This window comes from Streptomyces sp. NPDC093252, assembly GCF_040683675.1.
Classification (GTDB): domain Bacteria; phylum Actinomycetota; class Actinomycetes; order Streptomycetales; family Streptomycetaceae; genus Streptomyces.
Window position 1 is genome coordinate 575523 of the sequence record NZ_JBFBEM010000001.1, and the last position, 56838, is coordinate 632360.

52 protein-coding genes and 2 pseudogenes (2 of these 54 running past the window's edge) are annotated in these 56838 nt (G+C 72.5%); 31 read left to right on the top strand and 23 right to left on the bottom strand.

What is annotated here, in order from left to right:
- From AB0O01_RS02295 to AB0O01_RS02340, 10 genes are all read right to left on the bottom strand, one after another.
- Positions 1-566: the 5' end (the start) of an ABC transporter ATP-binding protein gene (locus AB0O01_RS02295; RefSeq protein ID WP_365310103.1), read on the bottom strand. The gene continues 1171 nt to the left of window position 1, outside the view; only the first 566 of its 1737 coding nucleotides appear in the window; the start codon lies at positions 564-566; its stop codon lies off the left edge, out of view.
- Between the two features lie 28 nt (positions 567-594).
- Positions 595-732, bottom strand: a complete 138-nt coding sequence (locus tag AB0O01_RS02300; protein ID WP_365310105.1) for a SapB/AmfS family lanthipeptide — start codon at positions 730-732, stop codon at positions 595-597.
- A 186-nt stretch (positions 733-918) separates the two neighbouring features.
- On the bottom strand, positions 919-3597 hold the full coding sequence (gene lanKC / locus AB0O01_RS02305) for a class III lanthionine synthetase LanKC (protein ID WP_365310107.1): 2679 nt from the start codon (positions 3595-3597) through the stop codon (positions 919-921).
- A 169-nt stretch (positions 3598-3766) separates the two neighbouring features.
- The gene (locus AB0O01_RS02310) at positions 3767-4834 is read right to left on the bottom strand and encodes an LLM class flavin-dependent oxidoreductase (RefSeq protein ID WP_365310109.1); all 1068 of its coding nucleotides are present in this window, start codon (positions 4832-4834) and stop codon (positions 3767-3769) included.
- 18 nt (positions 4835-4852) lie between these two features.
- The gene (locus AB0O01_RS02315) at positions 4853-5716 is read right to left on the bottom strand and encodes an ABC transporter substrate-binding protein (protein WP_365310111.1); all 864 of its coding nucleotides are present in this window, start codon (positions 5714-5716) and stop codon (positions 4853-4855) included.
- A gap of 4 nt (positions 5717-5720) precedes the next feature.
- Positions 5721-6491 (bottom strand): ABC transporter ATP-binding protein, encoded by a 771-nt coding sequence (locus tag AB0O01_RS02320; RefSeq protein ID WP_365310113.1) that lies wholly within the window; start codon positions 6489-6491, stop codon positions 5721-5723.
- The gene (locus tag AB0O01_RS02325) at positions 6488-7348 is read right to left on the bottom strand and encodes an ABC transporter permease (protein WP_365310115.1); all 861 of its coding nucleotides are present in this window, start codon (positions 7346-7348) and stop codon (positions 6488-6490) included. The genes AB0O01_RS02320 and AB0O01_RS02325 overlap by 4 nt, the downstream gene beginning before the upstream one ends.
- Positions 7345-8379: an NrtA/SsuA/CpmA family ABC transporter substrate-binding protein gene (locus AB0O01_RS02330; protein WP_365310117.1), complete on the bottom strand. Its 1035-nt coding sequence runs from the start codon at positions 8377-8379 to the stop codon at positions 7345-7347. Before AB0O01_RS02330 ends, AB0O01_RS02325 begins: the two co-directional genes overlap by 4 nt.
- 10 nt (positions 8380-8389) lie before the next feature.
- Positions 8390-9442 (bottom strand): ABC transporter substrate-binding protein, encoded by a 1053-nt coding sequence (locus AB0O01_RS02335; RefSeq protein WP_365310119.1) that lies wholly within the window; start codon positions 9440-9442, stop codon positions 8390-8392.
- A 200-nt stretch (positions 9443-9642) separates the two neighbouring features.
- The gene (locus tag AB0O01_RS02340) at positions 9643-10113 is read right to left on the bottom strand and encodes a putative leader peptide (RefSeq protein WP_365310121.1); all 471 of its coding nucleotides are present in this window, start codon (positions 10111-10113) and stop codon (positions 9643-9645) included.
- Between AB0O01_RS02340 and AB0O01_RS02345 the strand changes: the two genes are divergently transcribed.
- The 3 genes from AB0O01_RS02345 (at position 10045) to AB0O01_RS02355 (ending at position 12615) form a co-directional block, all read left to right on the top strand.
- The gene (locus AB0O01_RS02345) at positions 10045-10821 is read left to right on the top strand and encodes an IclR family transcriptional regulator (protein WP_365310123.1); all 777 of its coding nucleotides are present in this window, start codon (positions 10045-10047) and stop codon (positions 10819-10821) included. The genes AB0O01_RS02340 and AB0O01_RS02345 overlap by 69 nt on opposite strands.
- Positions 10822-11134: 313 nt before the next feature.
- A complete protein-coding gene (locus tag AB0O01_RS02350; RefSeq protein WP_365310125.1) occupies positions 11135-12040 on the top strand; it encodes an endonuclease/exonuclease/phosphatase family protein in 906 nt (301 codons plus the stop codon).
- Between the two features lie 47 nt (positions 12041-12087).
- On the top strand, positions 12088-12615 hold the full coding sequence (locus AB0O01_RS02355; RefSeq protein WP_365310127.1) for an adenylate kinase: 528 nt from the start codon (positions 12088-12090) through the stop codon (positions 12613-12615).
- A gap of 422 nt (positions 12616-13037) precedes the next feature.
- Here the strand turns inward: AB0O01_RS02355 and AB0O01_RS02360 are convergent, their stop codons facing one another.
- Together AB0O01_RS02360 and AB0O01_RS02365 are read right to left on the bottom strand one after the other, a co-directional pair.
- Positions 13038-13910 carry a transferase gene (locus AB0O01_RS02360; RefSeq protein WP_365310129.1) on the bottom strand — a complete coding sequence of 291 codons (873 nt, stop codon included), beginning with the start codon at positions 13908-13910 and terminating at the stop codon, positions 13038-13040.
- A complete protein-coding gene (locus AB0O01_RS02365; protein WP_365310131.1) occupies positions 13907-15172 on the bottom strand; it encodes a glycosyltransferase family 4 protein in 1266 nt (421 codons plus the stop codon). The genes AB0O01_RS02360 and AB0O01_RS02365 overlap by 4 nt, the downstream gene beginning before the upstream one ends.
- Before the next feature lie 137 nt (positions 15173-15309).
- On the opposite strand from AB0O01_RS02365, the gene AB0O01_RS02370 reads away from it, so the two are divergent.
- Together AB0O01_RS02370 and AB0O01_RS02375 are read left to right on the top strand one after the other, a co-directional pair.
- Positions 15310-15747, top strand: coding sequence for a hypothetical protein (locus tag AB0O01_RS02370; protein ID WP_365310133.1), 438 nt, complete (start codon positions 15310-15312; stop codon positions 15745-15747).
- A 393-nt stretch (positions 15748-16140) separates the two neighbouring features.
- Positions 16141-16377: a hypothetical protein gene (locus AB0O01_RS02375; RefSeq protein WP_365310135.1), complete on the top strand. Its 237-nt coding sequence runs from the start codon at positions 16141-16143 to the stop codon at positions 16375-16377.
- A 155-nt stretch (positions 16378-16532) separates the two neighbouring features.
- On the opposite strand, the pseudogene AB0O01_RS02380 reads toward AB0O01_RS02375, so the two are convergent.
- Positions 16533-16949, bottom strand: a pseudogene (locus AB0O01_RS02380) (VOC family protein); the annotation flags it as partial.
- A gap of 85 nt (positions 16950-17034) precedes the next feature.
- On the opposite strand from AB0O01_RS02380, the gene AB0O01_RS02385 reads away from it, so the two are divergent.
- The 4 genes from AB0O01_RS02385 to AB0O01_RS02400 all read left to right on the top strand — a co-directional run bounded on the left by AB0O01_RS02385 (position 17035) and on the right by AB0O01_RS02400 (position 21037).
- Positions 17035-18807, top strand: coding sequence for a recombinase family protein (locus AB0O01_RS02385; protein WP_365310137.1), 1773 nt, complete (start codon positions 17035-17037; stop codon positions 18805-18807).
- Positions 18808-19442: 635 nt separating this feature from the next.
- Positions 19443-19583: a hypothetical protein gene (locus AB0O01_RS02390; protein WP_365310139.1), complete on the top strand. Its 141-nt coding sequence runs from the start codon at positions 19443-19445 to the stop codon at positions 19581-19583.
- Positions 19580-20059 carry a P27 family phage terminase small subunit gene (locus tag AB0O01_RS02395; RefSeq protein WP_365310141.1) on the top strand — a complete coding sequence of 160 codons (480 nt, stop codon included), beginning with the start codon at positions 19580-19582 and terminating at the stop codon, positions 20057-20059. Before AB0O01_RS02390 ends, AB0O01_RS02395 begins: the two co-directional genes overlap by 4 nt.
- Before the next feature lie 42 nt (positions 20060-20101).
- Entirely contained in the window at positions 20102-21037 is a 936-nt protein-coding gene (locus tag AB0O01_RS02400; RefSeq protein WP_365310143.1) for a major capsid protein, read from the top strand.
- A 129-nt stretch (positions 21038-21166) separates the two neighbouring features.
- Here AB0O01_RS02400 and AB0O01_RS02405 read toward each other — a convergent pair whose 3' ends face one another.
- On the bottom strand, positions 21167-22096 hold the full coding sequence (locus AB0O01_RS02405) for a transcriptional regulator (RefSeq protein ID WP_365310145.1): 930 nt from the start codon (positions 22094-22096) through the stop codon (positions 21167-21169).
- Positions 22097-23788: 1692 nt separating this feature from the next.
- Here AB0O01_RS02405 and AB0O01_RS02410 point away from each other — a divergent pair.
- From AB0O01_RS02410 to AB0O01_RS02420, 3 genes are all read left to right on the top strand, one after another.
- A complete protein-coding gene (locus AB0O01_RS02410; protein ID WP_365310147.1) occupies positions 23789-24538 on the top strand; it encodes a nucleotidyltransferase family protein in 750 nt (249 codons plus the stop codon).
- A gap of 43 nt (positions 24539-24581) precedes the next feature.
- On the top strand, positions 24582-25397 hold the full coding sequence (locus AB0O01_RS02415) for an STM4013/SEN3800 family hydrolase (protein WP_365310149.1): 816 nt from the start codon (positions 24582-24584) through the stop codon (positions 25395-25397).
- Between the two features lie 328 nt (positions 25398-25725).
- Positions 25726-25869 (top strand): hypothetical protein, encoded by a 144-nt coding sequence (locus AB0O01_RS02420; RefSeq protein ID WP_365310151.1) that lies wholly within the window; start codon positions 25726-25728, stop codon positions 25867-25869.
- Positions 25870-26189: 320 nt separating this feature from the next.
- Here the strand turns inward: AB0O01_RS02420 and AB0O01_RS02425 are convergent.
- Both AB0O01_RS02425 and yidD read right to left on the bottom strand, forming a co-directional pair.
- Positions 26190-26531 (bottom strand): annotated as a pseudogene (locus AB0O01_RS02425) (VOC family protein); the annotation flags it as partial.
- 20 nt (positions 26532-26551) lie between these two features.
- Positions 26552-27007 (bottom strand): membrane protein insertion efficiency factor YidD, encoded by a 456-nt coding sequence (yidD, locus tag AB0O01_RS02430; RefSeq protein WP_365310153.1) that lies wholly within the window; start codon positions 27005-27007, stop codon positions 26552-26554.
- A gap of 295 nt (positions 27008-27302) precedes the next feature.
- On the opposite strand from yidD, the gene AB0O01_RS02435 reads away from it, so the two are divergent.
- From AB0O01_RS02435 to AB0O01_RS02470, 8 genes are all read left to right on the top strand, one after another.
- Complete coding sequence (locus AB0O01_RS02435) at positions 27303-28514, top strand: peptidoglycan bridge formation glycyltransferase FemA/FemB family protein (protein WP_365310155.1); 1212 nt, start codon at positions 27303-27305, stop codon at positions 28512-28514.
- Positions 28439-30301 carry a murein biosynthesis integral membrane protein MurJ gene (murJ, locus tag AB0O01_RS02440; protein WP_365310157.1) on the top strand — a complete coding sequence of 621 codons (1863 nt, stop codon included), beginning with the start codon at positions 28439-28441 and terminating at the stop codon, positions 30299-30301. Before AB0O01_RS02435 ends, murJ begins: the two co-directional genes overlap by 76 nt.
- Before the next feature lie 91 nt (positions 30302-30392).
- On the top strand, positions 30393-31076 hold the full coding sequence (locus tag AB0O01_RS02445) for a response regulator transcription factor (protein ID WP_365310159.1): 684 nt from the start codon (positions 30393-30395) through the stop codon (positions 31074-31076).
- 119 nt (positions 31077-31195) lie between these two features.
- Positions 31196-32725, top strand: coding sequence for a HAMP domain-containing sensor histidine kinase (locus AB0O01_RS02450; RefSeq protein WP_365310479.1), 1530 nt, complete (start codon positions 31196-31198; stop codon positions 32723-32725).
- On the top strand, positions 32722-33342 hold the full coding sequence (locus AB0O01_RS02455) for a hypothetical protein (RefSeq protein ID WP_365310161.1): 621 nt from the start codon (positions 32722-32724) through the stop codon (positions 33340-33342). Before AB0O01_RS02450 ends, AB0O01_RS02455 begins: the two co-directional genes overlap by 4 nt.
- A gap of 156 nt (positions 33343-33498) precedes the next feature.
- Positions 33499-33987 (top strand): carbonic anhydrase, encoded by a 489-nt coding sequence (locus tag AB0O01_RS02460; RefSeq protein ID WP_365310163.1) that lies wholly within the window; start codon positions 33499-33501, stop codon positions 33985-33987.
- Positions 33988-34279: 292 nt separating this feature from the next.
- Positions 34280-34618: a DUF5958 family protein gene (locus AB0O01_RS02465; RefSeq protein WP_365310165.1), complete on the top strand. Its 339-nt coding sequence runs from the start codon at positions 34280-34282 to the stop codon at positions 34616-34618.
- Positions 34619-34815: 197 nt separating this feature from the next.
- Positions 34816-36978 (top strand): hypothetical protein, encoded by a 2163-nt coding sequence (locus AB0O01_RS02470; RefSeq protein WP_365310167.1) that lies wholly within the window; start codon positions 34816-34818, stop codon positions 36976-36978.
- 88 nt (positions 36979-37066) lie between these two features.
- Here the strand turns inward: AB0O01_RS02470 and htpG are convergent, their stop codons facing one another.
- A complete protein-coding gene (gene htpG / locus AB0O01_RS02475) occupies positions 37067-38995 on the bottom strand; it encodes a molecular chaperone HtpG (protein ID WP_365310169.1) in 1929 nt (642 codons plus the stop codon).
- Between the two features lie 164 nt (positions 38996-39159).
- Complete coding sequence (locus AB0O01_RS02480) at positions 39160-39657, bottom strand: hypothetical protein (RefSeq protein WP_365310481.1); 498 nt, start codon at positions 39655-39657, stop codon at positions 39160-39162.
- Between the two features lie 387 nt (positions 39658-40044).
- On the opposite strand from AB0O01_RS02480, the gene AB0O01_RS02485 reads away from it, so the two are divergent.
- The 4 genes from AB0O01_RS02485 to AB0O01_RS02500 all read left to right on the top strand — a co-directional run bounded on the left by AB0O01_RS02485 (position 40045) and on the right by AB0O01_RS02500 (position 42702).
- Positions 40045-40572, top strand: a complete 528-nt coding sequence (locus AB0O01_RS02485) for a hypothetical protein (protein ID WP_365310171.1) — start codon at positions 40045-40047, stop codon at positions 40570-40572.
- A 137-nt stretch (positions 40573-40709) separates the two neighbouring features.
- Complete coding sequence (locus AB0O01_RS02490; protein ID WP_365310173.1) at positions 40710-41411, top strand: hypothetical protein; 702 nt, start codon at positions 40710-40712, stop codon at positions 41409-41411.
- Positions 41411-42058 (top strand): hypothetical protein, encoded by a 648-nt coding sequence (locus AB0O01_RS02495; RefSeq protein WP_365310175.1) that lies wholly within the window; start codon positions 41411-41413, stop codon positions 42056-42058. The genes AB0O01_RS02490 and AB0O01_RS02495 overlap by 1 nt, the downstream gene beginning before the upstream one ends.
- Positions 42055-42702, top strand: coding sequence for a hypothetical protein (locus tag AB0O01_RS02500; RefSeq protein WP_365310177.1), 648 nt, complete (start codon positions 42055-42057; stop codon positions 42700-42702). The genes AB0O01_RS02495 and AB0O01_RS02500 overlap by 4 nt, the downstream gene beginning before the upstream one ends.
- Before the next feature lie 23 nt (positions 42703-42725).
- Here the strand turns inward: AB0O01_RS02500 and AB0O01_RS02505 are convergent, their stop codons facing one another.
- Positions 42726-43052: a hypothetical protein gene (locus AB0O01_RS02505; protein ID WP_365310179.1), complete on the bottom strand. Its 327-nt coding sequence runs from the start codon at positions 43050-43052 to the stop codon at positions 42726-42728.
- Positions 43053-43147: 95 nt separating this feature from the next.
- Between AB0O01_RS02505 and AB0O01_RS02510 the strand changes: the two genes are divergently transcribed.
- Positions 43148-43780: a DUF6506 family protein gene (locus tag AB0O01_RS02510; protein ID WP_365310181.1), complete on the top strand. Its 633-nt coding sequence runs from the start codon at positions 43148-43150 to the stop codon at positions 43778-43780.
- A 100-nt stretch (positions 43781-43880) separates the two neighbouring features.
- On the opposite strand, the gene AB0O01_RS02515 is transcribed toward AB0O01_RS02510, so the two are convergent.
- Together AB0O01_RS02515 and AB0O01_RS02520 are read right to left on the bottom strand one after the other, a co-directional pair.
- On the bottom strand, positions 43881-45095 hold the full coding sequence (locus AB0O01_RS02515; protein ID WP_365310183.1) for a cytochrome P450: 1215 nt from the start codon (positions 45093-45095) through the stop codon (positions 43881-43883).
- A gap of 325 nt (positions 45096-45420) precedes the next feature.
- Positions 45421-45726, bottom strand: a complete 306-nt coding sequence (locus AB0O01_RS02520; RefSeq protein ID WP_365310185.1) for a hypothetical protein — start codon at positions 45724-45726, stop codon at positions 45421-45423.
- 268 nt (positions 45727-45994) lie between these two features.
- Between AB0O01_RS02520 and AB0O01_RS02525 the strand changes: the two genes are divergently transcribed.
- From AB0O01_RS02525 to AB0O01_RS02550, 6 genes are all read left to right on the top strand, one after another.
- Positions 45995-46849, top strand: coding sequence for a class I SAM-dependent methyltransferase (locus AB0O01_RS02525; protein ID WP_365310187.1), 855 nt, complete (start codon positions 45995-45997; stop codon positions 46847-46849).
- A 70-nt stretch (positions 46850-46919) separates the two neighbouring features.
- Entirely contained in the window at positions 46920-48908 is a 1989-nt protein-coding gene (locus AB0O01_RS02530) for a hypothetical protein (RefSeq protein ID WP_365310189.1), read from the top strand.
- Between the two features lie 220 nt (positions 48909-49128).
- The gene (locus AB0O01_RS02535; RefSeq protein ID WP_365310191.1) at positions 49129-50724 is read left to right on the top strand and encodes a hydantoinase/oxoprolinase family protein; all 1596 of its coding nucleotides are present in this window, start codon (positions 49129-49131) and stop codon (positions 50722-50724) included.
- A complete protein-coding gene (locus AB0O01_RS02540; RefSeq protein WP_365310193.1) occupies positions 50717-51781 on the top strand; it encodes a DUF917 domain-containing protein in 1065 nt (354 codons plus the stop codon). The genes AB0O01_RS02535 and AB0O01_RS02540 overlap by 8 nt, the downstream gene beginning before the upstream one ends.
- Positions 51782-51975: 194 nt before the next feature.
- Positions 51976-53082, top strand: coding sequence for a DUF917 domain-containing protein (locus AB0O01_RS02545; protein ID WP_365310195.1), 1107 nt, complete (start codon positions 51976-51978; stop codon positions 53080-53082).
- Entirely contained in the window at positions 53079-54596 is a 1518-nt protein-coding gene (locus AB0O01_RS02550; RefSeq protein ID WP_365310197.1) for a helix-turn-helix domain-containing protein, read from the top strand. The genes AB0O01_RS02545 and AB0O01_RS02550 overlap by 4 nt, the downstream gene beginning before the upstream one ends.
- 70 nt (positions 54597-54666) lie before the next feature.
- On the opposite strand, the gene AB0O01_RS02555 is transcribed toward AB0O01_RS02550, so the two are convergent.
- Together AB0O01_RS02555 and AB0O01_RS02560 are read right to left on the bottom strand one after the other, a co-directional pair.
- Complete coding sequence (locus tag AB0O01_RS02555; protein WP_365310199.1) at positions 54667-55188, bottom strand: hypothetical protein; 522 nt, start codon at positions 55186-55188, stop codon at positions 54667-54669.
- Positions 55189-55348: 160 nt separating this feature from the next.
- A protein-coding gene (locus AB0O01_RS02560) for a BTAD domain-containing putative transcriptional regulator (protein WP_365310201.1) crosses the window boundary here: on the bottom strand, positions 55349-56838 show its final stretch. The gene runs 1753 nt beyond the window's last position; only the last 1490 of its 3243 coding nucleotides appear in the window; its start codon lies off the right edge, out of view; the stop codon is at positions 55349-55351.

Sequence of the window (56838 nt, forward strand, 5' to 3'; positions counted from 1 at the left end):
ACCAGGAGGCGCAGCAGCACCAGCAGGGCCGGGAATCCGGCGAGCAGGGCGAGGCCGGTCCAGGGGTCGACGGCGAACAGCGCGACGGTCGCGCCGGCCGGTACCAGCACTCCGGCGACCGTCTGCGCGACGGCGACGGGCACCGTGGCGGCCTCGGCGGCGTTGGCCGTGAGCCGGGTGGTGAGGTCGCCCGGCGCGTGGGCGCTCGCGCGGCGGGCCTCGGTCCGCAGCAGCCGGTCCAGCAGCACCCCCCGCAGGTGGGCGGCGCGTTCGGCGGTCCCGGTGGCGCCGAGCAGGGCGGCCAGGGCGTCGAATCCGGCCTCGGCGGCGGTCAGGGCGGCGCAGAGGGCCAGCGCGGACCAGGGGAGGCGGCCGTCGGCCACGATCCGGTCCAGCGTGGCGCCGAGGGCGGCGGGCAGGGCGAGCGCGGCGAGGGCTCCCCCGGTGGCGCACAGGACGAGGAGCACGGGCAGGCGCGAGGGCGGGCGGGGCGGAGGTGACGGGACCGGCCCCGGAGCGAGTCCGGGGCCGGTCCGTACCGCCTGGTGGGTCAGCGGTCGAGTCACTCGGCGTGCCGAGAGCGGGCGGTCGCGCTCAGAAGCACTGGATGAGGCTGACGGAGCTGCCCTGGCAGAGCAGCAGGCTCGCGCTGCTGACGCTCTCCAGGTCGCCCACCGCCTGCTCCTCGGCGGACTCGGCGATCTCCAGGCTCTGCAGGTCGAGAAGGGCCATGATGTGCTCCTTTTCATGGGGACGTTTCGCGGACGGAGGTGGTGCGGTGGGGGCACCTGGGTGGTGCCCTCGGTGATGCGGTGGCGCTGTGGCGCCGTTGGTGCGGTCGCGCCGTGGCGCCGTGGCGCCTGTGGTGCGGTCGTGCCGTGGTGCGGTGGTGCTCGACCCCCGGCTGAGCGGGGGCGTTCAGGGGGCGCCGGGCGGCGCGGAGGGTGGCGGCAGCGGCGGGAGGAAGGGCAGGGCGGCGGGGGTGGCGGCGAGGGCGGCGCCGAGGGCGAGGAGGCAGCCCGCGGTGCCGGAGGCCAGGTCCATCGAGCGGCGCATCAACTGCTCGCCGGGAAAAGCGAGTTCACCGGCGTACGGGGTCGCTTCGAGGCCCATCAGGCGGATGTGGCGGTCCAGGACGCGGCGGCGTTCGCCGGGGTCGCCCGCGCGGGTGCGGGCGAGGTGCAGGACGAGTCCGCCGATGCCCCGGTACAGGGCGGGCTGGATGTAGAACGCCGATCTGAGGGCGGGGTCGATGGCGCGGCGGGCGGCGGCGAGCGGGGCGTCGCCGGGGCGGTGGGCGAGATAGTCGTCCAGGACCAGGGCCACGCCCGCGCTGCCCGCGCCCAGGTAGGGCATCAGCCGCCGTCCCTCCACCACGTGCAGTCCCCCGCCGGGTGCCGGTTTGCAGCGGTCGAGGTCACGGCGGAGGGCGGTCGCCGCGAGATCGAGGAGCGCGGGGTCGCCGGTGGCCTCGTGGCGGCGTACGCACATCAGGGCGATGCCGGTGGCGCCGTGCAGGAGGCCGGTGCGGGCGGAGGGCGGGTCGTCGGTGACGGCGTGGGCGGCGCGGTCGGCGCAGCGGTCGGCGGCGGCGGTGAGTTCGGGGTCGCCGGTGGCGGCGCCCAGGTCGTGCAGGGCGAGGGCGATTCCGGCCAGCCCGCTGTGCAGATCGGGGCCGAGCCGGTCCAGGGGCTGGCGGATCAGCAGGTGGGCCAGTTCGGCGGCCTGGGCGGGGTGGCCGAGGCGGTGGAGGGTCCAGGCGATCCCGGCGAGTCCGTCGTGGAAGCCGGGCGGGGTGCCGGGTGCGGGTGACTTCACCCGCTCCAGGAGCCATTCGACGGCCTCGGGGACGGTGGGCGCGCCGGTCTCGTGCAGGGCGTAGAGGACTCCGGCGGCGCCGTGGGCGAAACACTGTCCGCCGGCCGGGTTCGCGAACTGGGCGATGTCGCCGGGGAAGCAGCGGTCGGGGCGGTCCGGGGTGGCGGAGGCGGCGAGGGCGCGGGCCATGGAGTCCCGGCTGCGCGGCCAGTCCCCGGGCTCGGGCAGCGGCTCGGGCGCGGGCAGGGGCTCGGACCCGGGTTCGTGCAGCGGCTCGGCTGCGGACCCCGGCGGCCGGGGAATGGCCCCGGGCTCCGCACCCCGGTGGCCGGTGCCGGTGCCGGTGCCGGTGCCGCGCAGGATCTCCCGTACGGCGGGTGCCAGGGCGGCCGGGGGCACCGGGAAGGTCTCGGCCGCGTACTGGGCGAGGCGGGGCGCGCGGTCGCGGTCGACCATGAAGAGCGTGGTCAGCGGCAGGAACAGGGCGAGCCGCAGACAGGCGAGGGCGTAGGCGTCGATGGCCCGGCCGGTGTGGTCGGCGGGGGCGACGAACGCCGGGTTGGCGACGACCTGGGTGCGCTGATCGTCCTCGATCGGGAAGGCGGCCTCGAAGTCGAGCAGGACGACCCTGCCGGTGTCCTCGTCGAGCATGATGTTGCTCATGTGGAGGTCGCTGAAGACCAGGCCGCGGGCGTGCACCCGGGCGACGGCGGCCTCGACCCGCGCGTGCACGTCCTCGGCCCAGGCTGTGTAGTCGGCGAGGGCCTCCTGGGTGACCGGTGGGGGCCCGGAGAGCGGGTAGCGGCGCACCATCGCGGTGTTGAGGGTGCGGCCGGGGATGTGTTCCAGGGCGAGGAAGCGGTGGTCGCCGACGTCGAAGCTGTCCAGGACGCGGGGGACGCAGTCCAGTCCCGCGAGCTGTTCCAGCGCGGCCCGTTCCCGGTCCAGGCGGGTGACGGCGTCCGCCCCGTCGGTGCCGAGTCCGGCGTGCGGGCGGGCCTCCTTGAGGACGACGGTGTCGCCGGTGCGGGTGTCGCGGGCGAGGTAGACGCCGCCGCCGTTGGAGAAGTGCAGGGCGCCCCGGAGGTCGTAGGGCAGGTCATGGGTGGCGACGGCGGCGCGGGCGTCGAGGTGGGGGCGGAGGAACGCGGGCGGGGTGACCCAGTCGGGGAGGGTGAAGCTCGGGCCGCGCGGGTCGGGGACCAGGGTGCCGCCGGGTTCCTGGACGGCGGGGACGGGCCGTCCGTCGGCGCCCAGGCAGTAGCGGGCGGCGAAGGCCCCATACCGGACATGGACCGGTCCGGCGCCGATCCGCAGGTCGCTGAGGATGTACGGGCCGTGCTCGCCGTCGAGCAGGGTGGCCAGGTCCTGGCACAGCTTCGCGAAGGACTCCTCGTCGGCCGGGTAGACGGTGATGAACTTGCCGCTCCCGGCGCGGTCCGCGTACTTGGCGTTGCGCAGCTTCAGCAGCCGGGGTCCGGGGACGAACTTGTGCGGGACGCGGTGGGCCAGGCAGTGGGCGTGCACCCGGGCGAGGACGGCGGCGGCGTTGTCGGTGGCGGCGGAGACATGGATCTTCCAGCCCTGTGCGGGGAGGGTGACCCCGGCCGGCACCCAGGACAGCCAGTCGCCGGAGCGGGTGGTGAGCCAGCCGTCCGGGACGGGGGCGCGGGCGGGCTCGTAGCGGTCGCTGTCCGGGGCGGCGGCGTCGGCGGTGCGGGACGGTGTGTCATAGAAGTCACCGTCGGTCTGGCAGTACGCGGCGTACTCCGGATTCAACTGGCCCTCCTCCAGGTCGTGTCAGGGGGTGACAGCGACCTGAACGAGGCTGGCAGCACGGCGCGGGACCGCACAGTCCCCGTTGTCACGTCCCAGCCGTGCCGTTCGCACATGACGGACGCGTCCGGGGGCCGTGACGTTCAGGAGGTGTACGGCGGTTGACCTCGGGTTATCCGCGCAGGGCGGGCAGGACCGTCTCGGCGACGCGGTACGCCTCCTCCAGCAGGGGGTTGGCGGAGAGGATGAAGGTGTCGACGCCGAGCGCCTCGTACTCCTTGAGGCGTTCGACGACCTGGGCGGTGGAGCCGACCACGGCGGTACCGGGGCCGGGGCGGAACAGGCTCATGCCGGGCCAGAGGTTGGGGTGGGTCTCCAGTTCGCGGGCGCGGGCGGGGACCCGGCCGCCGTGCTGGCGGAACTGGCGCTGCCAGCCCACCCCGTCCTCACCGGCCCGGCCGCCGAGCTGGCGGGCGTAGGTGGCGTCGCTGGTGACATCGAGGAGGCGGTCGGCCGCCGCCCACGCCTGTTCCTCGGTGTCCCGGACGATGAGATGCAGCCGCAGCCCGATGCGCAGCTCACGGCCGTGTGCGGCGGCCCGTTCGCGGACCCGGTCGAGTTTCTCCTCGAGCAGGTGGGGCGGTTCGCCCCAGGTGAGATAGACGTCCACGTGCTGGGCGGCCATCTCGATCCCGGCCGGTGAGGAGCCGCCGAACCAGAGGGGGACGTGCGGGGTCTGCACGGGCTTGAGGTCGCCGAAGGAGGCGCCCGCGTCCTTGAGGTCGTAGAAGCGGCCCTTGTGGTCGAAGACCTCGCCAGCGGTGAGGCGTTTGACGAGGGACCAGTACTCGGCGCTCAGCTCGTAGCGTTCGTCGTGCTCGACGGTGAGGCCGTACTCGCGCAGGGTGCGGGTGGAGCCGTTGACGACGTTGAAGCGGAGCCGGCCGCCGAAGAGGGTGTCGAAGGTGAGGGCCATCTTCGCCAGCAGGGTGGGGGCGATCAGCCCGGGGTGGACGGCCAGCAGCGGCTGGAAGCCGGGGCCGGTGGCGGCGGCCAGGGCGCTGCCGAGCGGCCAGACGTCGTGCAGGTCGGTGGCGAGGAGCGCGCCGCTGAACCCCAGGCGTTCGACGGTCCCGGCGAGTTGCTGGAGGTAGCCGAGGTCGACCGGGCGGCGGCCCTCGGGCTCCCAGGGGTAGGCGCCTTCGCGCGGGATGATGTACCAGAGGACTTCGGAGGGCATGGGTGCGTTCTCCCGCGCTCAGTGCTGCCGGGCGACGGCGTCGGCGACCGTGACCGGCCGCTCGATGAAGCCGGTGCGGGCGAAGATGTCGGCGGCCTGCTGCTGTTCGGCGAGGAAGGCGTCGCCGACCTCCTCGATCCGCCAGGGCAGGGCGCGCAGGGCCTCCTCCCAGTCGTCGGCGGTGCCGCCCTGGTGGTCGGCGGCGATGGCGGCGGCCTCGCGGGGGTGGGCCTTCGCCCAGGCGTCGGCCCGGCGCAGGGCGCGCACCAGGGCCTCGACCACCTCGGGCCGCCGCTCGGCGAGTTCGCGCCGGGTGAAGAACACCGACCGGTCGGTGATGACCTCGCCGGTGCGGACCAGGACGCGCAGTCCGCCGGTGCGCAGGGCGGCGGCGAGCTGCGGGCCCTGGGCGACCCAGGCGGCGATGGTGCCGTCCCGCAGCAGCCGCTCGCTGTCGGCGCCGCCGCGCACGGGGGTGATGTCGGTGGCGTAGGACAGTCCGGCGTCGTCGAGGGCCTTGGCGACGAGATGGGTCTGCCAGGAGCCGACCGCCAGATGGACGGTGCCGCCCTTGAGGTCGGCGACGGTGGTGGCCGGGCTGTCCTCGGTGACGAGGAGCGCGCCGTGGTCGGGGCGGGGGGCGGAGACGGCGGTGTAGACGAGGTCGTGTCCGGCGGCCTGGGCGGTGACCGGCGGGGTGGAGCCGGTACCGCCGAAGTCGATGACGCCGTCGGTGAGGAGCTGTCCGGTGCGGACACCGTCGGTGTAGGTGTGGAAGGCGGCCGTCTCCCCCACCGCGGCGAGTTCCTCGGCGGCGTGGTCGAGGCGGGAGAGGTAGTAGAGGGTGGGGTTGCTGCTGTGGACGCCGATGGTGATGGTCATGGGGCTACTCCTTGGGCGGGGTGGTGGGTGTGCCGGTGGCGGCGGGGACGCCGAGGTCGGCGAGGAGGCGGCGGCGCAGGGCGGCGAAACCGGGGTCGCCGGGGTCGCGGGGGGCGGGCAGGTCGACGGTCTCGTCGGTGATGAGCCGTCCGTCGCGCAGGACGCACACCCGGTCGGCGAGGCGGACGGCCTCCTCCACGTCATGGGTGACCAGGAGGACGGCCGGCCGGTGGATGCGGCACAGCTCCCCGACGAGGTCCTGCATCCGCAGCCGGGTCAGGGCGTCGAGCGCGGCGAACGGCTCGTCCAGGAGCAGCAGTTCGGGTTCCCGGACCAGGGCGCGGGCGAGCGCCACGCGCTGGGCCTCGCCGCCGGAGAGGGTGCCGGGCCAGGCGCGGGCATGGCCTTCGAGCCCGACCTCGGCGAGCGCCCGGCGGCCCCGCTCCGCCTCCGACCGGGGCAGGGCGACGGTCACATTGGCCAGCACCCGCTTGGACGGCACGAGCCGCGGTTCCTGGAAGACGATGGTCCGCGCCCTCGGCACCCACACCTGACCGGAGTCGGCGTCGTCCAGGGCGCCCAGGATGCGCAGCAGGGTGGTCTTGCCGCTGCCGCTGGCGCCGAGCAGGGCGACGAACTCGCCGCGCCGGATGGTGAGATCGAGCCCGGCGAGGACGGGCCGCTCCCCGAAGGTCTTGCGCAGCCCGCGCACCTCGACGGCGCTGGAGTCCGCGTACGCGGCCGTACCGGCCGTACTGACGGTACTGCTGCTCATCGGCCCGCCCTCCGCCAGGGCATGAGGACCCGTTCCAGGAGCCGGACGAAGGCGTCGGCGAGAAGGCCGAGGAGGCCGTAGACGAGGATGCAGACCATGAGGATGTCGGTGCGGGCGAAGCTCTGGGCCTGGGACATCAGATAGCCGATCCCGGCGGTGGCGTTGATCTCCTCGGCGGCGATCAGCGCGATCACACTGAGGGTCATCGACAGCCGCAGCCCCGCGAGCAGCGAGGGCAGGGCGCCGGGCACCACCACCTCGCGCACGATGGCGATCCGGCTCATCCCGAAGCTGCGCATGGCCTCCACGAGCCGGGCGTCGGTGCTGCGGACCCCGCTGGTGGTGGAGACGTACATCGGGAAGGTGGTGGCGACGGCGATCAGCAGGATCTTGGCGATCTCGTTGATGCCGAACCAGACCATGAACAGCGGGACCAGGGAGAGGAAGGGGATGGTGCGCAGGGTCTGGAGGGAGGAGTCGAGGAGTTCGTCGCCGAGCCGGGTGAAGCCGGTGATCACCCCGAGGGTGAGTCCGACGGTGAGCCCGATGAGCAGTCCGGCGCCGGACCGGGTCAGGGAGGTGACCAGGGCGTCGGAGAGCTGGCCGTCGCCCCAGAGTTCACCGACCGCGCGGAGCACGTCGGAGGGCGGGGCGAGGACATCGGGGGTGAGCAGGCCGGTCGCGGAGGCCGCCCACCACAGGGCGATCAGGGTGAGGGGCCCGAGCGCCCGGACGAGGGCGGCGAAGCGGCGGGGCCGGGGGCGGGTGACGACGGGCCGGGGGGTGACCAGCCCGCCGGGGGTGCGGGTGGGCTGCTTGCCGAGGGTGACGGTCGCCGTCCGGTCGAGGGCGGTCATGACAGCCCGGTGACATCGAGCAGGTGGTCGGCGATGTCGATCCGCTCGGGGGTCACCTTCTGCTCGGCGTAGAAACCGGCCACGGCCTCGAAGCGGGTGATGTCCGCGTCGGTGATCGGCTCGACGGTGCCGCCCTGGGCGGTGAACTCGATCTGGATGCGCCGGGCCTCGCCGCTGAGGGCCTGGGGTCCGGCGTCGGTGGTCACATTGAGGTAGGCGGCGGGGTCCTGCTTCTCCTTGACGCTGCCCTCGTGGAGGTAGTCGTAGAGGGCGGTGACGATCTCGGGGTGCTCGTCGGCGAAGCCGGTGCGGACGGCGGTGAGGCTGTAGTTGTCGGAGCCGATGGTCCGGCCGTCGACCAGGAACCGGGACTCGCCGAGGCCGAGTTCGGCGACGGAGTAGGCGGCCCAGACCGCCCAGGCGTCGACCTGGCCCGCGTTGAAGACGGCCGCGGTCTGGTTGGCGGGCAGATACACCCGCTCCACCTCATCGGCCGGGATGCCCTCCTTGGCGAGGGCCTTGAGCAGCAGATACTCGCCGGTGCCGCCCTTGTTGACGGCGACCTTCCGCCCGACGAGATCCGCGACGGAGTCGATCCCGGAGTCCTTCTTGACGAGGATGCCCTCGCCGACCGGGTCGGGCGTGGTCGCGGTGAAGAACTTGAAGCCGGGGCTCTGGGAGAGCGAGGTGATGCCGGAGGTGATGGAGCCGGTGGCGATGTCGAGCTGATCGGCGTTGAGGGCCTGGGCGGCGGGGGCGAAGGGTCCGGCGCTGCCGGTCCAGGCCACCTTGGCGTTCACCTTGGCGAGGGCCTTGTCGAGCGAGCCGTCCTTCTTGCCGACGGCGAGCACTCCGCTGTTGCCGGGGTCGGGGATCCGCACGGTGACGGTGGGTCCGGAGCCGGAACCGGAACCGGAGCCTGCGGCAGCCGCGTCGGTGCTGCCGTCGCCGTCCGCCGTGCCGCAGGCGGTGAGGGTGGCGAGGGCGGTGAGCAGGGTCAGGGCGGCGGGGAGCCGGGCGGGGATGCGCATGGTCGTCGTCCTAGGGGGCTGAGGTGGCGAGGTTGATGAGGGCGAGGCGCAGGGGTTCGGGGTCGGCCCAGGCGTGCACGTCGACCGGTTCGGGCAGGAAGCCGTGCGTGTGCAGGGCCGCCGCCTGGCGGGCCAGCAGGTCGAGCCGTTCCCCGGACAGGTCGGGGTGGAGGGTGCGGTGGGTGCCGGGGCGGTAGGCGCCGTGGACCCCTTCGGCTCCGGCCCCGGTCTCGGCGCCGAGGATGCGGGCGACGTCCTCGGGCTGGGCGGCGGCCCAGTCGGCGGCGCGCAGCAGCACGGTGAGGAAGCGGGTGACCAGGTCGGGGTGTTCGTCCAGCAGACGCTGGTGGACGGTGATGGGGCGGGGGGTGCCGTTGTTGACGCGGTGGGTGCGGTCGGGCAGGTCGTCGAGTTCGACGGCGGCCTCGGCACCGGCCCGCCGGGCGGCCTCGACGGCGAGGGCGCCCTTGACGTAGATGGCGTCGACATCTCCCCTCACGAGGGCGGCGAGTTCGGCCGACCACTGCGGGGCCGACGGCCCGGTGCCGTCACCGGCGGGGACGTCGACCAGTTCGGCCTCGTCCAGTCCATACCCCGCGGAGGCCAGGGCGCCCTCGAAGCCGCGCAGGGCCATGGCCCGCCAGAAGTCGATGGGCAGGGGGTGCCGGGGCAGGGCCAGTCGCCGGCCGCGCAGGGCGGCGGCGCCCCGGATGCCGGAGCCGGGGGCGACCAGGATGGTCTGCCGCTCCTCGATCCAGGTCAGCCCGATCAGCCGGGTCGCCTCGCCCCGGGACCGCGCCCACAGCGCCGGAACGTTGCCGCCCTCGCGGAAGAGGCCGGGCAGGGCGTGGGTGTAGTGGGTGCCGCGCAGATCGGGGGTCAGGTCGGAGGCGCGGTCCTGGAGGGAGCGGACGGCGATCCCGTCGGCGGCGAACTCCTGCGCGAGCCAGTGCCGGTCGGCGGCGATACCGGTCGCGGTGGGCACCGGACAGCGGGTGAACCACAGGGTGTCGGGAAGGGCGTGGCGGGGCGCGAGGGTCCCCGGCGCGGGGTGGTGCGGCATGGGCTGTTCCCTTGGCTGCCGTCCTGCTGGACGGGGTGGGGTGGAGGACGCGGGCGGACCGCGAGGAGGGGTGGCGGGGCCGGCCGGTGGTGAGGGGCGCGAGGGCCGCGCGGACCCGGGAGACCGGCCATGGACCGGGCGCGAGAGTCCCGGGCGCCGGGGCCCAGGGGGTGGTGTGCGGGGTGGTGCGGCCCGGTCGCTCAGCGACAGGTGGCGCTGGAGACGCGGCCGAGGTCGACATGGCGGCGAGCGGTCAGCAGGAGGACGGCGGTCAGGGACATCGCGGCGCTCCTTCCGATGGCTCGCGCCGGACCCGTTCCGGCGGCGTGACCGCAGCGTGGCACGGCCACCGAGGGCACGGCAAGCGGCTTCCCACGATGTGGGAACGAACGTGAACAGGCTGTTTCAGCAGGTGGGTGGGCCCATCCGGGCATGCCGCCATATGGGAATCTACTGACGCGCGAGCAGAACGCGCACAGAACGCGAGCAGAGCACGGAACACAGCGCAAACTGAGTGCGGACCAGGGCACGGAACTGAGCACAGAGCACGGTTGGTTCGGCGCGGCGGGGAGCCGCGGCGACGGGAGCGGAGGCGGAAGCGCGTGGCAGGAACTCCGGTCGCCGGGGCGCAGGCGGTGCAGCGGGCGCTGGACGTCCTGCACTGCTTCCATGACAACGCGCCCGATCTGAGCGCGTCGGAGATCTCCCGCAGGCTCGGTCTCTCGGCGTCGACGGCGCACCGGCTGGCCCGTACGTTGCAGGGCGCCGGGTTTCTGGAGCAGGACCCCCGGACGGCCCGCTTCCGGCTCGGTCCCGCGGTCACCGAGCTGGGCCGGCTCTCGTACCACCAGCGGGGTCTGCATCTGGCGTCGCCCGAGCTGGCGGATCTGGCGCGGCGGACCGGGGCGACGGCGGATCTGGCGCTGCGCAGCGGCCCGCACGCGGTGATCGTGGCGGGCGGCTCGGTCACCCCGAAGGTGGGTCTGCGCCGGCCGCTGCACTCCACGGCGCTGGGGAAGGTGCTGCTGGCCTGGCCGCGGTCCGGGGAGAGCGGCGCGGAGTCGCTGCCGCCGCTGGTGGCGTTCACCGAGCGGACCATCGTCGACCGGGAGCGGCTGGCGGCCGAGCTGGAGCGGGTGCGGGAGCAGCGGTACGCGGTCAATGACGGGGAGTCGGCGCAGGGGGTCCGTACCCTCGCGGTGCCGGTGCTGGACCATCTGGGCTCGGCCCGGTTCGCGGTGGCGCTGCGGGGCACGCCGGAGCTGATCACGGCCGACCGGTTCGACTGGTTCCTGACCCAGGCGACGACCTGCGCGCACGCGCTGACGGTCCTGCTGCTGCCGCCGTCGCAGCGGGGCGGCGGCGCGGCCGGGGCCTGAGGTGTGCCCGGCTGGGGAAGTCGCCGGGCCGGGGAAGGTCCGCCGGGCTGGGGAAGGCCCACCGGACCAGCGAAGGCCCACCGGACCACCGGACCAGGGGACCAGGGGACCGGGGAAGGTCCGCCCGGTCAGGGAACTGATCACCGTCGATCACCCGTCCTCCCCGACGGGACTGATCGTCGGACGGGGCACGATGGCACGGGAGAAGACAGCGGGGGCGGCTCCGTGGTGGCCGGGTGGGCCCTGGTGGCCGGGTGGGCCCCGGTGGACACGGGCGCGGGCACGGGCTCGGGCTCGGGGCCGGGTGACCGCCGTGGTCGCCGTGGCCGCGGTGCTGACGGCGGGGCTGCTGTTCTTCCACCGGGCGGTGCCCGACACGGCCGGGCGGCCGGGCAGTCTGCTGGAGTCGTTCCTGCCCTGGCTCGGCCTGCCGGTCCTCGTGCTGCTCGGGGTGGCGCTCCTGCGCCGGTCGGCGGCGGCGCTGGTGGCGGTGCTGCTGCCGGTGGCGGCGTGGACGGACCGGTTCGGGGGGCTGCTGCTGCCGGAACCGGGCGCCGTTCCGGGCGAGTTGGTGGTCGTCCAGCACAATGTCAGCGACGAGAACACCGACCCGGCGGGCACGGCCCGCGCGCTGGCGGACGCGGCACCCGATCTGATCGCGCTGGAGGAGTTGGTGCCCCCGGCGCTGGAGGTGTACCGGCGAACCCTGGCCGCCGACTACCCGTATCACGCGGTGCGCGGCACGGTCGGGCTGTGGTCGAGGCACCCGCTGGCCGAGGTGCGGTCCCTGGACATCAGGCCCGAAGGCATCACGGAGCCATGGAACCGAGGGCTGCGCGCGCTGGTCCACACCCCGCGGGGCGACCTCGCGGCGTATGTCGCCCACCTCCCGTCGATCCGGCTGGGCCCGAGCGGGCTGGCCTCGTCCCGGCGGGACGACAGCGCCCGGCGGCTGGGCGCGGCGATCACCGCCGAACCGCAGAAGAGGGTCCTGCTCCTCGGCGATCTCAACGGCACGGTCGACGACCGCGGGCTGTCCCCGCTCACCGCCGTCCTCGACCCGCCGGAACGGGGCTTCGCCCTGAGCTTCCCGGCCGCCTTCCCGGTGGCCCGCATCGACCAGGTACTGGCCCGCGCGGCGACCGTCACCCACATCGGCACCCTGCCGCCCACGCCCAGCGATCATCTGCCGGTCGTGGCCCGGATCGGCCCCGGGTGAGCGCGGGCCGCGCGGTGCGCCGACGGCGCGGCGGATAAGGTGCCCCGATGCGGCGGATCCTGGTGGTGGGTGTCACGGGCGCGGGCAAGTCGACCCTCGCCCGCGCCCTGAGCGCCCGTACGGGAGTGCCGTACCACGAGATGGACGCGCTGTACTTCGACGGCCCCGGCTGGTCCGTCGACCCGGACTTCGCCGAACGGGTGCGCGGCCTCGCCGCCGAGCCGGGCTGGATCATCGACTCCCTCGGCCATCCGGAGGTGCGCGATCTGCTGTGGGCGCGGGCCGACACGGTGATCTGGCTGGACTATCCCCGCCGGGTCGTCATGCCGCGCGTCCTGCGCCGCTCCCTGCGGCGCTCCGCGACCCGCGAGCCCCTCTTCGGCGGCAACCGGGAGACCTGGTCGGACTGGCTGAGCCGCGAGCACCCGGCATGGTGGTCCTGGTCCCAGCACATCCCCCGCCGCCGCGAGATCCAGCGCCGCACGACCGACCCCCGCTTCGCGCCCCTGGACACGGTCCGGCTGCGGGGTCCCCGGGCCGCGCGGGAGTGGCTGTCGGCGGTGCGCGCCGGGTAATCCGGTGGTGGCGCGCGCCTCGCGACTTCTGGCCTGAGGGCCCGGCCACCGGCCCCGGAGCCTTCGTGAGGCGCGGGAGTGGGTCCGGGAAGGGCGGCGCGGCACAGCGGCCCGCCCCGGCGCCCCCCGACCCGCCGCGGACTGACCTGACTCACCCTCAGTCAGCCCTCTCACCCTCCCCCACGACCGGGCCCTGCGCGCCACGGTGACCACGGACCACGGACCACGGACCACGGACCACCGACCACGGACCACGGACCACGGGCCACTCGCGGTGCATGCCGCCCCTCCGGGTTCGGTGGTGCGCGGTGTGAAGCCCCCCGCGCGTGGCTGCTGCCGCCACCGGCAGCGACCATCTGCCGGTGGCGGCCGAGGACGTCCGGTGAGCGGCCCGTCGCCGTGCCCGTCGCCGTGCCCGTCCGTCAGTCGCCGGTGATCTCCACGGCGAGGTCGTTGTCGACGGTGTAGTAGGGCCGCGCCGCCAGACCCCCGGAGGACCCCAGGGGGTTCGGCACCGGGGACGCCGGGTACACGAACACCTTCTTCCGGTCGGCGACATCGTCCAGCAGGCGCGCGGCCCGCACCAGGGGTGCGTCGGCGGACGGCCGGACGAAGACGTCCCACACCCCGGGGCCCGGGCCCGCCGTGCCGGACGCCTCGGGCAGGTCGCGGTAGGCGGCGGTGAAGGCGAACGCGTGGGTGTCCCGCCCCGTCACCGGCGTCTCCCGCACCACGCCCCCCTGCCCCCGCCGCCGCAGCACGGCCGCCGCCCCGGCGCCCAGTGCGGCGCCGAAGACCCGGCCGTGGACGGTCATCGCGGCATCGGCCACCCGCACCCGGTCCACCTCCGCGTGCCCGGCGCGCAGCCAGGTGCGGACGGCGAGGTAGCCGTCCAGGGTGACGTACGGGACGCGGACGGCGAGCGGTGTCGGGGCGGTGCCCGGGGTGCGGCCGGGGACCAGGGCGCGGAGGTCCCGGACGCCGGGCAGGAGCCGGGTGCGGATGTCGTCGTCGGGCGTGGGCAGGAGGTAGAGGTCCCAGCGGCCCTCGTCCAGGGCGGGGTCCGGGCCGATGGCCGTCCGCCACTCGCCGGGGCCGGTCCCGGGTGCGAGGTCGACGGTCCGGGTGAGGCGTTCCGGCCGGCCCTTCGGCGGGCGCAGCCGCAGCAGCAGCCGGGGCCGGGACGCGGTGGCCGGGGCGGTGGGGCCGGTGATCCGCAGGGTCATGCGGCCGTCGGCGTCCACCGTGCAGTGGGCGCGGGGCCGTTCGCCCGCGCCGGGTCCGGGGCTGCTCATCGCTTCGCCTTCCGTACGGTCCTGAGGAGGGTGCTGGCCGCCGAGTAGGCGGCGTCCCGGGCCGCGTAGCCGCCGGAGACGAGGGCGGCGTCGAGGCCGGAGGTCCGCGCGGCGGCGGGGCGGCCCGCCGCCCGGGCCGAGGCGAGCGCGGTGAAGAGTTCCTCGGCCTGAGCGACGACCGGGCCGGGGGCGTAGCGGGCGGAGTTGGCGAGGGCGGCGCGTCCCATCCGGCGGCGGGTCTCGTCGTCCCGGACGAGGTCCAGGAGGGCGGTGGAGAGCGCCGCGCGGTCGTCCACCGGGACGAGACGGCCGTCCTCGCCGTCCGCGATGATCTCGGCCGGGCCGTGCGGGCAGTCGGTGCTGACGACGGGCAGGCCGCAGCGCATCGCCTCCACGATGGTCATGCCGAACGGCTCGAAGTTCGAGGTGGCGGCGGCGATGGACGCCTTGGGCCACTCGGCCTCCATGGGGATCGCGGCGCCCATGAGGAAGACGTTGTTGTAGAGGCCGAGGTCGTCGATCAGCCGTCTGAGCCGGTCGTGTTCCTCGCCCTTGCCGTAGATCCGCAGATGCCAGTCGGGGTGTTCGGCGGCGACCGCCGCGAATGCCTCGATGAGCAGGTCGTACCGCTTCACCGGGACCAGCCGGCCCGCGGCCACCACCACCCGGGCCGTGCCGTCCGAGGGTGGGAGGGAGGGGTCGGGGACGCTGTTGGGCAGCGCCTCCACCCGGACGCCCGGCAGGCGCATCTTGCGGCGGTAGGCGGCGGCGTCGGCGTCGGTGACGGTGGTCAGGGCGTCGAGGCGGGGGTAGACCCGGCGCAGGACGCGGCGCAGCCGGGGCGGGTGGTTGTCCAGGGTGAGGTGTTCCTGCCCGACCTTCAGGGTGCCGGTGCGGGCCTGGAGCGCGAGATGGACGTTGAGGCCCGGCCGGGTGCCGATCACGACATCGGCGTCCGTCCCGGCCAGGAACTCCCCGATCCGCTCATCGGTCAGGGCGCTGTACTGCTGGTAGCGGTACTCGTGGGCGGGGAAGACCGTGGCCGGTGTCAGGTGCCGGGGGTGGTCCTGCTCGGTGCGCAGGTCCACCAGGGGGCGCAGCCGGACGCCGGGGTGCGTGGGGACGTTCGGGTTCTCCCGGTGGCGCAGCGCCGAGACGATTTCCACCTCATGCCGTGCTGCCAGCGCCCCGGCCAGGTTGTTCGTGGTGGTGATGGTCCCTCCGATCCCATAGGCGTTGTGGATGAGGAAAGAAATCTTCATATGGGTACAGACAGTGCTGTTCACCGGGGCGTTGCCTCGGCTCCACCACTGATTCCGCGTCCCGTTGCGGGCCGTCGGCACCCGAGGCCGTCGCGGGCGGCCCCGCCGGTGTCGGTCCGCCGTGATATCCACTCCCCATGGCCGAATTCCAGGACTTCAACTTCAAGTTGGTCGTCATCGACCAGCTCATGTACCGGGAGCGGATCCTCGCGCCCGCCTTCGATCTCGGTGCCCTGCTGCTGGCCCAGGGCGTCACCGACCACCCGGCGTCCTATGTGCTGCTCAACGGGCTGGACGAGGAGGTGCTGGAGGTGTCACGCGCCTACTTCGGGCAACTGGAGATAGGTGACGATCTGCTGGCGGGCGTCGAGAGCCTCTGCTTCGACGCCGGTCTGGACATCTACGGGCACTGCGCCCCGGCCTGGGACGGCGAGGACGACCTCTTCGACGTCCGGTCGCTGGCCGACCTCGCCCTGCTGCCCGGACTGCGCCGGGTCGTGGCCGTGGACGACGGGACGCTGGTCGCCCCGGGCAAATGGGAAACGCTGGCCGCTCGGGGGATCGCGGGGAGGTAAGGGGAGGGGAGGGGAGGTATGGGGCGAGGCACAGGGGTCGGTTCGGGAGGAGCAATCGGGGTGGGTGAAGCGGGAGATGAGGGGTACGGCATGCGGGGTGGGTCGCTGAGGTGCGTGCACTGCGGGCGGGACATCGGGTGCGGGGTGCCCGCGGCGGGCGGGCCGCCGTGTCTGGGGCAGTTCCATGTCGGCAGCGGTGAGGTCGCGTGCTTCCCGGAGCGGGGGGTGGCGAGTCCTCGTGCGCGGCCGGTGGAGGCGTGCGGGTGCGCGGCGCCCGGGGAACTCGTGCCGTCCGGGCCCGGGATGGCGCCACCGCCCGTCCCGGCCGGGGTCGCCGGGCCCGGTTCGGGTGAGCGTGCCGGTGAGCGTGCTGGTGCTGGTGCCGGTTCCGGTGTGGAGAGGCTGGCAGAGGTCGGCCGGGCGTTCCTGGATCGGGTCGCGCCGCCGGGGGCGGGGGCGGGGGCGGGGGTCGTCGAATTGGCCGACAGGGCGGGGGTGTGTGTCGTCCAGGCGGTGCGCGGCGGCGGCAAGGTGTATGTCGCCCCTGACGAGACGCTGCTGTTCGTGCCCTCCGCCATGGACTTCGCGACGGGGCTGGCGTCGTTCCTGGGCGGCGCGCGGACACCGTGAGCGGTTCCCCCAGGTCGGGGCGGGCGGGGCAGCGTTCGGCGGCGCGCGACACCGTGAGCGGTGCTGCCGGGTCGGGGCGGGGCCGGGGGGTAGGTGGCGCGCGAACGCCGTGGCCGGTGCCGCCGGGTCGGGGCGGGGCAGCGGCCGTTGCCGCCTCAAGGCAGCGCGAGCACGCAGAACTCGTGGCCGTCCGGGTCGGTCAGGCAGGTCCAGGGGACGTCGCCCTGGCCGACGTCGAGGTCGGTGGCCCCGAGAGCCCGCAGCCGGGCCACCTCCGCCGCCCGGTCGTCGCCGGGGCGGGGCAGCAGATCCAGGTGGACGCGGTCCGGCACGGCCCGGGGACCGGAACCGCGCAGGAATTCGAGGTAGGGCCCGGTACCGGCGGCGGAGCGCCACACCGCGCTGTCGTCGGTCACCCGGTGCAGCGTCCAGTCGATCGCCTCGCCCCAGAAGCGGGCCATGGCGTGCGGATCCCGGCAGTCGACGACCACCGCGGCGACCGGCCCCGTGTCCCGGTACACCTCCCGGGGTTCCAGCACGCAGAACTCATTGCCCTCGGGGTCTCCCAACACTCCGTTCTAGCGGTTCTGGAGTGTGGTCATGGTCGCATCGGTCCTGGTCAACGGCACGGGGAACCCCTCGCCCTCCACAGGGTCCATGGAAACGACCCGCAACCCCCTGGTGGGGACAGTCTTCGAAACGACCCTCCGGGGCGTGCGCTGCGTCCGCCTGTCCGTCCTCACGGACGAGACGACCAGCCCCGAACGGCAGCGCGAGGCAGACGACAACGCAGCACGGGCCCTCGGCATCGACTTTGGGGAAGGTGACCAGCTCCGGGAAGCGGTCGACCTTGACGTGTCGGCCAGCAAGACCAGCCCCTTTGACCGCCCCGAGCTTGGGAAGTGGCTCGCCCATCCGGACAGCTTTGATGCATTGGTCTGGTGGAGGTTCGACCGCGCCATTCGGTCCATGGGCCACATGTACACGCTCGCCGAATGGGCCAAGAAGCACCGGAAAGTGCTGGTGTTCGCCGAAGGTATCGGCGGGGGTCCGCCCATGGTTTTCGACTTCCGCAACCCCACGGACATCATGTCCGACCTCATGATGATGCTGTTCGCGTTCGCCGCACAGGTGGAAGCGCAGAGCATCAGCGACCGGGTTACCGGCGCCATGGCTGCAATCCGGAAAATGGCTCTCCGGTGGCGCGGTTCCCGACCGTCGTACGGCTACATGCCCGCCCCGATGCCCGAGGACCACGGCGGAGTCGGCTGGACCCTCGTCCAGGACCCGGACGCCGTAAAAGTCATCCTGCGAATCGTCAAAGAACTGTTCGACGGTAAGACAGCCGCAGCAGTAGCCGTAGGTCTGAACGAGGACCGGATTCCGAGCCCTCGCGACCACTGGGCAATCAAGAAAGGCCGTACCACGGGCGGCAAGCCGGGCGGAAAGACTGGACTCAGCAAAGACGCGTTCAACTGGAACCCCGCAGTCATTACCCGGATGCTCAAGAATCCTGCACTGCTCGGCTGGAAGATGCACAAGGGCAAGCCGGTACGCGACGACCAGGGCAACCCGGTCATGGCTACAGAGTTCCCGATCTTCACCCGTGAGGAATTCGACAGCATCGGCGCACTGCTCGACTCGCGCAGCATCGACAACACGGACCGCAAAGACACGGACGCACTGCTGCTGCGGGTCATCCACTGCGCAAGCTGTGGGGGCCGTATGTACCTCAACAAGCAAGAGAGCAAGAAAAACCAGCACCCCACGTACAAGTGCAACGCGCACGCCCGAGGCGACAGGTGCGACAAGCCGGCGAGCATCCGGGGAGACTGGACGGACGACTACGTGACAGCAGAATTCCTGCGGCTGGTCGGGCCGATCGAGACGAGAACCGTGATCGAGATCCCCGGATACGACCCCGAGCCCGAGCTACTCGCGACCCTCAATGAGTTCACGGAGCACCAGGAACAGAAGGGCCGCCAGAAGTCCAAGCATGCCGCGGCCGAATGGCAGCGACGCGCGGACGCACTCGACAACCGCATAGCCGAGCTGGAGACCCGGGAAAAGATCGAGCCCCGCCGGGAAGCCACCCCGACCGGCCGCACGTTCGCCGACGAGTGGGCGGGGAAAGACACTGCGGGACGGCGATCGATGCTCGTTGAAGCGGGGGTGCGGCTGGAGGTACGGCGCGGCACTCCGGGCGGGTGGCGGAAGCTGGACACCCGGCGCGTCGACTTCACCATGCGCGGTGAGCTGAACGCAGTGGTGGATGAACTTGCCGCCCTCGCCGACGTAACCGCAGCGGAGACGGACCCGGCAAAGGAGGCTCCGACCATCCCGGGTCACACGCTCCGCGTAGCAGAGACCGATGCCCCCACGGCGACGGAGCCCGAGCACACTCCCGAGCCCGAAACAGTCCTTGTGTGAGCCCGTAGAGCCCCGGTGGTCCCTCTCATCCACCGGGGCAGTGCATGCCCGCACACGGGCGTACAGGGCTTTCGCGGGTGGTTCCTGGGGGCCGCCGCCCCCCGGTGCAGCCTCTCAGCGGGCAAGAGGGGTGACGGGGTGGTGAAAACACCCCCATTTTTTGAACACGTAGAGAAAATATAGAGAAAACAGGAACGGGGTCTATCTCGTCACCTCGTCACCCCTGCTGCCTCGCGGGAAACCTTCGCCCTCCACTACTGGAGAACCCGGGAACACTCCACTGCCGGGATCACGGGAAACCTTCGCCCTCCACTACTGGAGAGAGAACGGAGGTGACGCCCGCGCCACGTAAGCTCCGTAGCCGCTGCCCCGTCCCTGGGTGCCTCAGGCAATCTGCCAGGCGAGCCGAACCCGGACGCATGGTCACGGCTCCGTCCGCTGTGCACGACGTGCCACAACCGCGAGACGGCACGGCATCAACCAGGCGGGTTCGCTGCCGAGCACCGTTCGCGCCGTGAGTCCGAGCGTCCGCCGTTCTGACGAACCAGGCGGGTGCCCCCTCCCCGAGCCCCAGTTGAGCGGCAGGGAGGCAAAAAACCCTTATGGTCAAACTGACGATTTCTGTGGAGGGCTCCATGTACCACTGGCCACGCATCTACCGCTACAAGGTGGCGGAACCCGGGGTCCGAGTGGTCCTCAATCGCTACTCCCGGACCATCGGGGTTGCTGCTGTCCTCGGCGCGTACGGCTATTGCGTCAAGTGGGGCGACGCGTGACCCCGGTCGGGCGCAAGCCCAAGCCACACATTCAGGCGGTTCGGGAAGGGACCTTTAGGCCCGACCGGAATCCCGAGGGCGTGTGGTTCGGTCCGTCCGAACCGCTGGAACCCGACTGGTCCGAGTTGCTGCCCGGTGACGCGTCGAAGGATGTGCGGGACAAGGCAGCCGATGTGTGGGCGAGAACGATTCCCGCCCTGGTGGTCGCTGCGGGACTGACCGACTCGCAACGGGAAACCGCCATCGAGTATTGCGTCACGGTCGCTCGCCTCTGGCAGGCGGAGCGGGAACTGTCCCTGCGTGGGCTCATGGTGACCACGGAGCGGGGCACCGTGAAGAACGGGGCCGCAACGATTGCGGGCCAGTACCGGACGCAGCTTGCCCGGTACATCAGGGAGTTGGATCTGTCCCCGAGTTCGCGCAGCGCGATCACGCCCCCGGAATTCGATGAAGACGACGACGGAATTTTCGACTGACCAGACTGTCAGTAATCCATCAACAAACAAGGAGAACACATCGTGGCACTGACCCTTGCCGAATCCGCGAAGCTGACTACCGAAGAACTTCGCAGGGCGGTAATTGAGATGTTCGTTCAAGAGTCGCCCATTCTTGACCGCCTTCCGCTGCTCAGCTTTGAGGGCTCGGCTTACGCGTACAACGAGGAATCTACCCTTCCCGGCGTGTCGTTCCGTTCGGTGAATGAGGCATACCCGGAAAGCACCGGATCGGTGAACCGGAAGATCGAAACACTGGCGATCCTCGGCGGAGACGCAGACGTAGACCGCTTCATTGCGCGGACACGAGGGAACGTAATTGACCAGCGCGCCGTGCAGACCGAGATGAAGGTCAAGGCTGCATCAATTCACTTCTCAGACCAGTTCTTCAACGGGGACACGGTAGTAGATCCCAAGGGTTTCGACGGTTTGCGTAAGCGGCTGATCGGGCGTCAGGTGATCGACACCAACGGCGTCGGGCCGGTCGCTAACGGGCATGAGTTCTTTGATGCACTTGACCGGCTGGCAGCTTCCGTGCGCGGAATCAACGGATCTAATGGCGCGCTTTACATGAACGGTCAGCTCATCGCGCAGATCCGGTCGGGGTTCCGCCGATTGGGAGGCAGTGAACTACTGCTCAGCGACATCATGGGGAAGAGCACCACGACATGGAATGGAATTCCACTGCTCGATGCCGGTCAGCGACTGGACGGCACGGATGTCCTTCCCCTCACCGTAGGTGCCGACGGCAAGGAGACCGGCGACATTTACGCGGTGCGCTTCGGAGCCACTGAGGCCAATTCGGCGGTTACCGGCATCACGAACGGCGGGGTTCAGGTTACGGACCTCGGCGAGGCGCACGACAAGCCGGTTTATCGCACCCGCATCGAGTTCTACTGCGGGATTGCCGTATTCGGCGGAAAGGCTGCCGCTCGACTCAGAGGTGTTTTGAACGGCTGAACACATGACCAACCCCCGTGCGCATAGCCCTTCGGGTTACCGGGTGCGGGGGTTTTCTAATTTTTCCAGCAGGCTTCAGAGGGTTCGGTTTCCTTTTCCTGCCTAAGGTGCTGTCACGGCCGGAATTCCTCATTTTGGGAGGAGTAGCTCACGGGAGCGCTCGACAGTGATTTGTGCGGTCGAGTTCAGCCGATAAGGAGAAAGCAACGAAGGAACCTTCGCCAATTGTGCATCAATCCTGCCCGAGTGGATCGCCGGGTACTCATCCAAGATCGAATTCCAAGTAGTGCACGCCGCCTCCAAATGGCCGATTTTTAATTGCCTTTCTGCAAGGAAAGAGCTAAATAGCAGTTTGGTTAGCTGCTTGTCTGTGGAATCCCGTAGGGGGAAATGTTCGTTTAGCGACTCAATGCTCCCCTTTGTGTCGCCCAATGCGTTTCGCACTTGCGCAGTGATGTAGGCCAGCGTTGCCGAATTGAAGCCACCAAACGTTTCCGGTCTGCTTTCGGCCTGATTTACAGCGCGCTCCGCCTCGCGCAAACTATTGAATGCGTTTACCTTTTCGCCTGCAAGGGCATACGCGTGTGCTTGTTGGCCGGTGAGAAATGCCCGCATCCGGGGAGTCGAGTCGGGCGATGACTCGGCGGCAGCATTCGCAAGCCTTACGGCTGGCGTACCGTGCCCCAGATTTGCGGCCTGTACCGACATCCCGCGTAGGACATGGCAATAGGTCATGCGATCACTGCCGACCCCCGCAAGCTCCAAGCTCTTTACGTAGTACTGCTGTGCTCGACCATGCGCCCCTTCATCTACTGCCATCCATCCGGTCAGATAGCTGAGAAAGGCGGCGGCGGAAAGCATCGCCTTGCGGTTCTCGTCTGAGGCATTCGCTTTCAGGTTCGGGGCAACTGTATTGACCAAAAATGCCGCAGCCATCGGCCGTGCGTAGCGTCCACCGAATTCACTGTAGAGATCCATTAGGCGGTCCGTCATTTTCGTCACGCCTTGGATTTCACGCTGCCCAATCCGCCTTTGTGGGTCAATTCTGATGGCTTCCATTCGATCGACTACATCTTGCCAACCAGGAATAGCTAGAGCCACAGAGAAGACCCCTGCGCCGAGGACAATTCGACGTGAGGGGTCCATGTCTTGGCTCCCCAGGTCGATTAGCCCGTCCACGGTAGCCGGATGGGTGTTCGACTCTTCCGGGGGCGCTGGAAATCCTGCCTCAGAGTGCGCAATGGGTCGGCCCAGCCTCCGGGCGAACGCTTCCAAGATCAGAGGCCGGACCGCTTCCTTCGGCAGATGGCCGCTCAGCCACTGGTGCACGGAGGGCTGTCGGTACTTGAGGGGGGTCCCGTACTCGGTCCCGATGCGGTTGACCGCCTGGGCGAGCTGTCGCATGGTCCACCTGCTCTCGCGGAGCAACCGTTCAAGCGCTGTGTTCGGCTGCCGTGTCGTCACTGGCCCCAACTCCCGTGTTCAGACCGCTTATCGCTCTTATCTCCTGCCGTCTTCCCCACGGTACCGCCGTGCGTGACCACACGGTTGCCTAGTGCGAGCAAGGAGCGCCACGGCGAGGGACCCCGGACATGGATCACGAGACGGCACCCGAGAGCGATGACGTAGACAAGTTGGCTGCCCTGGTACGGGCGGGTGGGTTCTGGAGTCTCGCCCCGGAGTGGGTGCCACGGACCGGCTACGCGGTCCCGACCTCGCTGGTGCTCAGAGATGTTGAGGCCGGCCTACGGAGGCTGATCGATGACTGACCCGCCCAACCCCATGGCACTGAACGTGCCCCTGCTACAGCCTGTCCCGGTCGAGGGGTGCACCGTGTGCGGTGCGGCGGCAACCGCCCGGGACTCCGCCCGAAAACTGGGAAGCGCCGTCAGTGAACGGGCAGCGGACGAGACGATCCGGCAGCACCCGCACCGACGCGTCACGGACCAGACCGCCACCGCCGAGGGGGACAGTCAGACCCTCGCCCGGTTGCGTGAGCTGGTCCGTGAGGACAACCGGAAGCGCCGTGAGGGTGGCCGGCCGCTGTGACAAGCCGCAACCCCGGTCCGGCCCCCACCCGGGCGAGCCGGCCGCACCCGTTCTTCCGTACCCCGCATGAAATCGTCATCGGCACGGTCGTGTTCGATCGAGACTACGAAATGCCCGGCACAGTAAGGAACCTTGACGGCCGCTGGGTCGAGTTGCAGCGGCCCACGGGATTCATCTGGCGCGTGGACTTCGCCCGGTTGAGGCGGGGCACGGAACGCGAGGCCCGCCAACTGGTCGCCCTGGCCAAACTCCAGCGCGCACGCCAACGGGGGCGGTGGTCGTGAAGCGGTTCCGGGAGTTCGCCGCAGCGGTCACCGGGCCACTTCTGATCGCCGTACTGAGCGGGTCGTGCGGCTTCGCGCTCTGCATGGTGTGCCGCACCTAGATTCCCGTTCCTGCCGGACGCATCGAACAGGCTCCCCCGCCTATCGGAATCCCGGCAGGAACGGGGCACCACTCCGCTTTCGTCGGGGACTTCCCGGGAGTGCCGGTAACCATCACGGCCGGTGTTCGAGCGAGAGCGGATGCCCGGCCCCGTCGTGACGGAACGGGGCCGGGCACATCCGAACCCCGTCCGACTGCCAACGAGGGACAGCGGCAGTCGGACGGCCCCAAGTTCCGCACGTTCCAGACTGATTGCTGCGAGAATGTCCCAACAGGTTTCAAAGGGAAACCCGTTGGATCGCAAAAGGAGCACACGACATGTCGGCAACGCTGGTGACACAGGCTTTGATTCTGGCGGGTGGTCAAGCAACCCGTATGCGGCCGTACACCGACGACGCACCTAAAGCCATGGTCCCCGTAGCCGGTGCCCCCATCGTCGGCTACCAACTGGCATGGCTCGCAGAACACGGGGTGAAATCTGTAGTGATCAGCGGCGGATACAAGCACGAGATGATTTCGGATTACGCAGGCGACGGCTCACGCTTCGGCATCGAGACTCGCTACGCCATCGAGGATGAACCCTTGGGTCGTGGCGGGGGTCTAAAATTCGCCGCGCATCGGCTCCCGAATCCCAAGTCGCCGTTCTTCGTGCTCAACGGCGACGTAATCAGCACATTCTCACTGGTGGACTTCTCGGCCTATCACGAGAAGCACAGCGGCGCCGTCACGGTCGCACTCTCCCCGTACCGCTCCAACTGGGGCGTAGCCGATCTCGGCGACGAGAACCGGATTCGGGGATTTGTCCAGTCGCCCGAACTCCCGTACTGGATCAACGCCGGAATCTACGTCTTCAACCCCGAAGTGGTCGCCATGCTCCCCGACAAAGGTGACCACGAAGACAGCACATTTCCCCGACTCGCCACGGAAAACCGCCTTATCGGCTATCGACTGTCCGGCTACTGGCGCGGAATCGACACAGTGAAAGACGTGATCGAAGCATCCAAGGAAGTTCGGAAAGCGGGGGGCGTGCTCGCTCCGGAGTTCCTGACAACAGACCCCACCATCTGAACCGTGGGCCATCGCTAGCCCACGGAGTCGAAAGGAAGAGTCCGTGATTGACGCGAACGAGGTAATCGGAAGTCACAACGTTCTGTTCGTCACGTTCGACTCACTACGCTACGACGTAGCGCGGGCAACGACACACGGTGGCCGAACTCCAAATCTGGAAAATGTGCTCGCTCGCGGGCTATGGGAAGAACGCCGTACACAAGGGTCCTTCACGCTGCCCGCGCATATGGCGTTCTTCTCCGGATTCCTTCCGGTCCCGTCCGGCCCCGCGCGACCCGGAAGGTTATTTGCCTGCTACGCGGTACGCGGAACCACCATCAAAAAGCGCACATTCGTATTCGACGCCCCCAACATCGTGAGCGGACTTTCCGGTATCGGATACCGAACCGCGTGCATTGGCGGAGTCGGATTCTTCTCGAACCAGACCAAGTTGGGCCGCGTCTTGCCAGGGCTGTTCCAGGAGAGTTACTGGAGTCCGGACACGGGGACAGACTGCCCGGACTCCACACGACATCAAGTAGATATCGCTCTAAACGTTCTGGCCGAGCAGAAACCAGGAAAGCTCCTTTTCCTGTTCCTCAACATTTCAGCCACTCACACCCCGCACCACATGTATCTACCGGGGGAAAGCGCGGATTCCTGGGAAAGCCAATGCGCGGCTCTCGCATACGTTGACACCGAGCTAGGCCGATTGTTCGCCGTCATGCCGGACTTAGGGCCCTGGCTAGTATTACTTTGCGCGGACCATGGTGAAGCCTTCGGAGAAGACGGTCATCACGGTCATGGAATTGCCCACCCATCCGTGTGGAGTGTCCCCTACTCGGAATCGGTCATGCCTGCCTCAAGGCAGACGCCCTGACAGGCTTCCGGCCGCATTCCGGTTGATGCTAGTTTTCTCAGACAACAAAAAACGGCCCCGGCAGAGTGCTGGTAACACTCCGACTACCCGGGGCCGCCTGACGACACCACTGCTAGGAGCTGTCGCCGTGCGCAACTCTATCGTGCGCGCCATTGTGGCGTGCCTTCGCACCCTGCTTTCCCTATGCCTCCCCGGAACAGGGCGGCACAGGGCCGTCGTGAAACCGGTGAGCCGTCCTACGGCCCGCATTGAGCCCCCGACTGACCCCGCCCCGGTGTCCGCATGGTCCGCCCCCTGGACCGGACCGTCAGCACACGAAGTACGGGCAGTGTTCAAGGACGAACGGGCCCGCGAACTCTCCGACCTACAGCGTGAGCGGTACTACGCCGCAGGATTCGCCGCACTCGGTGTCGACTACGACCACCCGACCATGCCACTCGGCAGCGTCATCACCCGACAGGCAGCGGCATGACCGCCCCCAAGTTCATCGCCGCACTGCTGCGCAACGAACCCCCGGAGTCATCCGGGGCCCGTTGCTGCCGCTGCAAGCGATGGACGTACGCCCCCGTCCCCGTCCGGTACATCGAGCGTCAGAGTGGCCCCGGAGTGACCCTGTACGCGTGCCCCGCACATGCGGTGGAACTGTGGGCATGGGCAACCCCGGAGGATGACCTAGGCACCACGTAGCGCCACCCCCAGACAGCAAAACGCCCCGTTCGGCCAAGTGCCGGGCGGGGCTCTGTTGTTGGCGCTGACGTGCGCGTATCCTCAGAACCGGTAGTTGAAGGTGTTGGGGTCGGCGAGCACCGTCCACGGCACCTCGCCCTGGCCCACGTCGACGGGCGTCGCCCCGAGGTCCCGGAGGCGGGCCACCAGGTCCGCCTGATGCGCCGCGGAGGTGGTGGCGAGGTCGAGGTGGACCCGGTTCTTCACGGCCGGCTTGGGTTCCGGGACGGGGACGACATCGATGCCCAGGGTGACCGGGTCCGGCCAGACCAGGTCACCGGCGGGGCCGACATAGACGGTGGTGCCGCCGGGGCTGTGGGCGCTCCAGCCGAGCGCCGCCGCCCAGAACCGGCCGACCGCCGGGGCGTCGAGGGCCTTGATGTTCACCTGCACGGGTCGTAGGGCCATGCCGGGATCCTAAAGGGCCGTCACTCGGGCACGGGGTCCTGGAATCCACGGCGGCGGGCCGCTCCCGGGCGGCAGCGCAGCAGACGGCCCAGGGTGAGCCGGGCGCCGCGCAGCGCGCCGTGCCGGTGCAGGGCCTGGACGGCGTAGGTGGAGCAGGTCGGGGTGTACGGGCAGCAGGCGGGGCGGGTGGGGCTGACCTTGGTGCGGTACTGGCGGACGCCGTCGTACAGGGCTCCGGCGACCCGGCCGCCGGGGCGGGGCGCGGCGTGATCGGCGGCGCCGGGGACCGGGCCGCCGCCACGGGTCCGCGTGCCGGGCATGACCAGGGTGAGCAGGGAGACGAGCATCAGGTCGGGGCAGCAGACCCGTCCGAAGCTGCATCCGTCGGCGCAGCCCTCGGCCTTGTCCATGCGGCTGGGCTTCTGCCTGCGGCGGTCGTCCCTGCGGTCGTTGTGGTTCTCGCGGCGCCATGCCATCTGGTGTTTCCCCCATGTGCGGTCGAGCCTTGATCGTACTGAGTATCGACGCCGGTGACCCCGCGAGGTGCCGAAGGTAACGCGCGTCACGACGGAGCCCGGGGAACGGACGGGAACGTTCCGGGCGCCGCCCACCCCTGGCCGTCCCGGGACCGGTGCGTGACGGCCGCCGACCGGGAACGGTCATGGTCCGGTCACATTCCCCGCGCGGGACCGTCACGGGTCGCTGTGAGCATCCTGCCCGGCCATGCCGCCCGGCTGGCCGCGGGATCACGGCCGGAAGGCGGCTCACACTGTGTCAGCGCTGCTAGTGACGGACCCGGGCGGACGGGAGCGGGACGCCGGAACGCCCGGGATCCGGCTCCAGGCCATCGGCGCGGCCACGTACCGCGCGTTCCTGGCGTCCCCGCGCGGCGCCGCGCTGGGCGCCGGTTTCCTCCAGTGCCCCTCCTGGGCCGAGGTCAAGCAGGGCTGGCGGCCGCTGCTGCTGGGCTGGGGGCCGGACCCGGCGGCGGGGGCGCCGGGCCTGACCGGTGTGGCACTGGCCCTGCTGCGTCAGCTCCCCGGCACCCGGCGGTACTTCGCCTATCTCCCGGAGGGACCCGTGGCCGACTGGTCCGACCCCGGCATCGACACCTGGCTCGACCCCCTGCTGGCGCAACTGCGCGAGGCGGGCGCCTTCGCCGTCCGGATCGGTCCCACGCCCCCGTACCGGAGCTGGTCCGCGCGGGCGCTGAAGTCGGCGGCGGGGCCGGGCCGCCGGCTGGCCGATGTGCTGGACTGCGCGGTCGACCCGCTGGGCGCCGCCGTCGCCGACCGGCTGCACGCGCGCGGCTGGCGGCGCTGCGGCAGCGGCGGGGAGGCGGAGGGCGGGGGTGACGCCCAGCCGCGTCATGTGTTCCGGGTGCCGCTGGCCGGGCGGGGCGGCGAGGAGCTGTGGGGCGGGCTGAACCAGGAGTGGCGGCGCAATGTGCGGCGGGCCCGCAAGGAGGGCGTCGAGGTGGTCGTCGGCAGCGCGGCCGAACTGCCCGAGTTCTACCGGCTGCTGGAGATCACCGAGCGCCGGGACGGGTTCAGGCTGGGCCGCTCCCTGGCGTACTACCGGCGTCAGTACGAGGCCCTCAACACGGAGGAGCCCGGCCGCATGAGGCTGTATCTGGCCCGGCACCGGGGCGAGATCCTCGCCGCGCACACCCTGGTGACGGTGGGCCGGCGCGTCTGGTACCAGACGGGCGCCTCCGCCGATCACCGCCGCGAGGTCAGACCGTCGAACGCGGTGCAGTGGCGGATGCTGCTGGACGCCCAGGCGTCCGGCGCACAGGAGTACGACATGCGCGGGGTACCCTCCACACTCGACCCCGCGGACCGCTCGTACGGGCTTCTGCGCTGGAAGCTCGGCACCGGGGGGAGCGTCGTGGAGACGCTGGGGGAATGGGAGAGGGCGTTGGGCGGGACCACCAACCAGGCGCTCCACCGCGCCTTCCGGGCCTATCTGGCGCGCCGGTGAGCCAGGTACCCGCGATGGCCCCGGCCGGCCGGAGACGACGCCCCGCACCACCCCGCCCACCGGAGGAACCCCCCTCCACATCACCCCAGCCGCCCAAGTCCCCCTCCCCCTCCCCCTCCCTCGCCCGGAGCGGCATGCTCATGGCCGCCGGGTCCCTCGTCTCCCGGGCCACCGGCTTCGCCCGGTCGGCGATCGTGGCGGCGGCGCTCGGCATCGGGCTGACCGCCGACGGCTACGCGGTCGCCAACGCCCTGCCGACCGTGGTCTACATGCTGCTGATCGGCGGCGCGCTCAACGCGGTGTTCGTGCCGGAGCTGGTGCGGGCCGCGAAGGAGCACGCGGACGGTGGGCAGGCGTACACGCAGCGGCTGCTGACGGTGTGCGCGGTGGCGCTGCTGGCGCTGACCGGGACGGCGGTGGCGGCGGCCCCGCAGATCATGGCCCTGTACACCGGGTACAGCGGGGCGCAGGCGGAGCTGACGGTCGCGTTCGCCCGGTGCTGTCTGCCGCAGATCTTCTTCCTGGGCCTGTTCACCGTGCTGGGGCAGGTGCTGAACGCGCGGGGCCGGTTCGGGGCGATGATGTGGACGCCCGTCCTCAACAATGTCGTCGTCATCGCGGTGTTCGGGCTGTATCTGGCGGCCGGTGACGGGGGCACGCTGACCGCCGGGGAGCGGGCGCTGCTGGGGTGGGGCACCACCGCCGGGATCGCGGTGCAGGCGCTGGCGCTGGTGCCGTCGCTGCGGCGGGCGGGCTTCTCCTGGTGGCCCCGGTTCGACTGGCGCGGCAGCGGGCTGACCCGGCCGCTGCGGGCGGCGGGCTGGCTGGTGCTGCTGGTGCTGTCCAACCAGGCCGCGTACTGGGTCGTGACCCGGTTGGCGACCATGGCCGGGCAGCGGGCGGCGCAACTGGGCATCGACGGCGGGGCGGGCTTCAGCGCGTACACCCACGCGTACACCCTCTGGGCGGTGCCGCACGGCATCGTCACGGTCTCGCTGATGACCGCGCTGCTGCCCCGGATGAGCCGGGCCGCGGCCGACGACGATCCGATGGCGGTCCGCCGGGATGTGTCGTCGGCGCTGCGGACCAGTTCCTCGATGATCGTGCCCGCGGCCTGTGTCCTGCTGGCGGTGGCGCAGCCGCTGATGACGCTGGTGTACGGGTACGGCCGGACCGGCGCGGACGAGGTGGCCCTGATGGCGGGCATCCTGGTGGCGTTCGCGCCGGGGCTGGTGGCATTCTCGGGTCAGTACGTGCTCTCCCGGGCGTTCTACGCGCTCGGCGACACCCGGACGCCGTTTCTGCTGAACCTGGTGATCGTCGTACTCAACGCCGGGCTGGCGGTGGCCGCGTACGCGCTGCTGCCGGTGCGGTGGGCGGTGACGGGGATGGCGGGGGCGTACTCGGTGGCGCTGCTGGCGGGCTGGGTGGTGACGGCGGCGGCGCTGCGCCGGCGGCTGCTGCCGCCACCGTCCGGGGCCGTCGCGGGCCGCCGTGCCCGGCACTCGCGGCGGGCCGGGCCCCGCCACCGCCGTGAGCCGCTGTGGCGCTCGGCGTCGGCGGGGACGATCGCGCGGCTGCTGCTGGCGGCGGTACCGGCGGCGGGCCTCGGTCTGGCGGCCACCCGGGCGACCGGCGCGGTGGGCGCCGTGGGCGCGGCGGCGGTCGGCGCCCTCGTGGTCGGCGCGGTCTTCGTCGCCCTGGCCCGGCCGCTGCGCCTGGCCGAACTGGACACCGCGGTCTCCGGGGCCGTACGGAGGATCAGGAGGCGGCCCGCACCCGGCTGAGCACCGCCGAAGCGCGGCGGGACGGGCGGACGGACGCGGGAACGACATGTCGATCAAGTGTGAAGTGCGAAGGGTGAAGGGGGAGGCCGCCGTGCCACGCGTGCTGCTCATCGAGGACGATCCGTCCGTGCGCGAGGGGGTGGAGCTGGGGCTGCGCCGACGCGGTCACGAGGTGGCGGCCGTGGCGAGCGGTGAGGAGGGGCTCGCCGCGCTGCCGTTGTTCCGGCCCGATCTGGTGCTGCTGGATCTGATGCTGCCGGGGGTCAACGGGGTCGAGGTGTGCCGCCGGGTCCGGGACGCCGGGCAGCTCCCGATCATCATGCTCACCGCGCGCGGCGACGACTTCGACGTGGTCATCGGTCTGGAGGCGGGCGCCGACGACTACATCGTCAAACCGGCCCGGACGGAGGTGATCGAGGCGCGGATCCGGGCCGTGCTGCGGCGGATCGACGCGCCGGGCGCGGAGCGGCCGGTGGTGGAGCGGCACGGGGAACTGGTCCTGGACCGCGGGGGGCTGACCGTGACCAAGGCGGGGCGGACGCTGGCGCTGGCGCCGTCCGAGCTGAAGCTGCTGCTGCATCTGAGCGCGGCGCCGGAGCAGGTGTTCAGCCGTCAGCAGTTGCTGGAGCATGTGTGGGAGCACAGCTACCACGGGGACGCCCGGCTGGTGGACGCGTGTGTGCGGCGGCTGCGGAACAAGATCGAGGACCAGCCGGGCGTGCCGCGCTACATCCAGACCCTGCGCGGATTCGGCTACCGGTTCGGGCCGCTGTGACGCGCAAGGCAACTGCGGAGAGCCGGGGACGGACCGCTACCGGGCTGCGGACCCGGCGGGCCCGGCGGACGCGGATCGGGCCGCGGACCCCACCGACCCGTACCGGGCCGCGGACCCGGATCGGGCCGCGGACTCGGCGCCCCCGGCGGACGCGGATCGGCCTGCGGACCCGGCTCGTCTTCGCGTTCCTGCTGGTCGCGCTGGTCACCGCGGTGTCCACGGCCGCGCTCACCTACCGCGAGGCCCGCAACTCGGTGCTCCAGGCGACGCAGGACACGGCGGTGTCGTCGTTCCGCGACCAGATCCGCCAGTACACCGTGCAGGTGCCGATCGAACCGGCCGGGCTCCAGAGCGCCGTCCGCTCCCTCGCCAAGCTGGGCAAGCCGCGCACGCTGTACGTCTTCGCCGAGTACGGCACGAGTGTGCGGGTCTCGTCGGGGACGAGCCCGGTGTCGACGGTCGTCACCGACGAGCTGCGGAGCCGGGCGGCGAGCCGTCCGCACGGCAGCTTCCAGCGGGTCGTCAAGGACGGGCGGCCGTATCTGGTGGTGGGGATGCCCGTGGTGATCGGGCTGATGGAGCACAGCGAGATCGACACCGGTCTGGTGATGTACGCCGTCCTGCCGCTGGACGAGGAGCGGATGCAGATCGACGCGCTGGTCACGGCCGCCCGCAACGGGGCGCTGCCGGGGCTGGCGATGGCGCTGGTGCCTGCGCTGCTGGCGGCCCGCAGTGTGCTGCGCCCGGTGCGGGAGCTGCGCGGGGCGGCGCTCAGCATGGGCAGCGGGCGCCTCGACACCCGGATCCCGGTCAAGGGCCGGGACGAACTCGCCGACCTGGCGGGGACGTTCAACGAGTCGGCGGCGGCGCTGGAGCGGTCGGTGACGGAGTTGCGGGAGGCGGAGACCCGGGCCCGCCGGTTCGCCTCCGACGTCTCGCACGAGCTGCGTACCCCGCTGGCGGGCATGCTCGCGGTCACCGAACTGCTGGACGAGGACGCGGCCGGGCTCGACCCGGACACCGCGCGGGCGGTGCGGCTGATCAGTACGGAGACGGGGCGGCTCGCGGTGCTGGTCGAGGATCTGATGGAGATCTCCCGGTTCGACGCGCGGGCCGCCGAGCTGAACACGGACGAGGTCGATGTCGCCGAGACCATCCGCCGGACGCTGGCCGGGCGGCACTGGGGCGACCGGGTCCGCACCGACCTCCCGGACGGCATCCGGGCCCGTCTGGACCCGCGCCGGTTCGATGTGGTGATCGCCAATCTGGTCGGCAACGCGCTGCGGCACGGCGCCACCCCGGTGACGGTACGGCTGCGCCGCGAGCCGGCCGGGGCCGACGGGGCGGCACGGCTGTGCGCGCAGGTCGTGGACAGCGGTCCGGGGATCCGCCCGGAGGTGCTGCCGTATGTCTTCGACCGCTTCTTCAAGGCGGACCCGGCCAGGATCCGTTCCACCGGCAGCGGTCTGGGACTGGCGATCACGGCGGAGAACGTACGGCTGCACGGCGGGACCATCGACGCCGCGAACCGCCCCGACGGACCGGGCGCGGTGTTCACGGTGACGCTCCCCCTGACCGACGCAGCGGAGGCGCCCGAGGAGCGGCCGGGGCCTCCCGAGCCGACCCGTCGGAAGGAGCGGAGGGCGTGAACATTCCGGTGTCGGTGACGGCGGGGGTGCGGCGGGCCGGAGCGGCGGTCCTGGCGGGGGCGCTGCTCGCCGGGTGCGGGATCAGCGCGACCGACCCGGTGGAGGCGGGCGATCCGGCGGTGATCGATCTGACCCTCTCCCCCGAGAACTGGATGATGCTGTTCCTCCGCTCCCCCAGCGGCCGGCTGGTCCCGGTGTTCCGGGCCCGGACCTGGAGCGAACTGCCGCCGAAGCCACCGGTGCTGGTGGCGGAGGCGGTCGAGGCCCTGTTCGACGGCCCGACACCGGAGGAACGCGCGACGGGCCTCACCAGCACACCCCTGCGGCTCCCGCCCGGCCGCCCGGTACGGGTGTCGGTGGACGGCGAGTTCGCGCTGACCGTCCGGCTGCCGCTCGCCCTCGCCTCGCTCGACTCCACCGCCCTGCGGCAGGTGGTGTGCACGGCCGCCCTCGCCCATGACCGGCGTGGCTGGACGCAGATCGTGCTGGCGGGCACCGACGGCACCATGGAGGGCACCCCCTGCGACGCGGCCATCGACATGGTCCCGTCGACGGTCCGCCCCTCGCTCGCACCGCCGCGACCGGAGGAACCGACACCGAACGAGTGGACCTCGTGAGCCCATTGGGCGGCCCCGGCCCCACGGCCACGCAGGGGATATCCCTCGTCATCGGCCGCGCAGCCCGCGTGTTCACGGTCACTCTCGGTAGTCGGTACCGATAGCTTCACCCCCGGACGGCGCAGGGTGCGCACGCCCGGAACGGGAGGTCACACGATGTCGGTCGTGGACGAATCACTGGTCAGCAACGCGGCGTACGCCGCCGATTTCGGCGGTGCCCTGGCACTGCCCCCGGCACGGAAGCTGGCGGTCGTCGCGTGCATGGACGCACGGCTCGACATCTTCTCGATGCTGGGACTGAAGGAGGGCGACGCCCATGTCATCCGCAACGCGGGCGGCGCGGTGACGGAGGACGCGCTCCGGTCGCTGGTGATCAGCCAGCGGCTGCTGGGCACCCGCAGGATCATGCTCATCCACCACACCGACTGCGGAATGCAGACCTTCCGGGACGACGATCTGAAGCGGGACATCGAGAAGGAGACCGGCATCCGCCCGCCGTGGGCCCCGGAGGCGTTCGCCGATCTGGAGGACGACGTCCGCCAGTCGGTCCGCCGCATCGAGGCGGACCCGTTCGTCCCGCACAAGCAGCATGTGCGGGGGTTCGTCTTCGATGTGGAGACGGGGTTGCTGACGGAGGTGAGGTGAGCGGGGCGGCTGCTTGACCGGGCCGGGGTGCGTCGGCGCGGCCACCGGGGATACGGCGGCCCCGGCGCCCCACCCGGCCCGCACCCCCTGCCGCCGGATCCGTAGGACGCGACGGCGCGGCGGCGGGCGGGGGGAGAGCGGGGGCGCCCGCCGACTGCCCCGGTCCGCGAGGGCACGGAGTCGGTACGCGTCCGCCGCCGCAGGCTCCCCCGCGTGCCGGTGGCCGCCGCACCTCACCCCGGTCGGGTGCCGGGGTCGTGCGGTGTGGCCACCCCGGAGGTGCCGAAGACCTGTGATTCACGACCGCGCTCGCGCAGCCCGGGGCCGGTGGGCGCGGTGCCATGGAATAGAAGTCGCCGGATACGCCATGCAGGCGCACATCACGGCCGCGGACGGCCGGGCGGGGGTCGCGCTCTCCGGGGTGAAGCCCACGGCGAACCCCTCGGTGATGATCTGCATGGACCCGCCCCGCTACGGGTTCGCCCGGCTCCCCGCCGACGAGCATGTGACGGCGTTCCGTGTCCTCGTCTCCGTGTTCGCCGTCGCGGACACCCGCCGCAGGGAGACACACTGCAAGGGCGCCTGCGGCCACCCCTGGCACCATCTGCCTCCGGCCGGTCCGGAACTCTGACGGCGCCCGCCCGACCCCGCACCCGGCGTCGCCCCCACGTCACCCCCAAGCAGCACCCCCACCCCCATCCGGTTCCGCCGCACCCCCGGAGGGGAAGGGTCGAGGGCGTGGCAGGTATCGGTGGTGCGCTGGAAGAAGCCCAGGAGCGGGTTCGGGTCTGTCGGGAGAGGGGGGACGAGCCGGAGCTGGCCCATGCGTTGATCGTACTGTCGGCCGAATTACAGAAGGCCGGCCGGCCCGACGAGGGGGTCGGGGCGGCGCGGGAGGGGGCCGGACTGTACCGGACCCTCGGCAATCGCGAGGGGCTGTCCTGGACCCTGGAGAACCTGGGCAGCCGCTGCGTCGCGGCGGGGCGGTTCGACGAGGCCGTCGAGGCGACCGGCGAGCGCGTCGCCCTCCAGCGGGCGGCGGGGAATCCCGCCGGGCTCGCGCACGCGCTCGTCACGCTCGGGTCGCACCTGGAGTCCGCCGGGCGGCTGGAGGAGGCGATCGGCGCCGCGCTGGAGGGCACGGCGGTGTACCGGCAGCTCGGCGGGGCGGGCGGGATCGCCTGGGCCCTTCAGAACCTCGCGCGCCGGTACCAGACGGCGGGCCGGTACCGGGAGGCCGCGCGGGAGACGGCGGAAGAGGCCGGTATCCACCGGGCCGCGCAGGACCGTCCCGCGCTGGCCGGGGCCCTGGTGGTGCTGGCATCGCAGTTGCTGGCGGCGGGGGCGCCGGAGGAGGCCATCGTGCCCGCCCGGGAGTCGGTGACGCTGTATCAGTCGCTGGGCAACCGCTCGGGATTCCTCTGGGCCCGCGAGAACCTGGACCGGATCGGTACCGTCCTGGCCACCCGGCAGCCGTTCGAGTACCCGATCCCGCCGCCCTTCACCGTGGAGGCCGCGTTCCCGCCCGGCGCGCCGACGGCGACCCTGTGCCGCACGAGCGGGCACATGGAGCTGTTCGCCGTCGACACCGAGGGGCGGATGTGGACGTCCTGGTGGTGGCAGGGGGCGTGGGACGGCAGCTTCCTGCTGGCGGGGCACCTCTTCCCGCCCGGCGCCCATGTGGCCACGCTCTCGCGCAACGACGACATCATGGACGTCTTCGCCGTCGACGGCGACGGCCAGGTGTGGTCCACCTGGTGGAACGGGGAGTGGAAGGGCTGGTTCGCGCTGCCGGGCCCCGTCTTCCCGGCCGGGGCGCCGCTGACGGCCGTGGCGCGCGACGACGACCACATGGAGGTGTGGGGGATCGACCGCGACGGCCGGGTCCGGGGCAACTGGTGGCACGGCGAGTGGAAGGGCTGGTACGAGATCCCCGGCCAGGTCTTCCCGCCCGGCGGGCATCTCGTCTCGCTGTCCCGCAACGACGGCCACATGGAGGTCTGCACCGTCGACGGCGACCGCCGGTTGCGGGCCGCCGCGTGGGGCGGCACGTGGGGGGAGTGGCAGCACATCGGGACGTACGCGTTCCCGCCCGGGTCACCGCTGGCCGCGCACTCCCGGCACGAGGACCACCTGGAGATCTGGGGCATCGGCACGGACGGTCCGGTGCGGGGCACCTGGTGGGACGGCCACGACTGGCACGAGTGGTACACCCTCGGGGGCCGCGTCCACGAGGCCGGGTCGCCGATCGCCGCGCTCTCCCGGCACGAGGACCATCTGGAGGTCTTTGTCGTCGACCGGGACGGCCAGACCTGGGGAAACTACTGGGACTCGGAGAACTGGCACGACTGGTTCCGGGTCCGCGCCGATCGGCCGTTCGCGGGACCGGCCCATCTGTCGACGCTGTCCCGCGACGACCAGCACATGGAGGTCTTCGGCGTCGACCGGGCCGGGCGGCGGACCGCGGCCTGGTACGTGGACGGCGACTGGCACGACTGGTTCCTGCTGCCCCCGGCCGCCGTGCCGCTGCCGGACGGCGAGATCCCGCCCGGCGACGAACGGGTCTTCACCCTGGGCCGGGAGATCTGGGTCTACAGCACGGTCGGCACCCGCCTCCCGCTGTACTGCTCCGAGGCCAGGCTCACCGTCCGCGGCGACGGCGGCTGGCACTTCACCGCGTTCCTGCGGAACACGGAGACCGACGGCGACTGCCAGTTCGACCTGTATCTGCGGCTCAACGGCACCTCCCGGCCCTTCGACTTCCGGCTGTCCGGCGAACTCGGCGCCCCCGGCGACAAGGAGGCCGCCCGCATCGGCCGCCGCGCGCGGGGACACCTCCCGGAACAGCGCTTCGAGGAACGGGGGCACTACGACGCGCTCACCGACCCCGCGTTCTTCCGTGAGGTGTACACCTGCGCGGCGACCTTCACCCTCCCGCCCCCGGCCTGGAACGACTACATCGTGCCGCCGGCGGAGGAACCGGAGGAGTAGCCGGGAGAGGAACCGGAGGGGCAGCCCCGGTCAGGGGCACCCGCCGCGGCGAAGACCGAGGGAAAGCCGGCTGCGGAACGGCCGGGTACTACAGGGTGCGTTCCAGGCGGTCCGCGATCAGCTTCACGAAGCGGGCGGGCTCGGCCGGGCGACCGCCCTCCGCGAGGACGGCGAGGGTGTGGAGCAGCTCCGCGGTCTCCGGGAGGGCGGGGTCCTCGGGGCGCTGGGTGTGGGCATCGTTGAGGGACTTCACCAGCGGGTGACCGGGGTTCAGCTCCAGGATGCGCTTGGCGGTGGGGATGTCCTGGCCCATGGAGCGGTACAGGTTCTCCAGAGCGGGCGTCATCCCGTCCGACTCGGAGACCACGCAGGCCGGGGAGACGGTGAGGCGGGTGGAGAGGCGGACCTCCTTAACCTCCTCGGCGAGCCGCCCGGTCATCCAGGCGAGCAGCGCCGCGTACTCCTCGTCGCGCTGCTCCCTGCCCTCGTCGGCCGCCTCGCCGTCCTCGTCCGTGCCGAGGTCGATCTCGCCCTTGGCGACCGAGCGGAGCCCCTTGCCGTCGTACTCGCCCACCGCGTCGACCCACACCTCGTCGACCGGGTCGGTGAGCAGGAGCACCTCGATGCCCTTGGCGCGGAACGCCTCCATGTGGGGGCTGTTCTCCAGGGCGGTGCGGGAGTCGCCGGTGAGGTAGTAGATGTCGGTCTGGCCCTCCTTCATGCGCTCCGCGTAGGCCGCGAGCGAGGTCGGCTCCTCGGGGTCGTGGGTGGTGTCGAAGGAGGACGCGGCGAGGAGGGCCTCGCGGTTGCCGGAGTCGGTGATCAGGCCCTCCTTGAGGACCGCGCCGAACTCCCGCCAGAAGGTGGCGTACCGGTCGGGCGCGGAGGTCCGCAGGTCCTTCACCGTGGAGAGGATCTTCTTCGTCAGGCGCCGCTGCATCATCAGGATGTGGCGGTCCTGCTGGAGGATCTCGCGGGACACGTTCAGCGAGAGGTCCTGGGCGTCGACCACGCCCTTGACGAAACGGAGGTAGGGCGGGAGCAGTTCCTCGCAGTCGTCCATGATGAAGACGCGCTTCACATAGAGCTGGACGCCGCGCTGGTGGCCCTGGGTGAACAGGTCGTGCGGGGCGTGGGAGGGGATGTAGAGCAGCGCCTGGTACTCGAAGGTGCCCTCGGCCTGGAGGCGGACGGTCTCCAGGGGCTCGCGCCAGTCGTGGCTGATGTGCTTGTACAGCTCGTGGTACTCGTCGTCCGACACCTCGTCGCGCGGGCGGGCCCACAGCGCCTTCATGGAGTTGAGCGTCTCCGGCTCGGGGCGCTCGGGCCCCCCGGACTCCTCGGACTCCCCGGAATTCTCGGCTGCGGGCGGGACGAGCCGGATCGGCCAGGTGATGAAGTCCGAGTAGCGCTTGATGGTCTCCCGGACCTTCCAGGGCTCGGTGAAGTCGCCCAACTGGTCCTCGGGATCGGCCGGTTTGACATGCAGGGTCACCGAGGTGCCCTGCGGCGCCTCGTCCACGGCCTCCAGGGTGTACGTGCCCTCCCCCCGGGAGGTCCAGCGGGTGCCCTTGGTCTCACCGGCCCTGCGGGTGAGCAGGGTGACCTCGTCGGCCACCATGAACGAGGAGTAGAAGCCCACGCCGAACTGCCCGATCAGCCCGTCGGCGCCCGCCCCGTCCTGCGCCTCCCGCAGCTCCTTGAGGAACGCGGCGGTGCCGGAGTGGGCGATGGTCCCGATGAGCCGGGTGACCTCCTCGTACGACATCCCGATGCCGTTGTCCCGCACGGTGAGGGTGCGGGCGTCGCGGTCGATGTCGAGTTCGATGTGGAGGTCGGAGATGTCGGCGCCGAGGCTGTCGTCGCGCAGCACGGCGAGCCGCAACTTGTCGAGGGCGTCTGAGGCGTTGGAGACCAGCTCCCGCAGGAAGACATCCTTGTTCGAGTAGATGGAGTGGATCATCAGATGGAGGAGCTGACGTGCCTCCACCTGGAACTCAAACGTTTCGGTCGCCATGGTTCGCGAGTACCTCACTGGTCAACTGACAGGACATGCACCGACAGTACTGGTCCTGTCACTGTAGATCGACGGGGCCGGGGAGGGGCCCGGATCCGGATCTCCGTCCCGCCCGGCCCCGTTCCCCCTCGTACCCCTACCCCTACCCCACTCCTCCCCCGCCCCTACTCCTCGTCCTCGTCCCCGCTCCCGTCCGCGTCCGTCAGGGCCTGGGTGATCAGGCGGGTGGCGAAGTCGCGGTCGTCGGTGAGGTGGTTGATGTGCTCGGCCAGCAGAACGGCCGTGGCCTCCAGGGGAGTCATCTCCGTCTTCATCCAGTCGCCGTACTGCCTGCGCCACAGGCTCGGGCTCAGGCCGGTGCCCGCCGCGATCAGCAGTCCGGCCATGGTGGGGATCGCCTCGGGGCTGACACTGCGGCGCATCATCGTCATGGAGGTGACGATCGAGGGCACCACATACTCGATGACATCCTTGCCCTGGGCCTCGTGCGCCATCCGCAGCCACTTCATGAAGACATAGATGATCGAGCACACACCGTCCAGGACGTCATCGGCTCCCCTGACCCCCATCGACGCCGTGACCTGGGCCACCAGCGCCTGCTGTTCGGGGTCGCTGCCGCTCTTGCCGTCGTAGACGGCCTTGAGCTGGGAGTCGATCATCATGAGCGCCGCGCCCACGTCGCCGGCCGGTGCGTACGCGGGGTCGCAGGGTGATGAGGGCACGGGAATCCATCCCTTTCTGTCGCGGAAGTCGCGGAAGTTTCGGGTGTCTCGGGTCTCGCGGGTCGCAGCTCGCGCGGGTGTCGCAGGTCGCGTTCACCGACAGTAGACCTCTGATGACATGGGGTAGGGCGGTTCCGGGGGATTGACTCCATCCGGAGAAACGGGCGGTGTGCTGTGGTAGAAGGGGGCGCGCACCCCGGCGGGCACCACGGCAGCGCACCACACCCGCCCCTTGTCAGTGGCTGCCTCTAGCATTCGCCTCAACACGACCCGTGGCGCATCGCGCGCCCCGGCACCGCCCGCCACTCCCCATCTCCGGAGCCCCCCATGACGTACTCGCCCGTCGCGGAACTCAATCTGCTCAAGGATCTCCAGGACTCCCTGGGCCACGGCAGTTTCGGCGACGGCTTCGGGCTCACCGAGTACGGGGACGTCTCCGGGCTGGTGGCGGGCTGGTCGGACGACCCGGAGTTCACGGGCCGGTTGGTGCCCTTCGCGCAGGCCACCGCCGGAGGGTCGTTCTACGCGCTGTGGCGGCTGGACGACCGCCCCGACCCGGCCACACTGCCCGTCGTGGTCTTCGGCGACGAGGGCGGGCAGCATGTGGTGGCCAGACATCTGCGGGAGCTGTTCCAGCTCATCGGTTTCGACGCCGAGATACGCGTCGACTGGGACAGCAGCTTCTTCTACCGCGACGAGGACGACCCGCACAGCGACGGCCACGACACCTACCTGGCCTGGCTCGACCGGAACTTCGGACTGCCGCCCGCGCGGGACCCGGACGCCGTTGTCGCGTCGGCCCAGGCCGAGTTCGGGCGCCGCTTCTCGGCCTGGGTGGGCCCCTTCCTCCCCTGAACCACCCCTTCACTCCTCCCCCACCGCGAAACCCCCATGAGCCGATGGCCGATGAGCCGATGGCCCATGAGCCGATGGCCGATGCGTCAACGAGCCATTCAGTCAATCAAGTCAGTGAGTCAAGGAAAGGTGCGTCCATGCACGGAGTGCCGCTGACCGAGCGGGTCATAGAGCATGTCGCGGAGAAGGTACGCCACGATCCCGGGGCGAGCGTCCTGTCGTATCTGAAGGTGCCCTGGGTGGAGGGCGGCACCCCGCGGCCGATGCCCGCCGAGCAACTGGCGCGGACCGTGTTCCCCTCCGGCCGCCCGCTGTCCCCGAGCCTGCGGGCCTGGCTGGCGTACGACACGAGTCTGCTGGCGCGGCACGGCTGGTTCACCGAGGACGGCGCTCTCGCGCCGCGGCCGGTCGACCAGTTGATCGGCGACGAGATGGACGACTGGTCGGGGGAGCTGTTCGCCTGGCTGGCCGGGCATCTGCCCGAGTGCTTTCTGCTGCCGGGCGGGTCCGACTCCCGCCGGATCCTCGCGGTCACCGAACCCGACGACGAGGGCGAGTACCCGATCCTGGCCCTCGACCTGGACGACATGCCCTATCTGGGGCTGATGTACCCGGGCTTCGACATCTATGTGGCCGACACCGCCGGTCTCGCCGACCTCGGCAAGCGCAGGACCTACAGCAGCCTCCTCGACCACCCCGTCCACGGACCCCGCATGCGCCGGCACGCGGCGCAGGTCTTCGCCGGGGAGTCGTGTGTGGAGTACCCCTTCGAGTTCAGCCGGCTCCACGCCCGGCTCCACCCGGAGGCGTCGGACGGCCCCGCGACCGGCGGTGCCTGATGCTGGCCCTGTCCACCCGGCAGGCCGGGTTCGGCCCGCTGTCCGACCCCGCGCGCGTGGCGGACCGTACCGGCGGCCAGATCGCCGGTTTCCTCCGGCACGACCACAGCTGGCGCCACCACCCCGGTGATCTGCGGCTGCCCGGTGACACCGATCTGGACATCGCGCTGGTCGTGGAGGGCGATCTGACGGTTGACGGCTTCCTGGACGACCATGTCTCCGGGCTCGGCATGCTCGTCGTCCTCGGCGACCTCGTGGTGCGGGACCTGCTGTCGTGGGGGGCGCTGTACGTGGGCGGTGATCTGCGCGCGGAGGGTCTGGTCTTCGGCTACTACAACGACTTCACCTTCGAGGTCGCCGGTGCCGTCCATGCGCGGGCGCTGGTCCTGGACGACAAGTTCGCCGACTACCGCCGGGGCGCGCTGGGCGTGGAGATCGACGCCCACGAGCCGACCCGGGAGCAGCTCCACGCCGCCCGCGATCTCCTCGTCCCCGAGGTGTACGGGGACGAGGAGGACGAGGAGGAGTGCGCGGAACCGCTCCCGGGCCGCCCGGAGTACGCGCGGGTCGCCGCGCGACTGCACCGGGGCGAGCCGCTGTTTCGCCGCACCGGCCGCGCCACCGCCACCCCGCCCCACCCCTCATGAACGGCACAGACGGCACCGCCCCGGAGGACCCCGACGACTGGCGGTCCCCCGTCCTGTTCGCCCGCGCCCTCTCCCCCACCGACCTGGCCGCCCGCCTCGGCGCGGACCTCTCCACGGCACGGGAGGGGGTCGTGGAGGAGGAGGTGGAGCTGCTGCTGGGTGAGTGGTACCGGCCGGGCGGGTCCCGGGACGGGCTGATCCGGGTCGGCGAGCGCGACGGCTGGGCGTTCGCCGTGGAGTACGGCGGCATCCGGGGCCGGGCCCGGCTGGCGGAGGCGTCCCGGGACGGCGGTGAGGCCGTACGGTACGAGCCGCCCGGGGCGGACCCCGCGACCGAGCCCGCCGACTTCAGCCACGCGCGCGACGGCACCGTCCTGTACGGGTACGGGCTGACGGCGGAGCATCGCCGCTACGGAACCCGGCGCGCGCTGCGGGATCTGCCGGTGCCCGACCTCGTCGCGGCGGGTCTGCTGACGCCGGACGGCGGCACCCGGATCCCGCCCCCGGACGGCCGGTACGGCACGGCGTGGCGGCAGAGCGTGGACTTTCTGGAGCGGCGCTTCGGACTCACCCTGTCCGCGAGTGCGTTCCGGGACCTGGCCCTCACCGCGTACCCGGTCCGCGCCCCGGCACAAGGCCCGTGATGACCGCCGCCGCCTCTCCCCGGTCAGCGCACGCGGCGGTCGACGAGTGCCGCGACCTGGGTGAAGTACGTGCGGAACAGGGGCTCGTGGCCGGGCGGCACGCGCTCCACGGGTGAGGTGCTGTACCGGAAGGCGAACTTGTCCGTGCCGTACAGCGCGGCCCCGGAGTCGCTCACGGCACCGAAGTACGGCTTGCCCGGTCTGTCGGGCTTCTTGTAGTCGATCAGCACCCCGAGCCAGGGCAGCGGTACCCGGAAGGTGGTCGAGGGCGTGGACAGGTCGAAGAGTTCGAAGATCCCCCGGTCGACCCGGAGATGCAGGTTTTCGTAGTTCAGTACGAGTGGATCCATGACGGAGACGATAGTCCGGCGGGTGGTCCGGGCGGGCCGGGGTCACGCATGATGGGGCTCGACCGACAGCGAGACCGGTTTCAGGAGGCACGGCCATGAGCGGGGACAGAGCCATCATCTTCCGGGGCGAGGGATCCGGGGAGTCCGAGGGATCCGGGGAGCCGGGCGGGTCCGGGGAGTCCAGCGGATCCGGGGGGCCGGGTGCTTCCGGCCCGGCCCCGGTCCGTACGGGACCCGAGGGATCCGCCACCCACATCCTCACCGCCCCCGACCCCGCAGCCGCCGCGGCGCTCGCGGCCGAGTACGTGGACCGGGGGGCGACCTCGGTCGAGCTGTGCGGGGCGACGGGGTATGTGTGGACGGCCGCGGTGGAGGCGGCGGTGCGGGGCCGGGCGCGGGTGCGGACGGTGATGTACGGCTTCGAGTCCCTCCTCGACGTGGCCCGCTTCAAGCGCGCCGCCTTCGCGGGCGAGCCGCTGGCGGGCCTGTTCCTGTACGTCCAGCCGGGCGCCGATCCGGCCGAGGACCGCTTCGTCCGGGTCCTGGGCACCAGCACCTCGACCTATGTCGCGGTACCGGACCCGGCGGCCGGTGCCGCGGTCGCCGCGGAGTTCGCGGACTCGGTGCAGCTCATCGAGGTGTACGGCGAGTGGGACGCGGAGGCGGTGGCGGCGGTGATCGGCGCGGTGGGGGAGCGGGTGCCGGTGGGGGTGGCGGTCGCCGCGTAGGAAGCGGGACGCCCTCACCAGCCCTACCCCAGCCCCTCACCAGCCGTAAGCCAGCCCCCATCAGCCCTACGCCAGCCCTGCACCCGCCCTGCACCCGCCCTCACCAAGCCACCGGCAGGCTCAGTGGCCAGCGGCGGATGGTGGTGGTGTCCCAGGCGATGTCGGCGGGGGTGGTGGCGAGGCGGAGGGTGGGGAAACGGGTGAGCAGGCCCGTGAGGGCGATGTCGAGTTCGGCACGGGCCAGGGGGGCGGCCACGCAGTGGTGGCCGCCCCAGCCGAATGTCATGTGGGGGCGGCCCGGCCGGTCCAGGTCGAGGTCGTGGGGGTCGGGGAAGACGGCCGGGTCGCGGTTGGCGGCCAGATAGGAGACATGGACGTAGTCCCCGGCGCGGATCAGGGTGCCTTCGACATCGGTGTCCTCCAGGGCGATCCGGGGGATGCCGACACCCTTGCGGAACGGGATATAGCGCAGGAGTTCCTCCAGCGCCGCCGGGATGCGGGCCGGGTCGCGGGTGAGGGCGGCGTGCTCGGCGGGGCGGGTGAGCAGGAGGTAGGCGATGTCGGCGATCTGGCAGGTGGCCGTGTCGTTGCCGCTGAGGATCAGGGTGACGGCCAGCACCGCCAACTCGTCGTCGCTCAGGGGCTCCTGGCCCTCCGGTGGGGCGGCGGTGGCCATCACGCTCAGCAGATCCGCGCCGGGGGCGCGGCGCCGCTCCGGGACCAGCGCGGCGAAGTAGGACCGCAGCTCCGCCTTGGCGCCCGCGGCGTGTGCGCGGGAGTCGGGGCCGGTGGACAGGAGCCTCAGGGTCAGGTCGCGCAGTGGGTCGCGGTCGGCCGCGGGCACGTCCAGCAGTTCGCAGATCGTCAGATGCGGCAGGGGCACCGCCAGCCGGGCCACCAGGTCCACGGGCGGTCCGGCGGCCTCCATCGCGGTGAGCAGATCGCCCACCACCCGTTCCACCGCGGGGCGCATGGCGGCCACCCTGTCCCGGGTGAAGGCGACGGCCGCCGTCTGCCGCAGCCGGGTCGCGTGCGGCGGGTCGGCGACATTGACCGACTCCGGGGAGACGATCGGCTCCGGCGTCATCCGCGGATAGTCCCGCCCCACGATCGCCGCCCGGCTGAACCTCGGGTCGCAGGTCACCTGGCGCACCCCGGCGAAGCTGGTCACCAGCCAGGCCCCGGCCTCTCCGTACGGCAGCCGGATACGGCTGACCGGGCCGCTGTTCGCCAGGTCGGCGAGGGCGGGGTCGTAGTCCAGCGCCTCGCTGAAGTCGAAGGGGCAGGTGAGCACCGGCGGGTCTTGGGACGGCATGAGGCTCCTCGGGCCACGGACGGGCACAGTTGTCCTCAAGTGTCCGGGCGGTGCCTCCCGGCGGGTACCGGCGCGCGGGAGCAGCCGCCCGCGCTCCCCCCGCCGTTTCACCACCGCAGGGGCCCTTGCCGGGCCGGAAGTGGGGTATGGCCACCGGCTGCCCGGGCGGCGCGTGACGTCGGGCGGCCGGTCCGCCCGCTGTGCGGACCGCTGCCGCGTGCCCGCCCGGTGTCCGGGCGCGGCGCGCGCGGCGGACGCGGCGGGCGACCGTACGGAGGCCGCCAGGCGGTTCTCGCCGTCCTCGGGCCGGCCGACCGGCGGGGCGTCAGAGGTCCGCCGCGGGCGGCTGCTGCCCCTCCTGCTCCTTCCCGGGCCCGTCCGCGACCCCGTCGACCGGCTCGGCGCCCGTGTCGGTGGTCGTCGCGCAGTCGGGGAAGGCCGCACGGATCACGGCCACGTTCCGCAGCCATGCCGCCCGCCCGTACGTCCGGAACGGCATGCCCGCGACGCTGATGACGAAGTCCTCGGCCGTCAGCCGGTCCAGTAGGGCCGTCCGCTCGCGGTCGGCGGCCCCGGGCGCCGTGCGGACGGGGTGGGGGCTTCCTGCCGGGGGGTGCGGAGCGGTCGTCATCGTGGGGTCCTCGCTTCGGCGGGTGTCCGGGGAGACAGCGGGGCGGCTTCCCACATCCCGGGGATCGGGGACGGGGGATAGGAGATCGGGGATCGTGGATCGGGGATGGGAAGTCGGGGGTGCGGGACGCGGGACGCGGGTTGCCGGATGCGGGGATCCGGATGGCGGATGCGGGATGCGGGATGCGGGGATCCGCACGCCCACTACAGGCCCTGACGCCGCGTGAAGGTCAAGCGCCGGTCCGGGTCGGCCGCCGTACCCTGCCGCCATGACCGCCGACCACCCCTCCCCCGCCCCCCGTGACGACCGCCCCGACGAGTCCCGGAGGGCGCGGCTCGGGCGGATCTTCGATGAGGACGCCGAGTTGTACGACCGGGCGCGGCCCGGGTATCCCGACGCGCTGTTCGACGATCTCGCCGGGATGGCGGGCGCCGGGCCCGGCAGCAGGGTGCTGGAGGTGGGCTGCGGCACCGGGCAGGCGACCGTGCCGCTGGTCCGGCGGGGCTGCCGGGTCGTGGCCGTCGAGCCGGGCGCGCGGATGGCGGCCGTGGCGCGGCGGAAGCTGGCCGGGGTGGCGGGCGCCGAGGTGGTGACGGCGGACTTCGAGACCTGGGCGCTGCCGGACGAGCCGTTCGACGTCGTGCTCGCGGCCACCTCCTTCCACTGGCTCGACCCGGCGGTCCGGGTCACCAGGGCGGCCGACGCGCTGCGGGCGGGCGGCGCGCTGGCCGTCGTACGGACGCAGCATGTGCGGGGTGGGACCGAGGAGTTCTTCGTCGAGGTGCAGCGCTGTTACGAGCGTTTCGATCCGGCCACGCCGCCGGGGCTGCGGCCCGCCGGGGCCGAGGCGTACGACATGGCGGAGCACGCGGCGGAGGTGGCCCGCGGCGGGCGGTTCGGGCCGGTCGCCGTCCGCCGGTACGAGCCGGAGATCACCTACACCACCGAGCGGTATGTGGAGCTGCTGCGCACCTACTCGGGGCACCGGGCGCTGCCCGAGGACGCCCGGCGCGGGCTGCTGGAGTGCGTGGCACGGCTGATCGACGGGCGGTACGGAGGGCGGGTCACCAAGCGGTACCTGGTCGAGCTGGCGGTGTCGCGGACGGTCCGGGCGGTGCAGTGACCATCCCATGATTCACTCGTTTGCCGTAGGGACGTGACCCTCACCTTCAGCCCTTGGGGGCAGTACCGAGATGTCCACCTCCCGCAGCAGCACCGAGCACCCCTCCGACGACCCCGGCGGCGGTGAGCGCGCCCGTATCGGGCTCGACGAGGCCGAGGCGGCGCTGGTCGAGCAGTACACCCGGCTCGTCGTCCTCGCCTATCTGACCCTTCCCCCGTCCCTCACCCGGCATCGCCGGGTCCTGGTGGCGCACGGGCTGGTGCAGCGCGCGCTGCCCGGCCGTACCGGGGGCGGTCCGGTGCCGGTGCCCGCCCCGCGCGGGTCCGCGCCCGGTGACCGGCCCGCGACCTGGCTGCGGGTGCGGGTGCTGCGGACGGCGCTGGCGTACGGCAGGCGGCCCCGGCTCTGGCCCCGGCCCGTGCCGCCGCCCGCCGCGCTGCGGACCCAACTGCCGGTGGTGTGGGGGCTCAGGCTGTTCCCCCGGGCCGGTTCGGCGGAGGAGGTGGCCCTCGCGCAGGCCATGGCGCGGGCGTCGGCGCCCGAGCGGGCGGCGTTCGTGCTGCGGCAACTGGAGGGGCTGGCCGATCCGGACGCGGCGGCGCTGCTGCGGCAGGCGGGCGCCGATGCCCCGCGGGACGCGGTGCGGGCCTCCTACGCGGTGGAGGCGGCGGCCGGTGAGGGGGCGCGGGCGCTGCTGCGGTCGCGGGAGTTCGACGCGTGCACGGTGCAGTTGCGGCCGACCGATCTGCTGCGCCGGCGGCGTCGGCTGCGGCTCGCGGGGCTGGGCGCGGCCCTGGTGGTGGCCGCGGCGGGGACGCTGGTGGCGGTCGAGGGCGGAGGCGGTCCCGGGCGGGTCACGCCGGTGCCGCCGACCGGTGCCGTGACGGCCGACGAGCTGGTGCGGGTGGCCTCCGGCGTCTGGTCGGACACCGCGCGGGTCGACTTCACGGCCTGGCCCGTCCGGGGTGAACGCGCCGCCGACCAGGAGCTGCTGGCACGGGCCCTGGCGGTCTGGACGGACCCCGCGCGCGAGGTCCGGGTCACCACCGCGCCCGGCACCCCCACCACCGCCCCCGGTCCGGTGCCGCAGTTGCTGTACGCGGGCGAGGTCGACGGGGAGACGGTGGTGCTGTTCCACGACAGCCAGCGTCTGGTCCGCTACGCCGAGCGGGGCGCGGCGACGACGCTCGACTTCGCGCGCGCGGACGACGCCGATGTGACGACCTCGGCGGCCGTCGCGGTGACCCGGCGGCCGGAGGGGGCGCGCTATCTGCTGGCGCCGTGGATCGCGGAGTCCGGGATGCGTGATCTGCTGCGGCCCGGCGCGGCGACCCGGCCGCTGGCGGCGGAGGGCGGGCTGACCGCGCCCGTGCCGGTGGCGTCCGGCGCGGGTGACTGCGGGAGCGTGCCCGTGCTGTGGTTACGTTCCTCCGAACTGATCGTCGAGAAGCACGCGTTCCTGGTCGCCGACCTCGGCGATCCGAGCCCGGTCCATCTCGGGTACACCCCGCCGCCGTCGTCCGGGGATCCGGCCCGGCAGCCCCGGGAGGCGCTGAGCGCGGGGGCGCTGGCGAGCTGGGCGCGCAGCGCGTGCTGGCTGCCGGAGCTGCGCGGCCGGGGGGTGCGCGCGGTGAATGTGTGGGACTTCGCCGAGCAGGAGCTGCCCGAGGACGCGGGGCGCGCGGTGTGGTCGTGCCGGCGGGCCTCGACCTGGCGCGGTCCGGGTGAGGTGGCGGTGGAGTTCAAGGCCCCGGCGGGGGCGGGGAGCACCGATCCGGCGCGGGTGGTGGGCCGGGCGCGGTCCACGGCGGCCTGCGGGCGGTTCGGGCAGCATCTGGTGGCCGCCACCACCTGGCGGGCCCCCGGGTCCGGTACGTCCTATCTGCTGGCGGCGGGCAGCCGGGAGGTCACCGGTATCGAGGTGACCGGGGGCGTCGCCGCCACCCGCGAGGGCCCGACCCTGGCCGAGCGCGGGGAGGAGGGCCCCGGGGTGCGGGTGCGGGCCCGGCTGAGCACCGGGGAGGAGCTGGCGCCGGTCGCCGGACCGGGCGGCTCCTGAGCCGTGCGGGTGTGTCGGGGCGCCGGAGCGGCGTCCCGGCTGTGCATGCTGCCCAGTGGAGGCGCCCCCACAGGTCGGGATGACCAGTGACCCGGGTCGCAGCCGCGCCTACCGTCGGTCTCCACCCGCCACGCCCTCCGGGAGACCGGTCGGCGCACGCGTCAGCGACGGGCGACGGGCGACACCAGCGGGCGACAGCAGCAGGCGAAAGGACGTGCCCATGCTCAGAATCGGGATCGACGTCGGTGGCACCCATACCGACGCCGTGGTGATCCGCGACGGCCGGGTGGCCGGTGCCGTCAAGACCGCCACCACGGCCGAGGTGACCGGGGGCATCGTCGAGGCCCTCGCCGGACTGCGGCGCGACAGCGGGTTCGACCCCGCCGAGGTCGCCGCCGTGATGATCGGGACGACCCATTTCATCAACGCGCTGGTGGAGGGCGACCGCCTCGCCCCCACCGCCGCGATCCGCTTCGGGCTGCCCGCGACCCGCGCGCTGCCGCCACTGGTGGACTGGCCGGAGCGGCTGCGCACCGCGATCGGCGGGCACAGCCATCTGTGCCACGGCGGGCACGAGTACGACGGCAGCGAGATCGAGCCGTTCGACGAGGCCGAGTTCCGGGCGGTGCTGGAGCGGGCCGTGGACGCCGGGGCGCGTTCGTTCGCGCTGTCGTCGGTGTTCTCCCCGGTGAACGCCGAGTTCGAGCTGCGGGCCGCCGGGATCATCGCCGAGCAACTGCCCGGCGCCCCGGTGAGCCTGTCCCACGAGATCGGCCGGATGGGGCTGCTGGGCCGGGAGAACGCGACCGTGATCAACGCGGCGCTGTGCGATCTCGCCGACACCGTGACCGGCGGGCTCACCCGGACCGTCGCGGCGGCCGGGATCACCGCGCCGGTGTTCCTGAGCCAGAACGACGGCACCCTGATGGACATCGAGTACGCCCGCCGCTATCCGGTGGTCACCTTCGCGTCCGGTCCCACCAACTCGATGCGCGGCGCGGCGTTCCTCTCCGGGTCGCTGTCCTGCGCGGTGGTCGACGTCGGCGGCACCACCACCGATGTGGGCGTCCTCCAGCAGGGCTTTCCGCGCGAGGCGTCCGCCGATGTGAGTGTCGCGGGCGTGCAGACCAACTTCCGGATGCCGGACGTGCTGTCCGTCGCGATCGGCGGGGGCAGCGAGGTCTCCGCCGACGGCCGTACGGTCGGCCCGGCGAGCGTCGGCCACCGGCTCACCGAGCGGGCGCTGGTCTTCGGCGGCGACCGGCTCACCGCCACCGATCTCGCGGTCGCCGCGGGCCTCGCCGACATCGGGGACGCGTCCCTGGTCAAGGGCTTGGACCCGGCGATGGTCGCGGACTCCCTCGCGCGGATCGGCGGGCGGATGGCGGAGATCGTGGACCGGATGCGGGTGTCGGCCGAGCCGGTGCCGGTGGTCGCGGTGGGCGGCGGCAGCATCCTGGTGCCGGACGATCTGCCGGGCGCCTCCGGCGTCGTACGGCCCGAGCACTTCGCCGTGGCCAATGCCATCGGCGCGGCCATCGCCCAGGTCGGCGGTGAGGTGGACCGGGTGTTCTCGGTGGCGGGACGGCAGCGGCAGGCGGCGCTGGACGAGGCCCGGCAGGAGGCCGTGGACCGGGCGGTCGCGGCCGGGGCGCGGCCCGGCTCGGTGGAGATCGTGGACGTCGAGGAGGTCCCCCTCGCCTATCTCCCAGGCAACGCGACCCGCATCCGGGTCAAGGCGGTCGGCGACCTGGGCCTGGACGGTACCGAGGGACGGAACGGCAACGGCAACGCGAACGGAGACGGTGATGCGTGAGATCACGGACCGGCAACTGCCGGACATGGCCCGGGGCGCCGCCGTCCTCGGTACCGGCGGCGGGGGCGACCCGTACGTGGGGCGGCTGCTGGCGCAGGAGGCGGTGCGTCGGCACGGGCCGGTGACCCTGGTCGACGTGGACGAGGTCCCGGACGACGCGGTGGTGGTGCCGACGGCGTTCATGGGCGCGCCGACCGTGCTGGTGGAGAAGCTGCCGTCCGGGGCGGAGATGACGGCCGCCCTGCGCGCGGTGGAGGAACTCATCGGCCGGCCCGCCACCCACACCGTCTCCATCGAGGCGGGCGGCCTCAACTCGATGATCCCGATCACCGCCGCCGCCGAACTGGGACTGCCCCTGATCGACGCCGACGGCATGGGCCGGGCCTTCCCCGAACTCCAGATGCTGCTGCCCACCCTCGGCGGGATCCTCGCCTCCCCCATGGCCCTCGCCGACGAGCGCGGCAACACCCTCGGCGTGCGGGCCGTCGACAACGGCTGGGCGGAGCGGCTGGCGCGGACGGCGACGGTGGAGATGGGGTGCAGCGCGGGCGTCAGCCTGTATGTGCTGACCGGCCGTCAGGTCAAGGAGCATCTGGTGCGGGGCACCATGACCCTGTGCGAGCGGCTCGGGCAGGCGATCCGCGAGGCAGCCGACGCGCACACCGATCCGGTGGAGGCGGCGGCGGGCGTGCTGGGCGGGCGGCTGGTGTTCACCGGCAAGGTCACCGACGTCCAGCGGCGCACCGAGGGCGGGTTCGCGCGGGGTGAGGCGCTGCTCGACGGGCTCGGCGCCGATCTGGGGCACGGGCTGGGGGTGTCGTTCCAGAACGAGAACCTGGTCGCGCGGCGGGACGGCGAGGTCGTGGTCAGCGTCCCGGACCTGATCTGTGTCCTCGACACCGACAGCGGCACCCCGGTCACCACCGAGGGCCTGCGGTACGGGATGCGGGTGAGCGTCCTCGCGGCCCCCTGCGACGAACGGTGGCGCACCCCGGAGGGCCTCGCCCTGGCCGGACCGGCGTACTTCGGCTACGACCACCCGTATGTGCCGGTGTGAGACCGGGCCCGGGTGCCGTGTCCCGTGTGGGACCGGACCCGAGTTCCCGTGTCCGGTGTGGGACCGGACCCGAGTTCCCGTGTCCGGTGTGACACCCAGCCCCACCGCCCGTGTCCGGTGTGGGGTCCGGCCCGGGTCCCGGTATGACCGTCCCCCTGTGTGCCGTCATGGCCTCTCTCCTGCATGATCGGAGCGTGACCAGGACGGACGGCGGCCGTGACCCGGCCCGAACGACGGAGGACCCGGGCGGGCCGTGGCGGCTGACGGCCGACGCGGTGCCCGCACTGGCCGCCGGGGCGGCCCTGCTGGGCTCCGGCGGGGGCGGGGACGTGTCCGCCGGGGCGCGGCTGCTGCGCCAGGCACTGGCGGCGAAGGGCGGCGGTGTTCCCGTCGTCCGCGCGGACGGGCTGCCCCCGGACACCCTGGTCGTGCACGTCGGGCTGTTCGGCGCGCCGGACGTCCTGGAGGAACGGCTCTTCGCCGCCGAGGACTTCGGCCGGGCCCTGCGGGCGGTGGAGGAGACGGTCGGGAGGACGGCCGGGGCGGTCGGGGTGATCGAGATCGGCGGGCTGAACGCGCTGACCCCGCCGCTGACCGCCGCGCACCTCGGACTGCCGGTCGTCGACGGCGATCTGATGGGCCGTGCCTTCCCGCGACTGTTCCAGACCAGGCCGGCGCTGCACGGCCGCCCGGCGGAGCCGATCGCGGTGGTGGGCCCCGGCGGGGACACCGTCGTCGTCCGCCGCTGCACCGCCCGCCGGGCCGAGCGCCTCGTCCGGGCGAACGCGGGGGCCCTCGGCGGAGCCGCCGCCATCGCCCTGTACGCCGTCACCGCCGCCGACCTCATGGCGTACGGCATCCCGGGCTCGGTCGGCCGCTGCGCCGCGCTCGGGGCCGGGTTCCTGGCGGCGCGGGACGCGCCCGTGGACGCCCTGTGCGCGCGACTGGGCGCCCGGCTGCTGGGGCAGGGGCGCGTGGACGAGATGGTGCCCCGCGACGGGACCGTCCCGGGCAGCGCGACCCTGCTGGATCAGGTGTCGGGGGCCGTGCTGCGGGTGGATCTGCTGGACGAGTATCTGACGGTGGCCGTGGACGGCCGTACGGTGGCGGCGACCCCGGAGGTCGTCGTCGCGCTCGACCCGGCCGGACGGAGCCCGGTCCGCTGCGACCAGTTGAGGCCGGGTCGGCAGGTGGCCCTGCTGCGGCTGCCGCCGCTGGTCCGGTGGCCGCGGGCGGCGGACGGCCTGGTGGGACCGGCGGCGTACGGGCTGGTCACGGACCGGGAGGAGGAGGCGGGGTGAGCGGCCGGGCGAGCGTGGCGGAGCTGCTGGCGGAGCCGGTGCTCGCGGGCGCGGTGGTGCTGGCGGGGCGGGCGGGGCTGTCGCGGCCGGTGACCGATGTGACCTGGTACGCGGGGCAACTGGAGGGGGTGGCCGGGCATCTGGTGGTGTGCGAGGAGGACCGGGTGTCGCCGCCGTACCGGCTGGACGCGCTGGTGCGGCGGGCGCAGCAGGCCGGGGCGGCGGCGCTGCTGATCACGGCGGACCGGACCCGGCCGCTGCTGTCGAGCCTGCGGCTCGCGGACCGGCTCGGCATCCCCGTCGTGCGCGTCGAGAACGCCGATCCGCCCCGGCTGCTGCCCGCCCTGACGGTCCGGGTGCGGGCGTACGAGTCGGTCCGGGCGCGGACCGTACTGGAGTTGCTGCGGCAGCTCGGGGCGCGCCGGTCCGGGCTGGAGGTCCTCGGCGCCGCCGGGCGGGTGCTGGCGGTGCCGCTGTCCCTGCTGGGCCCGGACGGCACCCCGATCAGCGGGGAGCCGGTGGCGCTGCCGCCGGAGCTGCGGCTGGACCTGCCGGTGGCGCAGGGCTCGGCGCGGCTGCTGGTGCATCCGGTGCAGGACCTGGACGGCACCCGGGCCGCGGCCTGGCTGGCCGGGGCGCTGCCGGGTCCGGCCGGGGAGGAGCGCCGGGAGACGGTGGCGGTGGGGCTCGCGATGACGGAGCCGTTCGTGCGGGCGTGGCTGGCCGGGCGGCGGGCGCGGGCCGACCGGGACGCCGCGTTCCGGGCGCGGGTGCTGGCGGAGGTGCTGGCCGGGCGGGACTCGGTGAGCCGGTCGGTGGTCGAGTCGGCGCTGTCGCTGGGCTGGCGGCTCGCGGACTGGCATGTCGGCGTCCATCTCCTGGCCGCCCATCCGCGCGGTGCCGGGGGCCGCGACGACGTCGTGTCCCGGCTGGGCGCCGCCCTCGACGCCCAGGGGGTGCGGACGGTCGCCGTGGTGGACCGCGGCGACGGCTGGGCCGCCTGGACCAGCGACGACCGCGAACCCCCGGGCACCGCCGCCCGCGACCTGCTGAGGGCGGTGCGTACGGCGGTGGCGGCGCTGCCCCGCGACTGGGGGGCGGTCGCCGGGATCGGCCGTCCGCACCCGGGGCCGGGCGGGCTCGCGCGGACCCTCGCCGAGGCCCGGGACGCGGCGGGGCTGGCCCGCAGCCACGGGTTCCGTCCGGCCGTCGAGCACGCCGACGAACTCGGCGTCGCCCGGCTGCTGGCCACCTGGCAGGAGTCCGAGGTCACCCGCGCCTTCGCCGAATCGGCGCTGGCCCCGCTGCGGGGCCCCGAGCACACCGCTCTGCTGGCCACCCTGAGGGTGTTCCTGGAGAGCGGCGGTTCGGTGACCTCCGCCGCGCAGACCCTCGGCGTCCACCGCAACACGGTCGGCGCCCGGCTCCGGCAGGTGCGCGAACTGCTCGGGGTGGACCTGGACGACCCGAGCCGGCGGCTCGCGCTCCAACTGGCGTGCCGGGCGCTCGACTGACCGTGGCGCGCCCTCGCACTCCAGGATGCCGGCTCCGGGCCGTGACCGGGGAACGCGCCCACCGGCCGGGTCAGATGTACTCGCAGTCGATCGTCGGGTCGGACGGGCCGTCCTGCGGGGCGCCGGGCACGGGGCCGTTGTTGGAGCCGCCGCTGACGTACACCGCCGAGATCCAGCCCAGGGACCGGCCGGGGGTGATGATCTGGACCCAGTAGGTGTTGGTGTAGGGGCCGTCGGTCACCCGGCCGGACTCTCCGGCGTTGATCTGGCAGTACGCCTTGACCGTGACCCGGGTGAGGCGTTCGGTGGTGGCGAGGTCGCAGGAGGTGCTCTGGCAGGAGCGGACGCGGACATCGTTGGCCCAGATGTGGACGGAGCCGCTCGGCGGGTGCGCGGCGGCGGGCTGGGCGAGGCCGAGGAGGAGCGACGCGGTGGCGGTGAGCAGTCCGGCCAGGAGCCGCGCGGGGCGAGCGGCGCGGGTGGCGCGGGTGGTGCGGCGCGGGCGGGGTGTGGTGGGGGTGGGTGTCGGGGCGGTCATGGTGGGGGTGGTTGCCGTGGCGGTCATGGGGCGGGTCGTGGTCGTGGGGGTCATGGTGGGGGGGGTCCTCTCCCGGCGGTGGGCGGTGGTTCCGGGCGGCGGGTGCCGCGCCGGTCATCCGGGCGACGGGGGGTGGGGGCGGTTCGTATGACCGGTGGTCGCGGGTCGGCGGTGACGGGGCGCCGGGTTCCTGGAGTTGCAGGGGTTACGGGGGCTACAGGGGTTCGCGGGCCTCGCGGCTGTCGAGGTCGGTGAAGACGCGGTGGGCCTCGGCCTCCAGTGCGGCGGACCGCGCGGGGTCGCCCAGGGCCAGGGCGGCGCGGGCGAGGTCGCGCAGGGTGCGGGCCCGCCACAGGGGCAGGGCCAGTTGGTCCCAGAGGGCGAGCGCCTCGCGCAGGGTGCCGGTCGCGCCGCGCGGGTCGGCGGTGGCGAGCCGCCATTCGCCGAGCGTGCGCAGCACCAGGGCCTCGCCGAACACGTCCTGGCGTTCCCGAGTGATCTCCAGGCAGCGGTCCAGGCGCTCGCGGGCCCGGTCCGTGCGGCCCTGCCGGAACTCCGCCTTGGCGAGGGACTGGCTGGCGTACATCACCCCGAAGGCGTCGCCGAGGGCGTCGAACAGGGCGAGGGAGTCGCTCAGCAGGGCCTCCGCCCGGGGGAGGTCGCCGCGGGCCCGGTGCACCAGGCCCAGTCCGCGCAGCGCCAGGGCCTCACCGTGCCGGTCGCGGGCGGCGGCGAAGCGGCGGTGGGCGTCGGCGAGCGCGTCCCATGCCTCGGTGAAGCGGCCCTGGTCGCGGTGGACGCAGCCGATGCCGTAGAGGGCGTGGGCCTGCGCCGCCCGGTCCCCCGGCTCGTCGTAGTGGGCCAGGGCGGCGGTGAGCAGGGTCAGGGCCTCGGTGAAGCGGGCCTGTTCGCGGCGGGCGGTGCCCATCCCGGCCAGCGCCTGGGCCCGGCCGCGGCGCACGGCACGCTCCTCGAAGCGGGTCAGGGCGGTGGCGAAGAAGGTGTGCGCCTCGTCGAACCGGTCCTGCTCCAGGCGGAGTTGCCCGAGTCCGTGCAGGAGCCATGCCTCACCCTCGACGTCCCCGCCGCGCCGGGCCGCGTCCAGGGCGGCGTGGTGGGAGCGGGACCAGGCTTCGAAGGTGTTGTAGAGGGCGGCGGAGGCGGCCATCAGGGCGGCGGCCAGCTCCCGGGCGGCACCGGACATGCCGTGCTCGGCGCAGTGCAGGACGGCGGCGAGGAGGCAGTGGTGTTCGGCGGCGAACCAGGCGGCGGGGTCGGTGGGGGTGAGGGTATCGGGGTCGGTGGGGGTGTCGGTTTCCGCGGAGGTGTCGGCGGGGGGTGCTGCTCCGAGGGGCTCCCGGGCGGGCGGGCCCGGTGTGCCAGGTGTGCGGGCAGTCGCCTCCGCGTCCGTCGCGCCCGCCGTCCCCTCCGCCCGGTTCGCCGCCCCCTCCGTCCCCTCCGTCCCTTCCGTGCCCGTCGGCAGCAGGTGGGACGCGCCTCCGGGGCCCCTGGCCGCCGCGTCGCGGGCCATGGTGAGCCAGCGGTCGACCAGGCGGCGTACGGCCGCCTCGCGTTCCTGGGGGTCCTCGTCGGCGAGGCAGCGCTCGCGGGCGTGTTCGCGGGCCAGGTCGTGGATGCGGTAGCGGGTGCGGCCGGTCCCGTCGGTGCGGACGACCTCCACGAAGTGGCAGTCCACCAGCCGTT

Coding starts and splice junctions, on each gene's coding strand:
- AB0O01_RS02540 (WP_365310193.1), top strand. CDS start 50,717: ATGCGTGAGATCACGGACCGGCAACTGCCGGACATGGCCCGGGGCGCC.
- AB0O01_RS02510 (WP_365310181.1), top strand. CDS start 43,148: ATGAGCGGGGACAGAGCCATCATCTTCCGGGGCGAGGGATCCGGGGAG.
- AB0O01_RS02320 (WP_365310113.1), bottom strand. CDS start 6,491: ATGAGCAGCAGTACCGTCAGTACGGCCGGTACGGCCGCGTACGCGGAC.
- AB0O01_RS02505 (WP_365310179.1), bottom strand. CDS start 43,052: ATGGATCCACTCGTACTGAACTACGAAAACCTGCATCTCCGGGTCGAC.
- AB0O01_RS02340 (WP_365310121.1), bottom strand. CDS start 10,113: ATGGAAGCAGTGCAGGACGTCCAGCGCCCGCTGCACCGCCTGCGCCCC.
- AB0O01_RS02300 (WP_365310105.1), bottom strand. CDS start 732: ATGGCCCTTCTCGACCTGCAGAGCCTGGAGATCGCCGAGTCCGCCGAG.
- AB0O01_RS02410 (WP_365310147.1), top strand. CDS start 23,789: ATGTCGGCAACGCTGGTGACACAGGCTTTGATTCTGGCGGGTGGTCAA.
- yidD (WP_365310153.1), bottom strand. CDS start 27,007: ATGGCATGGCGCCGCGAGAACCACAACGACCGCAGGGACGACCGCCGC.
- AB0O01_RS02490 (WP_365310173.1), top strand. CDS start 40,710: ATGCACGGAGTGCCGCTGACCGAGCGGGTCATAGAGCATGTCGCGGAG.
- AB0O01_RS02390 (WP_365310139.1), top strand. CDS start 19,443: ATGTACCACTGGCCACGCATCTACCGCTACAAGGTGGCGGAACCCGGG.
- AB0O01_RS02515 (WP_365310183.1), bottom strand. CDS start 45,095: ATGCCGTCCCAAGACCCGCCGGTGCTCACCTGCCCCTTCGACTTCAGC.
- AB0O01_RS02405 (WP_365310145.1), bottom strand. CDS start 22,096: ATGGAAGCCATCAGAATTGACCCACAAAGGCGGATTGGGCAGCGTGAA.
- AB0O01_RS02335 (WP_365310119.1), bottom strand. CDS start 9,442: ATGCCGCACCACCCCGCGCCGGGGACCCTCGCGCCCCGCCACGCCCTT.
- AB0O01_RS02520 (WP_365310185.1), bottom strand. CDS start 45,726: ATGACGACCGCTCCGCACCCCCCGGCAGGAAGCCCCCACCCCGTCCGC.
- AB0O01_RS02315 (WP_365310111.1), bottom strand. CDS start 5,716: ATGACCATCACCATCGGCGTCCACAGCAGCAACCCCACCCTCTACTAC.
- AB0O01_RS02460 (WP_365310163.1), top strand. CDS start 33,499: ATGTCGGTCGTGGACGAATCACTGGTCAGCAACGCGGCGTACGCCGCC.
- AB0O01_RS02370 (WP_365310133.1), top strand. CDS start 15,310: ATGGCCGAATTCCAGGACTTCAACTTCAAGTTGGTCGTCATCGACCAG.
- AB0O01_RS02530 (WP_365310189.1), top strand. CDS start 46,920: ATGTCCACCTCCCGCAGCAGCACCGAGCACCCCTCCGACGACCCCGGC.
- AB0O01_RS02360 (WP_365310129.1), bottom strand. CDS start 13,910: ATGAGCAGCCCCGGACCCGGCGCGGGCGAACGGCCCCGCGCCCACTGC.
- AB0O01_RS02535 (WP_365310191.1), top strand. CDS start 49,129: ATGCTCAGAATCGGGATCGACGTCGGTGGCACCCATACCGACGCCGTG.
- AB0O01_RS02495 (WP_365310175.1), top strand. CDS start 41,411: ATGCTGGCCCTGTCCACCCGGCAGGCCGGGTTCGGCCCGCTGTCCGAC.
- murJ (WP_365310157.1), top strand. CDS start 28,439: ATGGGAGAGGGCGTTGGGCGGGACCACCAACCAGGCGCTCCACCGCGC.
- AB0O01_RS02310 (WP_365310109.1), bottom strand. CDS start 4,834: ATGCCCTCCGAAGTCCTCTGGTACATCATCCCGCGCGAAGGCGCCTAC.
- AB0O01_RS02325 (WP_365310115.1), bottom strand. CDS start 7,348: ATGACCGCCCTCGACCGGACGGCGACCGTCACCCTCGGCAAGCAGCCC.
- AB0O01_RS02555 (WP_365310199.1), bottom strand. CDS start 55,188: ATGACCCCCACGACCACGACCCGCCCCATGACCGCCACGGCAACCACC.
- AB0O01_RS02525 (WP_365310187.1), top strand. CDS start 45,995: ATGACCGCCGACCACCCCTCCCCCGCCCCCCGTGACGACCGCCCCGAC.
- AB0O01_RS02385 (WP_365310137.1), top strand. CDS start 17,035: ATGGAAACGACCCGCAACCCCCTGGTGGGGACAGTCTTCGAAACGACC.
- AB0O01_RS02365 (WP_365310131.1), bottom strand. CDS start 15,172: ATGAAGATTTCTTTCCTCATCCACAACGCCTATGGGATCGGAGGGACC.
- AB0O01_RS02500 (WP_365310177.1), top strand. CDS start 42,055: ATGAACGGCACAGACGGCACCGCCCCGGAGGACCCCGACGACTGGCGG.
- AB0O01_RS02485 (WP_365310171.1), top strand. CDS start 40,045: ATGACGTACTCGCCCGTCGCGGAACTCAATCTGCTCAAGGATCTCCAG.
- htpG (WP_365310169.1), bottom strand. CDS start 38,995: ATGGCGACCGAAACGTTTGAGTTCCAGGTGGAGGCACGTCAGCTCCTC.
- AB0O01_RS02355 (WP_365310127.1), top strand. CDS start 12,088: ATGCGGCGGATCCTGGTGGTGGGTGTCACGGGCGCGGGCAAGTCGACC.
- AB0O01_RS02330 (WP_365310117.1), bottom strand. CDS start 8,379: ATGCGCATCCCCGCCCGGCTCCCCGCCGCCCTGACCCTGCTCACCGCC.
- AB0O01_RS02480 (WP_365310481.1), bottom strand. CDS start 39,657: ATGATGATCGACTCCCAGCTCAAGGCCGTCTACGACGGCAAGAGCGGC.